The 45,424-nt window shown below is 73.5% G+C and carries 49 protein-coding genes and 1 pseudogene; 18 read left to right on the top strand and 32 right to left on the bottom strand.

The genetic code is table 11. The features are described 5' to 3' along the window. Together ACFWGZ_RS11765 and ACFWGZ_RS11770 are read right to left on the bottom strand one after the other, a co-directional pair. On the bottom strand, window positions 1–1,094 hold a 1,094-nt coding region (locus ACFWGZ_RS11765), incomplete at its 3' end, for an NADP-dependent oxidoreductase (protein WP_382451438.1). After that, window positions 1,091–2,386, bottom strand: coding sequence for a carotenoid oxygenase family protein (locus ACFWGZ_RS11770; protein WP_382451439.1), 1,296 nt, complete (start codon window positions 2,384–2,386; stop codon window positions 1,091–1,093). The genes ACFWGZ_RS11770 and ACFWGZ_RS11765, both read right to left, overlap by 4 nt. 81 nt (window positions 2,387–2,467) lie before the next feature. Here ACFWGZ_RS11770 and ACFWGZ_RS11775 point away from each other — a divergent pair, with 81 nt between their 5' ends. Beyond that, window positions 2,468–2,989 (top strand): PadR family transcriptional regulator, encoded by a 522-nt coding sequence (locus tag ACFWGZ_RS11775; RefSeq protein ID WP_382451440.1) that lies wholly within the window; start codon window positions 2,468–2,470, stop codon window positions 2,987–2,989. A 10-nt stretch (window positions 2,990–2,999) separates the two neighbouring features. Here the strand turns inward: ACFWGZ_RS11775 and ACFWGZ_RS11780 are convergent, their stop codons facing one another. Beyond that, window positions 3,000–4,742, bottom strand: a complete 1,743-nt coding sequence (locus ACFWGZ_RS11780) for a glycosyltransferase family 4 protein (RefSeq protein WP_382451441.1) — start codon at window positions 4,740–4,742, stop codon at window positions 3,000–3,002. 71 nt (window positions 4,743–4,813) lie between these two features. Here ACFWGZ_RS11780 and ACFWGZ_RS11785 point away from each other — a divergent pair, with 71 nt between their 5' ends. After that, a complete protein-coding gene (locus ACFWGZ_RS11785; protein WP_382451442.1) occupies window positions 4,814–6,157 on the top strand; it encodes a glycosyltransferase in 1,344 nt (447 codons plus the stop codon). A gap of 66 nt (window positions 6,158–6,223) precedes the next feature. On the opposite strand, the gene ACFWGZ_RS11790 is transcribed toward ACFWGZ_RS11785, so the two are convergent. The 5 genes from ACFWGZ_RS11790 to ACFWGZ_RS11810 all read right to left on the bottom strand — a co-directional run bounded on the left by ACFWGZ_RS11790 (window position 6,224) and on the right by ACFWGZ_RS11810 (window position 10,276). Next, window positions 6,224–6,700, bottom strand: coding sequence for an SRPBCC family protein (locus ACFWGZ_RS11790; protein WP_382451443.1), 477 nt, complete (start codon window positions 6,698–6,700; stop codon window positions 6,224–6,226). Between the two features lie 203 nt (window positions 6,701–6,903). After that, on the bottom strand, window positions 6,904–7,869 hold the full coding sequence (locus ACFWGZ_RS11795; protein ID WP_382451444.1) for a hypothetical protein: 966 nt from the start codon (window positions 7,867–7,869) through the stop codon (window positions 6,904–6,906). Beyond that, window positions 7,866–8,363 (bottom strand): SigE family RNA polymerase sigma factor, encoded by a 498-nt coding sequence (locus tag ACFWGZ_RS11800; RefSeq protein WP_382451445.1) that lies wholly within the window; start codon window positions 8,361–8,363, stop codon window positions 7,866–7,868. The genes ACFWGZ_RS11795 and ACFWGZ_RS11800 overlap by 4 nt, the downstream gene beginning before the upstream one ends. A gap of 69 nt (window positions 8,364–8,432) precedes the next feature. Continuing rightward, entirely contained in the window at window positions 8,433–9,677 is a 1,245-nt protein-coding gene (locus tag ACFWGZ_RS11805) for an amidohydrolase family protein (protein WP_382451446.1), read from the bottom strand. 20 nt (window positions 9,678–9,697) lie between these two features. After that, the gene (locus tag ACFWGZ_RS11810; RefSeq protein ID WP_382451447.1) at window positions 9,698–10,276 is read right to left on the bottom strand and encodes a TetR/AcrR family transcriptional regulator; all 579 of its coding nucleotides are present in this window, start codon (window positions 10,274–10,276) and stop codon (window positions 9,698–9,700) included. Window positions 10,277–10,361: 85 nt separating this feature from the next. Between ACFWGZ_RS11810 and ACFWGZ_RS11815 the strand changes: the two genes are divergently transcribed. Next, window positions 10,362–11,243, top strand: a complete 882-nt coding sequence (locus tag ACFWGZ_RS11815; protein WP_382451448.1) for an NAD-dependent epimerase/dehydratase family protein — start codon at window positions 10,362–10,364, stop codon at window positions 11,241–11,243. 284 nt (window positions 11,244–11,527) lie between these two features. Here ACFWGZ_RS11815 and ACFWGZ_RS11820 read toward each other — a convergent pair whose 3' ends face one another. Then, window positions 11,528–12,715 carry an FAD-dependent monooxygenase gene (locus tag ACFWGZ_RS11820; RefSeq protein WP_382451449.1) on the bottom strand — a complete coding sequence of 396 codons (1,188 nt, stop codon included), beginning with the start codon at window positions 12,713–12,715 and terminating at the stop codon, window positions 11,528–11,530. 56 nt (window positions 12,716–12,771) lie between these two features. Between ACFWGZ_RS11820 and ACFWGZ_RS11825 the strand changes: the two genes are divergently transcribed. Beyond that, on the top strand, window positions 12,772–13,281 hold the full coding sequence (locus tag ACFWGZ_RS11825; protein WP_382451450.1) for a MarR family winged helix-turn-helix transcriptional regulator: 510 nt from the start codon (window positions 12,772–12,774) through the stop codon (window positions 13,279–13,281). On the opposite strand, the gene ACFWGZ_RS11830 is transcribed toward ACFWGZ_RS11825, so the two are convergent. Then, window positions 13,250–13,912, bottom strand: a complete 663-nt coding sequence (locus tag ACFWGZ_RS11830; protein WP_382451451.1) for a response regulator — start codon at window positions 13,910–13,912, stop codon at window positions 13,250–13,252. The genes ACFWGZ_RS11825 and ACFWGZ_RS11830 overlap by 32 nt on opposite strands. Beyond that, complete coding sequence (locus ACFWGZ_RS11835) at window positions 13,909–15,108, bottom strand: sensor histidine kinase (protein WP_382451452.1); 1,200 nt, start codon at window positions 15,106–15,108, stop codon at window positions 13,909–13,911. The genes ACFWGZ_RS11830 and ACFWGZ_RS11835 overlap by 4 nt, the downstream gene beginning before the upstream one ends. A gap of 107 nt (window positions 15,109–15,215) precedes the next feature. Here ACFWGZ_RS11835 and ACFWGZ_RS11840 point away from each other — a divergent pair, with 107 nt between their 5' ends. Further along, window positions 15,216–17,204 carry a hypothetical protein gene (locus ACFWGZ_RS11840; protein ID WP_382451453.1) on the top strand — a complete coding sequence of 663 codons (1,989 nt, stop codon included), beginning with the start codon at window positions 15,216–15,218 and terminating at the stop codon, window positions 17,202–17,204. 112 nt (window positions 17,205–17,316) lie between these two features. Here the strand turns inward: ACFWGZ_RS11840 and ACFWGZ_RS11845 are convergent, their stop codons facing one another. Further along, the gene (locus ACFWGZ_RS11845) at window positions 17,317–17,973 is read right to left on the bottom strand and encodes a TetR/AcrR family transcriptional regulator (RefSeq protein ID WP_382451454.1); all 657 of its coding nucleotides are present in this window, start codon (window positions 17,971–17,973) and stop codon (window positions 17,317–17,319) included. A 92-nt stretch (window positions 17,974–18,065) separates the two neighbouring features. On the opposite strand from ACFWGZ_RS11845, the gene ACFWGZ_RS11850 reads away from it, so the two are divergent. Then, window positions 18,066–18,536, top strand: a complete 471-nt coding sequence (locus tag ACFWGZ_RS11850; protein ID WP_382451455.1) for a YybH family protein — start codon at window positions 18,066–18,068, stop codon at window positions 18,534–18,536. A gap of 214 nt (window positions 18,537–18,750) precedes the next feature. Here the strand turns inward: ACFWGZ_RS11850 and ACFWGZ_RS11855 are convergent, their stop codons facing one another. Then, window positions 18,751–18,987: a hypothetical protein gene (locus ACFWGZ_RS11855; protein WP_382451456.1), complete on the bottom strand. Its 237-nt coding sequence runs from the start codon at window positions 18,985–18,987 to the stop codon at window positions 18,751–18,753. Window positions 18,988–19,079: 92 nt separating this feature from the next. Here ACFWGZ_RS11855 and ACFWGZ_RS11860 point away from each other — a divergent pair, with 92 nt between their 5' ends. The 5 genes from ACFWGZ_RS11860 to ACFWGZ_RS11880 all read left to right on the top strand — a co-directional run bounded on the left by ACFWGZ_RS11860 (window position 19,080) and on the right by ACFWGZ_RS11880 (window position 22,457). Then, window positions 19,080–19,238: a hypothetical protein gene (locus ACFWGZ_RS11860; RefSeq protein WP_382451457.1), complete on the top strand. Its 159-nt coding sequence runs from the start codon at window positions 19,080–19,082 to the stop codon at window positions 19,236–19,238. A 208-nt stretch (window positions 19,239–19,446) separates the two neighbouring features. Beyond that, window positions 19,447–19,845, top strand: a complete 399-nt coding sequence (locus tag ACFWGZ_RS11865) for a molybdopterin-binding protein (RefSeq protein WP_382451458.1) — start codon at window positions 19,447–19,449, stop codon at window positions 19,843–19,845. A 4-nt stretch (window positions 19,846–19,849) separates the two neighbouring features. Next, the gene (gene modA / locus ACFWGZ_RS11870; protein ID WP_382451459.1) at window positions 19,850–20,617 is read left to right on the top strand and encodes a molybdate ABC transporter substrate-binding protein; all 768 of its coding nucleotides are present in this window, start codon (window positions 19,850–19,852) and stop codon (window positions 20,615–20,617) included. Continuing rightward, window positions 20,614–21,414, top strand: a complete 801-nt coding sequence (gene modB / locus ACFWGZ_RS11875; protein WP_382451460.1) for a molybdate ABC transporter permease subunit — start codon at window positions 20,614–20,616, stop codon at window positions 21,412–21,414. The genes modA and modB overlap by 4 nt, the downstream gene beginning before the upstream one ends. Beyond that, a complete protein-coding gene (locus ACFWGZ_RS11880; protein WP_382451461.1) occupies window positions 21,411–22,457 on the top strand; it encodes an ABC transporter ATP-binding protein in 1,047 nt (348 codons plus the stop codon). The genes modB and ACFWGZ_RS11880 overlap by 4 nt, the downstream gene beginning before the upstream one ends. Window positions 22,458–22,467: 10 nt before the next feature. On the opposite strand, the gene ACFWGZ_RS11885 is transcribed toward ACFWGZ_RS11880, so the two are convergent. The 16 genes and pseudogenes from ACFWGZ_RS11885 to ACFWGZ_RS11960 all read right to left on the bottom strand — a co-directional run bounded on the left by ACFWGZ_RS11885 (window position 22,468) and on the right by ACFWGZ_RS11960 (window position 36,711). Next, the gene (locus tag ACFWGZ_RS11885) at window positions 22,468–23,910 is read right to left on the bottom strand and encodes a PepSY-associated TM helix domain-containing protein (RefSeq protein WP_382451462.1); all 1,443 of its coding nucleotides are present in this window, start codon (window positions 23,908–23,910) and stop codon (window positions 22,468–22,470) included. Window positions 23,911–24,070: 160 nt separating this feature from the next. Then, on the bottom strand, window positions 24,071–24,865 hold the full coding sequence (locus ACFWGZ_RS11890) for an ion transporter (RefSeq protein WP_382451463.1): 795 nt from the start codon (window positions 24,863–24,865) through the stop codon (window positions 24,071–24,073). 120 nt (window positions 24,866–24,985) lie between these two features. Further along, entirely contained in the window at window positions 24,986–25,852 is an 867-nt protein-coding gene (locus tag ACFWGZ_RS11895) for an ATP-binding cassette domain-containing protein (protein ID WP_382451464.1), read from the bottom strand. Next, a complete protein-coding gene (locus tag ACFWGZ_RS11900; RefSeq protein ID WP_382451486.1) occupies window positions 25,849–26,247 on the bottom strand; it encodes a GntR family transcriptional regulator in 399 nt (132 codons plus the stop codon). The genes ACFWGZ_RS11895 and ACFWGZ_RS11900 overlap by 4 nt, the downstream gene beginning before the upstream one ends. 37 nt (window positions 26,248–26,284) lie before the next feature. Beyond that, the gene (locus tag ACFWGZ_RS11905) at window positions 26,285–27,265 is read right to left on the bottom strand and encodes an ABC transporter permease (RefSeq protein ID WP_382451465.1); all 981 of its coding nucleotides are present in this window, start codon (window positions 27,263–27,265) and stop codon (window positions 26,285–26,287) included. Window positions 27,266–27,492: 227 nt separating this feature from the next. Then, window positions 27,493–28,047, bottom strand: a pseudogene (locus ACFWGZ_RS11910) (ATP-binding cassette domain-containing protein); the annotation flags it as partial. Between the two features lie 213 nt (window positions 28,048–28,260). Then, window positions 28,261–29,103: an NAD-dependent epimerase/dehydratase family protein gene (locus tag ACFWGZ_RS11915; RefSeq protein WP_382451466.1), complete on the bottom strand. Its 843-nt coding sequence runs from the start codon at window positions 29,101–29,103 to the stop codon at window positions 28,261–28,263. Continuing rightward, window positions 29,100–29,606 (bottom strand): hypothetical protein, encoded by a 507-nt coding sequence (locus ACFWGZ_RS11920; protein ID WP_382451467.1) that lies wholly within the window; start codon window positions 29,604–29,606, stop codon window positions 29,100–29,102. Before ACFWGZ_RS11920 ends, ACFWGZ_RS11915 begins: the two co-directional genes overlap by 4 nt. Next, window positions 29,603–31,261, bottom strand: a complete 1,659-nt coding sequence (locus ACFWGZ_RS11925) for a class I adenylate-forming enzyme family protein (RefSeq protein ID WP_382451468.1) — start codon at window positions 31,259–31,261, stop codon at window positions 29,603–29,605. Before ACFWGZ_RS11925 ends, ACFWGZ_RS11920 begins: the two co-directional genes overlap by 4 nt. Further along, window positions 31,258–31,836, bottom strand: a complete 579-nt coding sequence (locus ACFWGZ_RS11930; protein WP_382451469.1) for a hypothetical protein — start codon at window positions 31,834–31,836, stop codon at window positions 31,258–31,260. Before ACFWGZ_RS11930 ends, ACFWGZ_RS11925 begins: the two co-directional genes overlap by 4 nt. Then, the gene (locus ACFWGZ_RS11935) at window positions 31,833–32,960 is read right to left on the bottom strand and encodes a beta-ketoacyl-[acyl-carrier-protein] synthase family protein (protein ID WP_382451470.1); all 1,128 of its coding nucleotides are present in this window, start codon (window positions 32,958–32,960) and stop codon (window positions 31,833–31,835) included. Before ACFWGZ_RS11935 ends, ACFWGZ_RS11930 begins: the two co-directional genes overlap by 4 nt. Beyond that, the gene (locus ACFWGZ_RS11940; RefSeq protein ID WP_382451471.1) at window positions 32,957–33,187 is read right to left on the bottom strand and encodes a hypothetical protein; all 231 of its coding nucleotides are present in this window, start codon (window positions 33,185–33,187) and stop codon (window positions 32,957–32,959) included. The genes ACFWGZ_RS11935 and ACFWGZ_RS11940 overlap by 4 nt, the downstream gene beginning before the upstream one ends. Further along, window positions 33,184–33,456: an acyl carrier protein gene (locus tag ACFWGZ_RS11945; RefSeq protein ID WP_382451472.1), complete on the bottom strand. Its 273-nt coding sequence runs from the start codon at window positions 33,454–33,456 to the stop codon at window positions 33,184–33,186. The genes ACFWGZ_RS11940 and ACFWGZ_RS11945 overlap by 4 nt, the downstream gene beginning before the upstream one ends. 20 nt (window positions 33,457–33,476) lie before the next feature. Beyond that, window positions 33,477–34,841: a class I adenylate-forming enzyme family protein gene (locus ACFWGZ_RS11950; protein WP_382451473.1), complete on the bottom strand. Its 1,365-nt coding sequence runs from the start codon at window positions 34,839–34,841 to the stop codon at window positions 33,477–33,479. Further along, window positions 34,841–35,911 (bottom strand): 3-dehydroquinate synthase II family protein, encoded by a 1,071-nt coding sequence (locus tag ACFWGZ_RS11955; protein ID WP_382451474.1) that lies wholly within the window; start codon window positions 35,909–35,911, stop codon window positions 34,841–34,843. The genes ACFWGZ_RS11950 and ACFWGZ_RS11955 overlap by 1 nt, the downstream gene beginning before the upstream one ends. Further along, entirely contained in the window at window positions 35,908–36,711 is an 804-nt protein-coding gene (locus ACFWGZ_RS11960) for a 2-amino-3,7-dideoxy-D-threo-hept-6-ulosonate synthase (protein WP_382451475.1), read from the bottom strand. Before ACFWGZ_RS11960 ends, ACFWGZ_RS11955 begins: the two co-directional genes overlap by 4 nt. 209 nt (window positions 36,712–36,920) lie before the next feature. On the opposite strand from ACFWGZ_RS11960, the gene ACFWGZ_RS11965 reads away from it, so the two are divergent. The 4 genes from ACFWGZ_RS11965 to ACFWGZ_RS11980 all read left to right on the top strand — a co-directional run bounded on the left by ACFWGZ_RS11965 (window position 36,921) and on the right by ACFWGZ_RS11980 (window position 40,709). After that, window positions 36,921–37,514, top strand: coding sequence for a flavodoxin family protein (locus tag ACFWGZ_RS11965; protein ID WP_382451476.1), 594 nt, complete (start codon window positions 36,921–36,923; stop codon window positions 37,512–37,514). Continuing rightward, window positions 37,511–39,001 (top strand): MFS transporter, encoded by a 1,491-nt coding sequence (locus ACFWGZ_RS11970; protein ID WP_382451477.1) that lies wholly within the window; start codon window positions 37,511–37,513, stop codon window positions 38,999–39,001. The genes ACFWGZ_RS11965 and ACFWGZ_RS11970 overlap by 4 nt, the downstream gene beginning before the upstream one ends. Next, complete coding sequence (locus ACFWGZ_RS11975; protein ID WP_382451478.1) at window positions 38,992–39,900, top strand: LysR family transcriptional regulator; 909 nt, start codon at window positions 38,992–38,994, stop codon at window positions 39,898–39,900. Before ACFWGZ_RS11970 ends, ACFWGZ_RS11975 begins: the two co-directional genes overlap by 10 nt. A 92-nt stretch (window positions 39,901–39,992) precedes the next feature. Then, window positions 39,993–40,709 (top strand): response regulator transcription factor, encoded by a 717-nt coding sequence (locus tag ACFWGZ_RS11980; RefSeq protein WP_382451479.1) that lies wholly within the window; start codon window positions 39,993–39,995, stop codon window positions 40,707–40,709. A gap of 48 nt (window positions 40,710–40,757) precedes the next feature. Here the strand turns inward: ACFWGZ_RS11980 and ACFWGZ_RS11985 are convergent, their stop codons facing one another. Beyond that, on the bottom strand, window positions 40,758–41,522 hold the full coding sequence (locus tag ACFWGZ_RS11985) for an SDR family oxidoreductase (protein ID WP_382451480.1): 765 nt from the start codon (window positions 41,520–41,522) through the stop codon (window positions 40,758–40,760). Between the two features lie 99 nt (window positions 41,523–41,621). Between ACFWGZ_RS11985 and ACFWGZ_RS11990 the strand changes: the two genes are divergently transcribed. Further along, window positions 41,622–42,464, top strand: coding sequence for a helix-turn-helix transcriptional regulator (locus tag ACFWGZ_RS11990; RefSeq protein ID WP_382451481.1), 843 nt, complete (start codon window positions 41,622–41,624; stop codon window positions 42,462–42,464). Here the strand turns inward: ACFWGZ_RS11990 and ACFWGZ_RS11995 are convergent. After that, window positions 42,451–42,927 (bottom strand): GNAT family N-acetyltransferase, encoded by a 477-nt coding sequence (locus ACFWGZ_RS11995; RefSeq protein WP_382451482.1) that lies wholly within the window; start codon window positions 42,925–42,927, stop codon window positions 42,451–42,453. The genes ACFWGZ_RS11990 and ACFWGZ_RS11995 overlap by 14 nt on opposite strands. Next, window positions 42,924–43,946, bottom strand: a complete 1,023-nt coding sequence (locus tag ACFWGZ_RS12000) for an alpha/beta hydrolase-fold protein (protein ID WP_382451483.1) — start codon at window positions 43,944–43,946, stop codon at window positions 42,924–42,926. The genes ACFWGZ_RS11995 and ACFWGZ_RS12000 overlap by 4 nt, the downstream gene beginning before the upstream one ends. Window positions 43,947–44,000: 54 nt before the next feature. Here ACFWGZ_RS12000 and ACFWGZ_RS12005 point away from each other — a divergent pair, with 54 nt between their 5' ends. Next, window positions 44,001–44,603, top strand: a complete 603-nt coding sequence (locus ACFWGZ_RS12005; RefSeq protein WP_382451484.1) for a TetR/AcrR family transcriptional regulator — start codon at window positions 44,001–44,003, stop codon at window positions 44,601–44,603. A 19-nt stretch (window positions 44,604–44,622) separates the two neighbouring features. Continuing rightward, a complete protein-coding gene (locus ACFWGZ_RS12010; RefSeq protein ID WP_382451485.1) occupies window positions 44,623–45,396 on the top strand; it encodes an SDR family NAD(P)-dependent oxidoreductase in 774 nt (257 codons plus the stop codon). The last annotated feature ends 28 nt before the right edge of the window (window positions 45,397–45,424 follow it).

A 45,424-nucleotide genomic window follows, 5' to 3' on the forward strand; every position in this document is an offset into this window, starting at 1 on the left:
CCCGGATCATCGCCGCCGCGAGCGCGGGTGAGGCGGCCGGCCGGCACCCCCTGGCCACCGACCGCGCGCAGCGGGACGACGACCTTGCCCTTGGCGCGGCGGGACTCGACGCGGGCGAACGCGTCGGCCGCGCGGTCGAACGGGTAGGTGCTGTCGATCTTCACACGCAGCACGCCGGTGTCGACCAGAGCCGCGAGCTCGCGCAGGTCGCCGCCGTCGGGGCGCATGGACAGGAACCGGTAGGAGTAGCCGCCCCGGCGGGCGCGCCGCCGCGGCCCGAGGGTGGCGAGCCGCAGCGCCGTCTCCAGCACCGCGGCCCGCCACGGGGCCATCGGGTAGTCGTGCCGGATGGACCCCGGGGTCGGCGTGGCCGACACGGTGACCAGCCGCCCGCCCGGCGCGACGACGTCCGCGAGCGCCGCGACGTCCCCGACCAGGTCCAGGACCTTGTCGAACCGCTCGCCGCCGACGGCGTCCACGTGGTAGTCGATCACCGTGGCGGCACCCAGGTCCCGGAGCAGGGCCTCGCTCGTGGCCGACGCCGTCGTCGTCACGGTGGCCCCGGCGTGTGCGGCGAGCTGGATCGCGACCATGCCGACCGAGCCGGAACCGCCCGTGACGAGCACGCGGTCCTCCGCCCGGACCTCCAGCGCGTCGCGGACCGCCTGCAGCGCGGTCGTCCCCGCCAGCGGAACCGCGGCGGCGGAGACGAAGTCCAGGCTCCGCGGCAGGGGCGCGACCAGGTCCTCCTCGACGACGACTTGGCCCGCGAGCGTTCCGAGCCGCGTCTTGGAGGTGCGGGTGAACACGGCGTCGCCGACGGCGAACGAGCGCACGTCCGAACCGAGCGCGACCACCACGCCGGAGCACTCGTTGCCGGGCACGAGCGGGAACCGGGCGGGGTGGGCGAACCGGAACCGGCCGGACCGCTGGAGGAGGTCGACGGGGTTGAGGCCGACCGCGCGCGTGGCGATGACGACGTCGCGCGGTCCGGGGCGCGGCGCCGGACGGGTGCCGAGGCGGAGCACCTCCGGTCCGCCGTAGCCGGTGAGCTCCCAGGCGAGCACGCCGCGATCCGGTCCGCGGGCGGTCATGCGTCCGGGAGCCAGTTGCCGTGGAAGCCCATCGGGACCCGCCGGGGCAGCTCGACCGACGCGACCGGCTCCAGGTCCCTCGCGTCGAGGACGAGCAGCTCGGACCCGCTCATGTCGTGCCGGGTGACGATGGACATGAGCCAGCCGTCGTCCTCGGTGCGCGCGTTCGCCCGGGGCACGAACTCCGCCTCGCTCGGCTGGCGGCCGGGATCGTGCACGGAGACGGCGCCCGACACGGTGTCGTACTTGACGATCTCCCGTTCGGTCACCGTGTAGAGGAACCGGCTGGGCCGGCCGACGCGGTCGTCGTTGACGGTCGGGAACTCGACCATGCGGTCGTCGAGCCGGTCCTCCGCGACCGCGCCGGTGCCGGGGTCGAGCGTCCAGCGGTGCAGGGTCGTGCCGCCGGTCTCCGCCGCCGGGTTGCTGCTCCTGCTGATCTCGCCCCACATGGTCTTGAACTGCAGCCGTGAGTAGCGCACGGCGTCGAGCACGATCTTGCCGTCCTGCTCGTAGGCGTTGCCGACGTGGAAGACGTAGCACGGCTCGATCTCGAACCACCGCACGTCACCGCCGCCGCGGGGCATCACGCCGAGGCGCGCGCCGTAGTCGTCGTCCCACCGGTACGGCAGTCCCGGCGCCCGTGGATCGCCGTCGAGCACCGCGGGCAGGTCCAGCCACACGACGAAGCTCTCGGTGATCGCGAAGTCGTGCATCATCGTCGGGCCGGGCACCTCGACGTGCCGGGACTCGGCCAGTTCGCCGGCGGCGGTGATCCGGTGGTAGGTCAGGTGCGGCGGTACCCGGCCGTAGCCGAACACGTGCAGGTCGCCGGTGACCGGGTCCTCCTTGGGATGCGCGGTCATCGCGGTCGTCAGCCTCCCGCCGTAGTCCCACGGGCCGACGGTCTCGAGCTCCGGTGTCATCTCGTACGGCAGCCCCGCCTCGACCAGCGCGAAGATCTTGCCGGCGTGCCGGATGACGTGCGTGTTGGCGCTCGCGACCCGCAGGTCGGGGCCGTCCTCGGTCCACCGCGGCTCGCCGGCGAGCTTCGCCGTGCGCACCCACCGGTTGCGGTACCACTCGGCGCGGCCGTCCCGGAGCCGGACGCCGTGGATCATGCCGTCGCCGCCGAAGAAGTGCGCCGCGTCGCGTCCCGGCGGCGGGTTGGGGCCGTTGCGGAAGTACCGGCCGGTCAGCTCGGCCGGGATGCGGCCGCGGACCGCGAGGTCGACGGCGTCGGTCTCGTCCGCCACAGGGGTGAGCAACCCCTGCGTGTACGCACTGCTCATGCTCCACCTTCCAGAAGTGACATGTCAAAACTAGAAGGTCGTGATTCGACATGTCAACGGTGGAGTGTCAGGATGGCCGGCATGAGCCTTCGCCACGCCGTGCTGGGCATGCTGGCCTCGGGCCCCGCCAGCGGGTACGACCTGATGAAGCGCTTCGACCTCTCACTCGGCAAGGTCTGGACGGCCACGCAGAGCCAGGTCTACGGCGAGCTCGCGAAGCTGGCCGCGGACGGCCTCGCCGAGGCCGCGGCGGAGGGCCCGCGCGGCCGCAAGGAGTACGCGATCACCGGGGCGGGCCGCGACGAGCTCCTGCACTGGATGACCGGGGTCGACCCCGAACCGCCCCGCCGCAACGCCATGCTGCTGAGGGTCTTCTTCCTGCACCTCCTGCCGGCCGAGCAGGCGGTCGCCTACCTGCGCAGGCAGGCCGACCTCGCAGCGCAGCGGCACGCCGAGCTGGCCGCGCTCGCGGACCTGGCCGAAGCGGGCGAGGACGGCCAGGAGGCCCGCTTCGGCCGGATCGCGCTCGAGCACGGCCTGCGCCTGCACGCCCTCGGCCAGGAGTGGGCGGCCTGGGCCGAGGACCAGGTCGGGCGGGCGTGACGCGGGCCGGTCAGCCCGCCAGCCGGCGGTAGAGCGCCGCGAACGGCTCCGCCACGGCGTCGATGTGGAAGCGCTCGCGCACGGTCCGTTGCCCGGCCGCCGCGACGTCCGCGGTGGTGGCGCCGAGGCCGACGACGCGGTCCAGGCCCTCGCCGAGCGACCGCGCGGACGACGTGTCGACCAGGAACCCGTTGCGCCCCTCGTCCACGTAGCACGACAGGCCGCCGCGCTGCGGGCCAACGGCGAGCAGCCCGGCCTCCATGGCCTCGAGCACGGCGATGCCGAACTCCTCCTTGGCGCTGCTGCACGCGTAGACGTGCGGTGCGCCGGAGGCGGCGGGACGGGCCGCCAGCTCGTGCTGCAGCCTCCGGATGGCGTCGTTGGACCAGGCGTGCAGCACGGCGAGCCGGCCGCGGGCCGCGGGAGCCGAGCGGGCCAGGGCGAGGACCTCGTCGAGCACCGCCTGCTCGTCCGGCGTGCGGTCCGTGGAGGACCCGCCGATGACCACCAGCGCGGTCCGGTGGTGCAGGCCCGCCTCCAGCCACGCCCGCACCAGCAGCGGCTGCTGCTTCATCGGGTGCAGCCGCCCCACGTTCAGCAGCACGGGCAGGCCCCGCGCCGAGTCGTCGAGGCGGGGCAGGGCCGACGGGGCGAACAGCTCGGGCACCAGTGGCCGCCCGGTCCGCGCCGGGCCCGGGGTGATGCCCTCCTCCAGCGCCAGGACGGTGTCCGGGGTGAGCTGCGGGAAGTGCTCGAGCACCTCGTCCTGCCGGCCACCGATGGTGATCACCTGGTCCGCGCGCCGCACGAGGTGGTCGGCGGCGCGCACGCGGTGCAGGTCGAACCGCATGGCCGTGAGGTCCGCGGCGTCGTCGGGGTGGCGCTCGGCGAGGTGGCGGTGCGGGTCCGGGGTGACGGTGAAGACGAGCTTCGCACCGAGCAGGCGTGCGGCGTCGGCCACGGCGAGCGACCCGTCGTCGGAGTAGCGGACGTGCACGACGTCGGGCGTCAGCCCGCACCGGGGCAGCAGCCTGCTCAGCCACCACGTGATGCCGGCCCGGTGCCGGGCCATCTCCGGCTGGGCGAGCGCCACCGGCGAGTCGACCGGCACGTGCACCGTCCAGTGGTCGTGCTCGGAGGACTTGACGACGGCCACCGCGGTCGGTTCGGGGGCGAGGACGACCGTGACCACCCGGCCGATGTCCTCCCTGCTCACCAACGCGACCGCCAGCGACGACAGGAACACGGTGAGCCCGCCGCTCGCGCCCTCGCCCGGCCGCGCGGTGCCACCGAGGAGCATGGCCTGCGCGACCACCGGCCCCGTCGCGGGAGGAGCCTGGGGGAGCGGCACGTCGTCGTGCAGGAGGTCGAGCATCAGCTTCTCGTAGGGGGAGCTGGGGCAGTCGTCCACCGGCTCGCCCAGCGAGTCGAGGTAGCGCCACAGCGCCGGGCCGCCGGCGGTCCCGCGCGCCTCGTCCGCGTCCAGCGGCGCGAGGCGGTGCAGGGCCGCGAGGTCGAGCAGGTCCGCGACGACCTCGCGGTCCTCAGTGGACAGGGCCGCCCGGCGCAGCTCGGCGGTCGCCGCCCCGGCGCCGTGGTGCCGCACCACCGCCGGTATCTGTTCGCACGTCAGCGAGAACGCCTCGGGGCTCGGGTCCCGCACGAAGGCGCCGATCAGGTTCCGGGGGTCCGCCGGTGTCGTCCCGGCGCTCCTGGTCTCCAGCTCACGCAGTACTTCCGGATGTGTCCGCACATCCTCTTGTTCGAACCGGATCGCCGCTTGGATCGAACAATTTTCGAGCAGTGCCAACGAGGAGGAGACCAGTGTCACGGTTTGCCGTTGTCAGCCCGCCGTTCCACTCGCACGCCCAGCCGATGTCGGTCTTCGCGACGGCGCTGAGCCGAGCGGGAGCGCGGGAGGTGACGTTCGCCTGCGGGCCGGAGTTCGCCGGTCTCGCCCCGGAACTCCCTTTCGCGGCAATGAGAACCACCCGCGACTCGAACAGCGGCATCGCCGAGCGGACCGAGCAGGACGCGCGCTCGGCCCAGCAGCTCACCGACTTCCTCGTTGCCACCCAAGGGGGTGCGGCGGCGGCACTGCTCGCGCAGACGCGCCGGCGCAGGGCGGAACCACTCGCCGATCCCGGCCAGGTGCTGCACCACCTCGCCGCGCTGCACGAACGGCTGCGGCCCGACTGGTACGTCGTCGACCAGATCGACTACGCCACAACGCTTGCGCTGCACGCACTCGACCTGCCGTTCGTGTCCTTTGTGACCGGACACCCGACCTACCTGGTCGCACGGGACAACCAGTTCTTCGGGCTGCCGCAGGCATGGCCGTCGGCGGTGCGCGTGCCACCCGCGGAGCTCGCGGAGCTGGCCGCGGAGGTGCGCCAGACGGATCTCGCCTTCACGGCGTCGTACACCCGGTTCCTGCGCGAGGCCGCGCCCTCACGGCCGGTGCCGCGTCGTGCGTTCGCACTCACCTCTTCCCGTGCCGCGGTGGTGAACTACCCGGACCTGCCCTGGCTGCCGCCGTTGCCGCAGCAGCAGCGGCAGATCTTCCTCGGCCACTGCACGACCCCTGCCGAGCTCGACGACGTCTGGCTCGACCGGGTGCGCGGCCGCCGGGTCCTGCTGGTGGCGCTCGGGACCTTCCTGTCCGCGCGGCACGACGTGCTGCGCAAGGTGGTCGAGGGCGCCCTGCGGATCCCGGACCTGACCGTGGTGGTCGCCGCGGGCGGCCGGGTGGCCGAGCTCGCCGACCTGGCGGAGAACCCGCGGGTGGTGCTGGAGTCCGTCGTCCCGCAACGCGCGCTGCTCCCGCACGTGGCCGCGATGGTGCACCACGGTGGCAACAACTCGTTCACGGAATGCCTCGCGGCGGGGGTGCCCGCCGTCGTCCTGCCGTTCTCCAGCGACCAGTTCGCCATCGCCCACGACGCGGAGCGCTCGGGGGCGGGCGTGTGCCTGGACCCGAACGCGGCCACGCCCGAGGACGTGACGGCCGCGCTGGGATCGGTGCTGCGCGAGGAGAACCCGTTCGCGCAGCTGAGGGACGCGGTGCGGGCCGCGGGACCGGACCGGGGCGCCGAGCAGCTGCTGGCCGCGCTCGATGCGCGCCCGCAGGCCCCGTCCGTGCCGCCGAGGCTCCTCCGCCCGTCATGAGTCCATGGTTGCCCGGCACCCGAGCGCGTGCACGACGAGCCGGTCCGCGATCCCGCCCGGCCGTGGTCAGCGCCGGGTCGTGACCCACTCCGCGAGCGCCGCGAGCGTGGTCTCGACGCTGGCGGCCATGTAGTCGCGCAGCGCGGTCAGGTCGTCACGGGTCTCGCCGAGGACGGGGTCCAGGCGGAGCAGCCGCCACGACTGCTCCGCCACGGTGCCCCGGCCCTGGGCGCGCATCGTCCAGCGCCATTCGACGATGCCGTCGACGACGAAGGCGAACACGGCGCCGGGCTCGGCCGCCACCACCTGGGAGCGGCTCGTCCACTCCTTGTCGCCGCGGCGGTTGCGACCGCTGAACCACGCGCCCGCCTCCGGCCCGTCGCCCTCGTCGTAGGCGACGTCGCTCGCGGTCGGGCTCCACCGCCCGATCGCGGACACGTCGCTCACCAGCCCGTAGACGTCGGCGGGGGTGGCGTCGACCCACGCCTGCCGGGTGAAGGCGAAGCCGGCCGGGTCGAGGGTCTCTTGCACCGTGCTGGTCATGGAAGTCCTTTGGTCGTGGGGGAACAACGCCATTGGACCGGTCGTGCGCGGCGCGCAGCCAACCCCGCCTCTGCGTATCCGCGGCAGGAGCAGGGTGCTCAACGCGTCCGCCGGGTGCGGTCAGCGCGTGCGCTGTGTGCGCGTCGCGCTCGCGGTGCTGGTGTGGCGCGATGGTGGTCCGCCAGGTGTTCGAGGACGCGTGCTCACCGGTCCCGCGGGACGACGCCCACCTCCCAGTCGCCCGTGACGCGCTCGGTGATCACGGTGATCGTGACGCTCTGGCCCTGCGCGAACTGGAGTTCGCCCTTCGCCGCGTTCGGGAAGATCTCCATCGAACTGACCTCGTAGGACCAGCCGCGCAGGTCGATCACCTCGACGCCGTCGACCAGCACCCGGAGCCTGCCGGGCGTGTTCAGCTGGGCCCGCATCCCGCTGCTGCCCGGCCAGGTGACGGGGAACTCCCTGCGGCCGGCGGGGTTCGCCGGGTCGGACCGGAGCTCGACCTCGGGTGCCGGGTACTTCGGCTCGAACGTCTCGAGCGTCTGCGGGCGGGGAGGGAACGGATACTCGTCCACCGGGACCGCCTCGCCGATCCCGACGGCGAACGAGCCGCTCGCGGGCGGCGGGAGCACCGGGAACGGGTCCTCCGGGGTGGGCGAGCCCTGCCTGCCGACCACCGTCAGGACGATGACCGAGGGCTGTCCCAGCACCACGCCGAAGTCCTCCGGTACGGTCGGGTGGCTCGTGGCCCCGCAGCTGCTCTTCCCCGTGTACGGGTGGTCGTTGATCGTCGTGCTGATGACGAGGAGGTCGTCGGAGCCGGTCTCGCACCGGGTGAACACCGAGAGGTCGAGCGACTTCGGCACGAACCGCAGGGTGACCGTCGTGGCCGGCAGGTCCCCCCACGCCTGGCCGACGAGCCTGGTGCCGAGCTGGTACTCCGGCAGGCTGCGCGGCGGCACCGCGGGCCCTGGCAGGGCCTGCGGGCGGGGGAGGGTCGCGTAGACGATGCCGACGAGGGCGAGCACCACGCACGCGGCGCCGGCGACCGCCCGCTTCCTGCGGGTGGACGACACCCGTGCCCGCACCCCCGCCATCCGCGCCTCGTGCGGGGAGTCCGGCAGCTGGGCGCGGTCGCGCAGCACCTCGGTGAGGTCGGTCAGGTTCATCGCCGCACCCCTTCGAACGTGGTGATCGTGCCGTCGAGCCGCAGCTTCGCGAGCGCCTTGCTCGCCTGGCTCTTGACCGTGCCGACGGAGCAGCCGAGCAGCGCGGCGACCTGCGCCTCGGTGAGGTCCTCGTAGAACCGCAGCACCACCACCGTCCGCTGCCGGCGCGGCAGCCTGCCCAGCGCCTGCCACAGCCACTCGCGCTCGTCCACCGCGTCCTGCGGTGCCGCGCCGGGGCGTTCCGGCAGCTCGCCGGTCGGTTCCTCGCCCCGCCACCGGCGCCGCCACCAGGTGGCGTGCACGGTCACGACGATCCGCCGCACGTACGGTTCGGGATCGCCGTCCACGCGGCCCCAGGCCCGCCACGCTTTCGCGAGCGCGGTCTGCAGCAGGTCTTCCGCGTGTCCGGTGTCCCGCGTGAGCAGGAACGCCAGCCGCAAGAGCCGCGGGGACGCCTCCGCCACGAACTCCTCGAACCCCTCAGGTGAGCGCACCACTTCCGGCCCTTCGACTCGGTCCGTCGTCGCTACTACCAGTCGGGCCGAGGGAATGGTTGCCCCGGATCAGATTCTCTTGCGACGCCGGCGCACGGCCGCGACGACTTCCGCCACCCGAGCGTCGAACGCGGCGATCTGCTCGGCCTCGGCGGCACTCGCCGCGAAGGCGTGCCGGTCGCACTGGACGCCCCCGCGCCAGATCCGCTCGATCGCGCGCGTCGCCGTGATGTCCGCCAGCGGGTCGCCGGACACGAGGACCAGGTCGGCGCGCAGCCCGGGCGCGATCCGCCCGCGGTCGGCGAGACCGAACACCCGGGCCGGCACGGACGTGGCGGCGGCGAGGGCCCGCGCCGGACGGAGGCCGCAGCGCACGAGCAGCTCCAGCTCCCGGTGCAGGCTCGCGCCGAACACGGTGCCGGGGTTCGGCGCGTCGGTGCCCGCCAGCAGGGTGACCCCCGCTTCCGCCAGGCGCCGCACGGTGTCCTCGGCCCGCGCGTAGGGCGGCCCGCCGAACTGCGGGACGTCCTCGCTCAGCCGGCGCACCCAGGTGTCCCCGAGCACCCCGGCGAGCCGCGGGTCGGCGGCCACCGCCGCGCCACCGGGTTCGCCGAGGGTGTTCTCGACCGTGGCGAGCGTCGGGCCGACCGCGATCCCGGCCGCGGCGATGCGCGCGATCAGGGCGTCGCCCAGCGGGGCGTCCACGGGGACGTGCGCCACCACGCCGACCCCGGCCGCCACGACCTGCTCGACCCCGGCGACCGAGCTCACGTGACCGACGACGAGCAGGCCGCGGGCGTGCGCGGCGGTGACCAGCGCGGTGACGGTGGCGTCGTCGAGCGCCGGCCACTGCCCGCCGACGCCGGAGACGACCTTCAGGTGGTCGGCGCCCTCCGCGACCCGGTCCGCGACGAACCCGCCGGCCTCGGCGGCGCTGGTCAGCGTCGGGATCGGCGCGTACACCAGGGACGGGTGCCCGCCCGGCGCGGTGGCACCGATGCCCGACGACCGCACGTCGGCGACGTCGTCGCCGGCCGCCCGGCGCCTGGCCGCGGCCACCACGTCCGGCTTGCTGAACATGTCGAGCACGGTCGTGACGCCGAAGGCCAGCGACTGCTCGAGCGCACCGGGCACGAGGTGCACGTGCGTGTCGACCAGGCCGGGCAGCACCGTGCCGCCCCGCGCGTCGACCACCTCGTCGCCCGGCCGCGGCGCGGAGTGCTCGGTGATCACCCCGTCCGCGAACCGGACCGACGTCGCGTCCCGGAGTCCCGCCCCGTCGAACACGCGGGCGTTCACGATCGTCGTCGGCACCGCTGCTCCCGCCCGGCCGCTCAGTGCAGCGCCGCGCTCGCCGCCCGCAGCTCGTCGAGCGCCTTGCGCAGGTACCCGGCGAAGTCCGACTCGGGCGCGCGGTCGCCGTCGGACCACTGCGCGTACCCCCGCTTGAACGCGAGCAGGCCCAGCTCGCTGGCGAGGGCGGCGGTCGGGTCGGGCACGCCGCGCGCGACCAGGGCGGTGGTCATCGCGGCCGCCAGGCTGACGCTCTTGAGCGCGTCGCGCTCCCGCAGCTCGGCGCTCGCGGCGACGGCGGCCTTCAGGCGCGGGGCGAGCTCGCGGCTCATCGGGCCCATCGCGGTCGAGGCGCGGTCCAGGCCGGAGGCGACCGCCTCGAGCGGGCTCGCGCCGTCCGGAGCCTCGGCGATGCCCTCGGCCAGCAGGCGGCACAGCGTCTCCTGGCCCGCCACCAGCAGCTCGCGCTTGTCGGGGAAGTGCCGGAAGAACGTGCTCTTGGTGACCCCGGCGCGTTCGGCGATCTGCGCGACCGTCGTGGCGTCGTACCCCTGCTCGGTGAACAGGTCGACGGCGGCGACGACGAGGCGTTCCCGCGCGCCCGGTTCCCAGCGGCCCATGGGCCCAGCATACGTGACGGGACCTTTGTCCCATCACTCTGGTACGGTCATGGGACAACAGTCCCATCACTTGCGGGAGAGTTCCATGCGCGTCTTCATCACCGGTGGCACCGGCCTCATCGGGTCGGCCGTCGTCGCCGAGTTGCTCGCCCACGGCCACGGCGTCCTCGCGCTGGCCCGGTCCGACGCCTCCGCCCAGGCCGCGGCGGCGGCCGGTGCCGAGGTGGTCAGGGGAGGGCTGGCCGACCTGGACGTGCTGCGCACCGCCGCCGCCCAGGCCGACGGCGTGATCCACCTGGCCTTCGCGAACGACTTCAGCAGCCCGCAGGCCCTGGCCGCCGCCGTCGCCGAGGAAGGCGCCGCCCTCGCGGCCCTGGGCGAGGCGCTCACCGGCACGGACCGCCCGTTCGTCGTCTGCTCGGGCACCCCGGCCGCGCCGGGCCGGGCCGCCACCGAGGACGACCCGATCCCGACCGACGGACCGGTCGGCGGCCGCGGCCGCGCCGTCGGGGGAGTGCTCGCCCTCGCCTCGCGCGGGGTCAGGGCCTCGGCCGTCCGGCTGCCGCGCACCGTCCACAACGAGGGCCACGGCGGGTTCGCCGGGCTGCTCACCGGCATCGCCCGCCAGACCGGTGTCTCCGGCTACGCGGGCGACGGCACGCAGCGCTGGCCCGCCGTGCACGCCCTCGACGCCGCCGTGCTCTTCCGGCTCGCCCTGGAGAAGGCGGAGGCCGGCACCTCCTGGCACGCCGTCGACGACGAGGGCGACCAGGTGCGCGACATCGCGGCCGTGATCGGGCGGCGGCTCGGGCTGCCGGTCGAGCCGGTGCCGGCGCAGACCTACGGGCCGCTCGGCGTCATCTTCGCCGCCGACCAGCCCGCGTCGAGCGCCCGCACCCGCGAGGTGCTGGGCTGGAAGCCGCAGCACCCGTCCCTGCTGGCGGACCTGGAGAACCTCCAGCCCTGACGGGTGCGGCGGGTCCGTGCGAGGGGAGTCGCGGCCGGGAGACCCGGAGGCGACGCGAGCGCATCCGGGCGTCCCGGAGGCGGCGCGCGTGTATCCGGATGTCCCGAAGGCGGCGCGGGTGTATCCGGATGTCCCGGAGGCGGCGCGCGTGTATCCGGATGTCCCGAAGGCGGCGCGGGTGTATCCGGATGCCCAGGGAGACGCCGCCGCGGTGCCCTCATGCCGGGCGTGTTCGGGCCTTCTGCGGGGGCCCTCGGTCGCGACTGCCGCGGGCCAGGCTCTGGCTAGGCGCGGGCCGTGATCGGCGGCAACGCCCGGTCGCTGGCGGCGACCTGGGTGATCTTGGCCGTCAGCGGCGCCAGCAGCCGCGAGGTCATGACCTTGTCCGCCACCCGCCGCAGCCGCAGGCCGAGCGCCGTCCGCGGGTAGGCGAAGGGCACCATCCAGCCCGGGAAGTTCTGCACGTCGTCGACGAGGGGCCGGAGCCACTCCTCGTAGGCGGCGAGCGCGGTCTCCGCCTCCGGGCTCGTGGAGAGCTGGGCCGCCAGCACGTAGCCGCTCACCAGCGCGAGGGAGGCGCCCCCTCCGCCCAGCGGCGTGACGCACCACGCGGCGTCGCCGACGAGGCACACCCGCCCGCGGTGCCAGGTGGGCATCCGGATCTGGGTGAGCTGGTCGACGTAGACGTCGGCGGAGCCGTCGAACCCGTCGAGGACGCGGCGGGACTCCCAGCCGGCGTCGGTGAAGCGGTCGCGGAAGTGGCGCAGGGCCTCGGCGCGGCCGAGGTCGCCGAGGTCGCCGGTGCAGGCGAGCATCGCGCGGGTCGTGCCGTGGTTGTCCGGGCGCAGGTGGACCTGCCGCCCGCCGGTCGTGGTGTACCAGCGCCACCGGCGGTCGTCGTCCGCCGTGCGCGGGATCGTGCCGAAGACGATCGCGATGCCGAGGTCGCGGCGGTCCACGAGGCCGCCGAACAGCAGGTCGCGGGTGGACGAACGCACGCCCTCGGCGATCACGAGCAGGTCGGCGCGCAGCGTGCGGCCGGACGCCGTGGTGATCGTGACGTCGGTGTCCTCCGAACCCTCGTCGACCTCGGCGATGGTGTCGCCGTAGACCATCTCGACCCCGCCGGGCAGGTTGTCGAGGATCGTGCGGGCGAAGTCGCCGCGCAGCACCTCGAGCTCGGCGGTCGCGCCGTCCGGCCCGTCGGAGGGCAGCTCCGCGAGCACCCGGCCTGCCGAGTCGACGAACACCGTGCCGGTCTCGGTGGTGTTCTGCGCCCGGACCGCCTCGGTCAGCCCCATCCTCGCGAGCACCTCGCGGGCGGTGCCGCGCACGTCGACGTTCTGCCCGCCGTCGCGGAAGGACTCCGCGCGCTCCAGCACGGTCACCTCCCACCCGGTGCGCCGCAACCAGAACGCGGCCGAGAGCCCGGCGATGCTCGCGCCGGAGACCACCGCGTGCCGTGTCGTCATGTCCCACTCCCCTTGGTAGCTTTGCAGCAAAGCTACTTCGGTGTGAAGGGACGTGCATGACGGACGTCGACCCGCTCTCCGCGGACTGGTCGCCGGCCCAGGTCGAGGTGATGCACCGCCTGCGCGACTGGGTCGTCGGGTTCACGGCGCTCAACCAGCACCTCGCCGCGTGGATGCGGCTGCCGGTCTCCGACGCGAACGCGCTGGGCCAGATCATCTGGGCGGCCGAGGCCGGGGAACCGCTCTCACCGGCCCGGCTGGCCCGGCAGATCGGCATGACCACCGGCGCGACCACGATCCTGCTGAACCGCCTGGAGACCACGGGGCACGTCGTGCGCAGCCGCGAGAGCGCCGACCGCCGCCGCGTCACGCTCCGCCCGGCGCCCGGCTCGCGCGAGCAGGCCCGCCGGTTCCTCGCCCTCGCCGGAGCGGAGGTCGCGGACGTCCTCGGCACCACCCCGCCGGGCGAACTCCGTGCCGTGGCGTCGTTCCTGGCGCGGATCACCGCCGCGACCGCCGAGGCGGACGGGCGGCTCAGCGCGGCGGCCGGCTCGCGAACCCCGTGAGGTGGGCGTAGGCCACGGCGTGGGTGCGGTCGCGCAGGCCGAGCTTGCGCAGGATGCTCGACACGTGCGACTTCACGGTCTCCTCGCCGACGTGCAGGAGCCCGGCGATCTCGGAGTTGGTGTGCGCGCGGGAGAGCAGGAGCAGCACCTCGCTCTCCCGCGCGGTCAGCCGGTCGAGGTCGCTCGGTGCGGCGGGGGCGCTCAGCGTGTCGGCGAACCGGGCGAGGTGCCGCCGCACGATCGACGGGTCGATCAGCACGTCGTCGCGCGCCGCGATGCGCACCGCCGCGATCATCTCCTCCGGCGGCATGGACTTCAGCAGGAACCCGCGCGCTCCGGCGCTCATCGCGCGGTGCACGTACTCGTCGGTGTCGTGCGTGGTCAGCACGACGACCCTGGTGCGGTTGCCGGGCGCGGCCAGGATCGCCGACGCCGCACCGAGACCGTCGCGCCGCGGCATCCGGATGTCGAGCACCGCGACGTCCGGCCGCAGCCGCAGCGCCGCGTCCACGGCCTGGTCCCCGTCGGCGACCTCGGCCACGACCTCGATGTCGTCCTCGGTGTCGAGGATGGCGCGCAGCCCGGAGCGGAAGACCGCGTGGTCGTCCGCGACCAGGACGGTGATGGTCACTGCGGTCCTCCGAGGGGGAACGAGACGGCGGTCCGCCAATTCTCCCCGCCCGGCGGCGCACCGCCCTCGACGACCCCGCCGAACTCGTCGGCACGGGCCCGGATGCCCGCCAGGCCACGGCCCTCGCGGGGCGCCGTCCGAGCGGGGATCCCCGATGCCGCAACCTTTTCCGGCGCGAGCGGGTTGACCGTCTCGATCTCCAGCCCCTCACCGGTGTGGCGCACCGCGACCTCGATCGGCCCGCCGTGTCCGTGGCGCAACGCGTTGGTCAGCATCTCCTGCACGATCCGGAACACCGCGGCGTCGAGTCCCGGCGGCAGGGCGCGCGGCGTCCCGGACACGTCCAGGCGCACCTCCAGTCCCGTCTCCCGCAGGCGTTCCAGCATCGTGCCGATGTCGGCGAGACCGGGGTCGCGCGCCGCCTTCGGCCGCTGGCCCAGCAGGAGGTCGAGCATCTGCCGCAGGTCGTGCAGCGCCGTGCGGCTGGAGTCCTCGACGGACCGCACGGACCTCAGCGCGGATTCGTCGCCGGCGGTGCGGGTGAGTCGCAGCCGGGCCGCGCCGGCGTGCACGCTGATGGCGCTGACGTGGTGGGTGATCACGTCGTGCAGGTCGCGGGCGATGGCGGCGCGGTCCTCGGCGATGGCCGCGTCGACCGCCTCCTTCGCCTCGCGCTCCTCCTGCTCCGCCCGGCGTCTCATCTCGTCGAGGTAGGCGCGGCGGGAGGTGGTGTAGCGGCCGACGAGCCACGAGATCAGCACGGTCTTGGCCGCGGACAGCAGGACGTACCAGTCGAGCGCGTACCCGCGGGTGAGGTGGGCCAGCACCATCCCGCCGATCACCACCAGCAGCGGGACCACTGCCCGGCGGCCGCGCAGCCAGGCGCCGGCCCGGTAGGAGGCCACGAGGACGCCGGTCTCGTTCAGCCGCAACGTGCGCGGCCCGCCGAGCAGCAGCGCCACCAGCGCGTTGAACAGCACAGCGACGATCGCGACCGCGCCCGACCACTTCGTCCGCGACGCGAGTGCCGCGTCGACGGCCACGATCCCCAGCAGCGCCACCACCCACGCGCCGTCGACCGGGAGGTCCTGCACGAGGAACGACAGCACGTCGGCGATCGCGCAGACCACGGCGATGAGGACGGACTGGCGCTGCAGCTTGGTCCTGGCCAGGGACAGCGAGGGGCTGGTGATCACCTGCCGACGATGTCAGGCCGCGCCCGCGGCGGCATCCCTCGCGCGGGGGAGACGGTTCTCCTCGCCGAGGGGAAGATCGCGATCCCGGGAGTTCCTAGGTTTCGGTCATGCCTTCGATCAAGCCTTCCCGCCGGGTGGTGGCCGCCGGTCTCGCCGCAGCCGTGCTGCTCGGCCTGGCCTTCCTGGCCGTCCGCCCGGAGCAGGCTCTCTCCGTGCCCGACGGCGCGCGTGCCGGTTCGCTGACGACCGAGCCGTGCGACTTCGACACCGAGGCCGGCGCCGTCCCCGCCGACTGCGGCACGCTCGTCGTCCCGGAGAACAGGCGCGACCCCGCGTCCGACCTCATCGCGCTGCCGGTCGTCCGGATCCGCACCACCTCGGCCACTCCCGGCGCGCCGGTGTTCCGGCTCGTCGGCGGGCCCGGCACAACGAACCTGGACTTCCCCCAGGCGAGCAGGCTGCGCGACGTCGGCGACGTCGTGCTCGTGGGCTACCGCGGCGCCGACGGGTCGCGCCGCCTCGACTGCCCGGAGGTCGCCTCGGCGATGCGCTCCGCGGACGGCCTCACGGCCGAGAAGACGCTGCCCGCCACCACGAAGGCGTTCGAGCAGTGCGCCAAGCGCCTCACCGACGACGGCATCGACCTCACCGGCTACTCCATCGCCCAGCGGGTCGACGACGTCGAGGCCGCCCGCACCGCACTGGGCTACGGGCGGATCAACCTGTTCAGCACGAGCGCGGCCACCCGGACCGCGATGGTCTACGCGTGGCGCCACCCCGAGTCGCTGAACCGGTCGGTGCTGGTCGGGGTCAACCCGCCCGGCCACCTGTTCTGGGACCCGGCCACCACCGACTCGCAGTTCGGCCAGTACACCGAGCTGTGCAGGGCCGACGAGTCCTGCTCCGCGCGCACCTCCGACCTCGCCGCCTCGATCCGGCAGGGCGCCGCCTCGATCCCCGACGGGTGGGGACCGCTGTCCATCAAGGACACGAACGTCCGCATCCTGAGCCAGTACGCCATGCACAACAACGGCAAGGGGTCCGCCCCCAACAGCGCCCCCACCGTCCTCGACGCCTACCTCAGCGGCGACGCCGGAGCCCTGTGGGCGATGTCCGTCCTCGCCGACATCGCGCTGCCCGACGGCATGGTGTGGGGTGAGGTGGCCTCGTTCACCATGATCGACTCCCCGGTGCTCCAGCGGTACTACGACGCGGGCGGCGACCCCGGCTCCATCCTCGGCAACGCCTCGACCGACTTCCTCTGGGCGGGCTCCGGTCGCGCGGGCGTGTGGCCCGACAGCCCGGACAACGCCGAGTACCGCACCACCCGCCCCACCGACGTCGAGACGCTCGTCGTCAGCGGCGAGGTCGACTTCTCCACCCCGTCGCAGTTCGCCACCGACGAACTGCTCCCGTCGCTCAAGCGCGGCAAGCAGGTCGTGCTCCCCGGTCTCGGCCACTCGGGCGACTTCTGGGAGCACCGCCCGGAGGCGAGCGAGGAGATGCTCACGAAGTTCTACCGGTCGGGCGAGGTCGACAGCTCCGGCTTCGACAACCGCCCGATCGCCTTCGCCGACGTCCCGTTCACCATGTCCGCCATCGCCCGGCTCCTGGTCGGCGGCGCGGTCGGCGGCGCGGTGCTCGGTCTCCTCGTGCTCGGCCTGCTGTTCCGCGCCTCCCGGCGGCGTGACGGCTTCCGCCCGCGGGCGAGCGCCTGGATCCGGTTCGCCACCGCGCTTCCGCTCGGGCTCGGCGGCTGGCTGCTCGGCGTCCTGCTGACCTGGACGGTCGACCCCGGCGACTTCCTCTTCAGCGCCACCGCGATCGTGCCGGGCGTCGGCCTGCTGGTGGGACTCGGCGCCGTGCTGGCGGTAGACCGTCCCGAGTGGACTCCCCGGTGGCGGCGCGCGGCGCTGGTCGTGGTCGGCGCGGCACTGGCGGGCGCGTTCCTCGGCGTCCTCGCGCTGCCCAGCCCGGGAGCGCCGGCCACCGCGGTGCTCGGTGCCGCCGCGGCCGCGAACCTGGCGCTGGTCCTGGGAGTGCGCGCGAACCGGGGGATCGGGCGCGACCCGATCGCGGTACCGCAGGCGGGGTGATCTTCGAAGCGGGCGTCGCGATTCCCGAGAGTCCTTCCCGGCGCTGGGCAGCGTCGTCTTCCTGGTGGTGGACGGGACGCGCGACCGGGACCGCAAGGCGCTGAGGGCCTGATCACCCGCCCCGCACCGCGGGCAGACCCGTGGCCGTGGCCACGAGGAAGCCCCGCAGTGCGGGGCGGAACGGCGGGAACACCGCGGCGATCGCGGGTTCGCGCGCGTACAGCTCGGCCAGTGCCGCGGGCGGGCGGGTGATCGGGTGGAGCCTGCCGACGAACGCCCCGGCGGCGAACACCACGGACGCCCCCTCCTGCCCGCTCAGCTCCGGGCAGGCGCGGACGATCCGCTCGCCCACCCGGCCGTACACGCCGATCGCCCACAGCTTGTAGGTGTGCAGCACCTCGAGCGAGACGTTGTGCTCCAGCACGGTCTCCGCGTGGCTGATCAGGTCGCAGTACAGCGGCCGGTCGCCGAAGGAGTCCGCGAGCACGGTGGCCATCTGCTCGATGCCCGCGGCCGTCTCGAGCCCTTCGGTCACCGCGTCGGCCCACTCGGTGCCCAGGCGCATCGCGAGCTGCAGGTAGATCTCCTCGCGGGTGCCGAAGTAGCGCAGGACGTTCGACTTCACCAGCCCGACGGCGGCGGCGATGTCGCCGAGGCTGACCCGCGTGACGCCGGCGTCGAGGGCCAGGTCGCGGGCGGCGGCGAGGATCGCCTCGCGCCGCTGCTCCTTCTGCTCCGGGTGCCGTGCCCGGCGGAATGACGCGTCCATGTGAGACGGCACCCTACCAACCCGCTTGGTTAAAAGTACGGTGTTCTCTTATGGTGGCGCCACGCCGTCCCGACCCGAGGGGCCGAGATCCGATGAACCCTGCCCCGAGCTCCCTGTCCGCGACCGTCGACGAGTTCGTGGAGGCGTTCAACGTCAACGACCTCGACCGCGTCATGGCGTTCTTCGCCGACGACGCCGAGTACCAGCCGGGCGACGGCGCCACGCACCGCGGCAGGGACGCCATCCGCGCGGAGTTCGCACCCCAGTTCGCCGGCCGCTACGGCGCGATGAGGTTCGACGTGCACGACAAGGTCGTCGACGAACCGGGGCGGCGGGTGGCGATCCGCTGGGCGTGCCGGATCGACGTCTCCCGGCCGCGCGGCGTCTTCCTCCCCCTGCGGCTGATGGGGTTGCTGCGCCACGGCCCGCGCATGGTGTGGCAGGGGATGGACGTCTTCCACTTCGACGCCGGCGGCGCGATCACCGGCAAGTACACCTACGCGCACTTCAAGGTCCCGCCGATGACGCGCGACCGGGAACCGGCGTGGGTGTCCGCCGGCTAGCCGCACCTCCGCGCTGTCGTGCCGGTTCGTCCACGGCCGTCCTCGGCGGTCGATCCGGCAGGGCCGGCTGGTCGGCCACCCGCGGGCCGCTGCGGGCCGCTACCCCGGTGACCCGGAACGGACGGCCGCGCCGGGGTCCGGGGACGAGCAGAAGCTCGACCTGCTGCGCGTCGTCGGGTCGCAGCGGAGGGGCAGCTGCCGGGCCTGACCCGCCCTACGGCTGACGGGGCCCGGCCGTGCGGGCGGAGGCGTGCAGGCACGTCCCGGCCAGCAGGACCAGCGCGCCGCCGAAGACCAGCGTGAACGTGCCCGTCGCGGTGCCGGACACGACGCCCAGCAGGCCCATGAGGTCGACGGCGTGGCGCACCGCGCGGCAGTTGGGCTGCCACTGCTGGGAGGCCGCGGGCTGCGCCGGTCGCGTGGCTGCCGGGGCGGTGCTGAGCATGGTCATGGTGGTCCTTCGGCAGCGGGCGGCAGGGGTGTCTCGCAGCGCGCGGTTACCCACGGGGGACCGGGTTCACACCGGGTTCACCCGGTCGGTGGGTGAGGTCCTCCGTCACAGACCGGCTCGACGAGGAGGCCGCCCGGCACGGCCCGCGCGGCGGCTGGTGCGACGCGCTCACCGGCCCGGTGGTCGCCACGGCGCTGCAGCGCATCCACCGCGCCTCGCAGTGGACTTCCCGCACTCGCGTCGTGCGGTGAGAGACGTTGACCGGCTCCCGCGTGGGCATCGAGGTCCACGCCCTCACGGTATGACCCAGGGAGTTCCGCCGGAAGCCGCACCGCCAGAATGCCCGCACCTGCGGTCATCAGGCCGCATCGGTCCCGTGCTCGCGGACCCAGATCACGATTCGACCCGCAAACGCCTCTCGACATTGAGTCCGCAGGTGCGGCATCTACGATGGCCACCGTGCCGAATCTGCGGATCAGCGAAGCGGCCGCCCTGCTCGGGGTCAGCGACGACACCGTGCGGCGGTGGGTGGAGAACGGGCGCCTGGCGTCGACCACGCTCGACAATGGGCGCAAGGCCATCGACGGCAAGGAGCTCGCGGCGTTCGCGCAGCGGATGACCGACACGGCCGAGCCCGGGATCACCGTCGCCGCGTCCGCGCGCAACCGGATGCGGGGGATCGTCACCCGCGTGCTCAAGGACGGCGTGATGGCGCAGGTCGAGATGCAGGCCGGGCCGTTCCGGATCGTGTCGCTGATGAGCCGCGAGGCCGCCGACGAGCTCGGGCTCGAGGTCGGCAGCGTCGCCGTCGCGTCGATCAAGTCCACCAACGTCGTCGTCGAGATCCCGGAGGCCTGAGCCCATGACCAGAACCCCGTGCGGCGTGGTCGTGGCCGCCGCCCTGCTGCTCGCGGGCTGCGGGTCCGGGGCCCAGGGCTCCAGCGCCCCGGGGGTCACCGGTGACCTGACCGTGTTCGCGGCGGCCTCGCTCACCGAGACCTTCACCCGGCTGGGCGCGGACTTCGAGACCGCGAACCCCGGCACGAAGGTCAGGTTCAACTTCGCCGGCAGCTCCGCGCTCGCGCAGCAGCTCAACCAGGGCGCGCCCGCGGACGTGTTCGCCTCGGCCGCGCCCGCGAACATGAAGCAGGTCACCGACACCAAGGCCGTCACGGACACGCCGGCGACGTTCGCGAAGAACGAGCTCGCGATCGCCGTGCCGAAGGGCAACCCCGGCAAGATCACGGGTCTGGCGGACTTCGCGGTGGCGGACCGGAAGATCGCGCTGTGCGCCGAGCAGGTTCCCTGCGGTGCCGCGGCGAAGAAGGTCTTCGAGGCCGCGAAGGTGACGCCGCGGCCGGACACGCTGGAGCAGGACGTGAAGGCCGTGCTGACCAAGGTCTCGCTCGGCGAGGTCGACGGCGCGCTCGTCTACCGGACCGACGTGAAGGCGGCGGGGGACAGGGTCGAGGGCATCGACTTCGCCGAGGCCGGCCAGGCCGTCAACGACTACCCGATCGCCGCGGTCGCGAAGGCGCCGAACGCGGCGGCGGCCAAGGCGTTCGTCGCGTTCGTGCTCTCCGACCAGGCCAGGTCGGTGCTGACCGCGGCGGGCTTCGGCAGCCCGTGACGCGCCGACTGCGGCGAGGCCGGCTGCCGGTCGTCCTCGCCCTTCCCGCCTTCCTCGGCCTCGCGTTCCTGCTCGTGCCGCTGGCCGGGCTGCTCGTGCGGGCGCCGTGGGGGAGCCTCACCGGGCAGCTCCTGAGCGCCGAGGTCGGCGAGGCGCTGAAGCTCTCGCTGCTCTGCGCGTCGCTCGCCACGGTGCTGTGCCTGCTCCTCGGCATCCCGCTCGCGTGGCTGCTGGCGCGATCCGGTCTGCCGGGCCGGGGGTTCCTCCGCGCCCTGGTGACGGTGCCGCTGGTGCTGCCGCCCGTCGTCGGCGGCGTGGCGCTGCTGCTGGTGCTCGGCCGCAGGGGGCTGATCGGCGAGCACCTGGACGCGTGGTTCGGCATCTCGCTGCCGTTCACCACGGCCGGTGTGGTGGTGGCCGAGGCGTTCGTCGCCATGCCGTTCCTGGTGATCTCGGTCGAGGGGGCGCTGCGCGCGGCCGACCCCCGGTTCGAGGAGGCCGCGGCCACGCTCGGGGCGTCGCGCTGGCTGACGTTCCGCCGGGTGACGCTGCCGTCCGTGCTGCCCGGTGTCGTGGCGGGCGGTGTCCTGTGCTGGGCGCGGGCGCTGGGGGAGTTCGGCGCCACGATCACGTTCGCCGGCAACTTCCCCGGCGAGACGACGACGATGCCGCTCGCCGTCTACCTCGCCCTGGAAACGGATCCGGACGCGGCGATCGTGCTGAGCGTCGTGCTGCTGCTGGTGTCCGTCGGGGTGCTGGCCGGGCTGCGCGACCGGTGGATCAGCGGGCCGGCATGACCCTGACCGCACAGCTGCGCGTCACGCGCGGGACCTTCAGCCTCGACCTCGACCTGACCATCGCGCCGGGCGAGGTCGTCGCCCTGCTCGGCCCGAACGGTGCCGGCAAGTCGACCGCCCTGCGCGCGCTGGCGGGCCTGCTCCCGTTGTCCTCCGGGCACATCGGCACGGGGGAGTCCACCTGGGACGGTCCGGCGGCCTTCCTGCCGCCCGAACGGCGCCCGATCGGCGTGGTGTTCCAGGACTACCTGCTCTTCGCGCACCTGTCGGCGCTCGAGAACGTGGCGTTCGGCCTGCGCGCCCGCGGCACCCGCCGCACCGAGGCGCGGGCGCGGGCCGCCCGGTGGCTCGACCGGGTCGGGCTCGCCGGGCACGAGCAGGCCAAACCCCGTGCCCTGTCGGGAGGTCAGGCGCAGCGGGTCGCGCTCGCCCGCGCCCTCGTCACCGGCCCGAGCCTGCTCCTGCTGGACGAACCCCTGGCGGCCCTGGACGCGAGCACCCGCCTGCAGGTGCGGTCCGAGCTGGGCCGCCACCTCGCGGACTTCGGCGGCCACACGCTGCTGGTCACCCACGACCCGCTGGACGCGATGGTGCTCGCCGACCGGCTGGTGATCCTGGAGGACGGCCGCGCCGTGCAGCAGGGCTCCCCGGCCGAGGTCGCCCGGCAGCCGCGCACCGGCTACGTGGCGAACCTCGTCGGCCTGAACTTCTACCGCGGCACCGCCACCGGCACCTCGGTCGCCCTGGACGGCGGCGGCACCCTCACCATCCCCGCGCCGGTCGACGGACCGGTGCACGTGGTGTTCCCGCCGACCGCCGTGGGCCTGCACCCGGACCGGCCGACCGGCAGCCCGCGCAACACCTGGCCCGTCACGGTCGCCGCGATCGAGCAGCACGCGCACACGACCCGCGTCCGGCTCGACGGCGCACCGGACGTCCTGGCCGACATCACCACCGCCACACTCGCCGACCTGCGGCTGCGGCCGGGCGACGAGCTGTGGGCGGCGGTGAAGGCGACCGAGACGCACGCCTACCCGGTCTGAACCGCGCCGGTCACTCCTCCTGCCCGGCGGCGACCGGCGTGCGCGCCGCGCCGCGGGCGCGGACGAGGCCGATGATCCCGTCGACCACGAGGAACGCCACCAGGCTGATGCCGAGCAACGGGACGGCGATGCCGACCGCGATCAGCACCAGCGGTGCCGGGATCACGAACCACAGCGGCAGCTGCTGCCACCCGCCGCGCCGGGGAGCGGTGCCGAACGGCGCGCTGCGGTCGGCGCGGGTCGGGCGGCGCTGCCACCACATCCGGTAGCCGAAGAAGATGAGCGCGAGGATCGTCCCGGCCAGCAGCAGGAGCGCGATCTGGTTCGCCAGGCCGAACAGCAGGCCCATGTGCGCCATGATGCCCCAGGAGGACAGCTTCGCGAGGAACGGCCGGTCGGCGAAGTCGGCGCGGGCCGTCACGGTGCCCGTGGACGGGTCGACGGCCGCCTTGTCCTGGCGGATCGGCCAGGTCTGGTCGGTCTGCGCGACGGACCAGGCGCTGCCCGGCGTCGCGGCCGGGGCGACCTCGACCGGTCCGTCCAGGCCCGCGGTGCGGCCGGCGGCGAGCACGCGGTCGAACGTGTCGGGGTCCACCGGCTCGGTGCTGCCGGCGGTGCCGTTGTGGGCGGCGTGCTCGCTCGACGCGACGGGCGCGGAGCCGGGCAGCGCGGTGTCGAGCACGGGGGCCTTGGCGTTCAGCGCGACCAGGGCGGCGCTGAAGTTCTCACCCGCGTACGTCGACCAGGTGAGGCCGGTGGCCGACAGGAACAGCGCGCCGACCAGCGCCCAGACGCCGAGGCTGCCGTGCCAGGACCGGGTCCTGCGCACGCCCTTGGCGCCCTTCTCCGGCAGCAGCAGGGCACGCGCCTTGCGGCGGGAGGTGCGGCGGCGCGCCAGCCACAGCACGAGACCGACGACCGACAGCACGCCGAGCCAGCTGGCCGCGAGCTCGGAGTAGAGGTTGCCGACCGCGCCGAGCTGGAGGTCGCGGTGGAACTGGTCGAGCCACGTCACGGCCGGCGTGGCGCCCGCCCACGTCGTCAGCTCGCCCCTCACCTCGGCGGTGTACGGGTTCACGTAGACGGTCTTGCTGTACTCCTCGGCCAGGCCGGGAGCGGAGAAGACGACGCGGGTCGTGGCCTCCGGGTCGTCGAAGAGCTGCACCGCGGTCACGGTGCCCTCGGGCAGCGCCGCCTGCGCGGCCGCCACCTGGTCCGAGACGGGCCTGGCCGCGCCCCCGGTGGGCTCGACCCAGAGCTTGTCGCCGTAGAGGACGTCGTCGACCTGCGGCGCGAACGCGTAGAGCATGCCCGTCAGGGCCGCGACGACGAGGAACGGGCCGACGAGCACCCCGGCGTAGAAGTGCAGCCTGCGCAGCAGCGGCACGACCGAGATCGGGGTGGTGCGAGTCGTCTCTTCAGTTCTCTCGAGCTCGACCGGGGGAGCGGACATGCGGCACCTCTGCGGGGAAAGGGAGTGCGATCTTGCTGCACTGGTCGGACGCGGCCCCGCTCCGGTTCCCGGCGGACGCAAGTTCTTTCGATGTGATGACTTCAGTGTTGACCAAAATGAATCGATCGCCGCGGACAGGCGGGTCCGGTCGCCCCGGAGATCACACAGACGCCTTGGAGCGCAACGCTTCCACGTCCTCGCGGAGCTTGCGGACCTCGGCGAGGATCTCCAGGGTCGCAGCCATCTCCTCGCGGTCGTGCTCGGCGTGCTCCTCGGTCATCTGGGTCTGCATCGCGCTGACGGCCACCGCGATGAACAGGTTCAGCACGGTGAACGACGTGACGACGAGGTAGCCGACGAAGAAGATCCACGCCATCGGCTTCTCGGCCATCACCTGCCGGGCCACCTCCGACCACGCCTCGCCCGTCATGACCTGGAAGAGCGTGAACAGCGAGTCGCCCAGGTCGCCGAAGTACCCCGGCGCGACCACGCTGAACAGCTTGGTGGCGATCACCGCCGACACGTAGAGCACCAGCGCGAGCAGCGCCGTGATCGACGCCATCCCCGGCAACGCGGTCAGCAGCGCCGCCACGACCCGGCGCATGCTCGGCACCACCGACACGAGCCGCAGCACGCGCAGCACCCGCAGGGCGCGCAGCACCGAGAACGTCCCCGACGCCGGCAGCAGCGTGACGGCGACGACCGCGGTGTCGAACCAGTTCCACGGGTCGCGGAAGAAGTCCCTGCCGTACGCGCCGAACCGCAGCGCCAGCTCGACGACGAACGCGGCGAGCGCGAGCCGGTCGACCAGGTGCAGGACGTCCCCGAACGACGCGAGCAGCGCGGGCGACGTCTCGGCGCCCAGCGTGGCCGCGTTGACGAGGATCACCGCGGTGATCACCTTGTTGAACCACGGTGCGTCCACCAGGACGCGCAACCGACCACTCGGGACCAACGGGGGACTCCTGGCGCGGAGGCGGACGAGACGAAGATCAACCTAGCGAGCGGGCCCGCGCCGCCGGCGCTTCGCCCGTTCGGCCGCTTTCCCGTCTCAGCCGGTCGATCCGCGACCTCGTCAGTCCCGGTTCCGCGCTGCCCGGCGCTCGCGCGACGCCCGCAGGTACCCCATCACCAGCGACTCCAGGTCCGGCTCGGCCTCGGCCCACCCCTGCGGCACCGGCCCGGCGTCGCGCAGCAGCAGCGTCGACTGGCGCTGGGTGCGGGTGGCGCTGACGAGCGTTCCCTCCACAGCGGACTCGCCGGTGACCGGGCCCGCGAGAACCCGGTGCCGGGCCAGGACTTCGTCGATGTCGCCCTCGACCTCGACGCGGCCCTCGTCGACCAGCAGGATGTGGTCGCACACCTCGCGCAGGTCGGTCAGCAGGTGCGACGACATGACCACGGTGGTGCCGCGGTCGGCGACCTCGGTCATGACGATCCGCAGCGTCTCGTCGCGGGCGAGCGGGTCGAGGTCGGACAGCGGTTCGTCGAGCAGCAGCAACCGGGGCAGCCGGCCCAGTGCCAGCGCGAGGCCCACCTGGGTGAGCGCGCCGGAGGACAGGGTGCGGATCTTCGCCTCCGGGTCGACCCCGGCGAGCAGTCCGAGCACCTCGTGGACGCGGTCGGTGGACCAGCGGTCGTTCATGGCGGCGCAGAAGCGGACCTGTTCGCGCACCGTGAGATCGCGGTGCAGGGACCGGTCCTGCGCCAGGAACGAGACGTCCGGGTGGATGCGGCCGCGCACGGGCGTGCCGAACACGGTCAGTTCGCCGGTCGTCGGGCGGACGAGGCCCGCGGCCAGGCGCAGCAGGGTGCTCTTGCCGGCGCCGTTCGGGCCGACCAGGGCGACGACCTTGCCCTCCGGCACGGAGAAGCTGCAGTCGCGGACCGCCCAGCGGCTGCGGTACCGCTTGCCGGCGGCGGTGGCGGTCAACGGGTTCATGGTCGTTCCTCGGCGGGGTAGTGCTGGTCGCGGACCGCGGAGTAGAGGGCGTCGACGTCCTCGACGACGAGCCCGTCCTCCCGCGCGCTGCCCATCCAGCGGCCGAGTTCCTGCCGCAGCGGGGCGTCGTCGCCGGAGGTGGCCTCGGAGGACAGGGACTTGGTCACGAAGGTGCCGAGGCCCCGGCGGCCCTCGGCCAGTCCCTCGCGTTCGAGTTCGCGGTACGCCTTGAGCACGGTGTTGGGGTTGACGGCGGTCGCCTCCACCACCTCGCGCGCGGTGGGCAGGCGGTCGCCCGGGGCCAGCAGTCCCAGTCGCATCGCTTGCTTGACCTGCTGGACGATCTGGACGTAGGTGGAGACCCCGGAGCGCCGGTCGATCCGGAACTCGATCACATCGGTCAGCATAGGTGCTCCGGGGTCTCCACCGTGCTCAGCTCTGGCGGCGCAACACCCAGGCGGTGCCGATCAGCAGCACCACGGCGAGGACGCCGAACACGGCGAAATCGGCCAGGTGCAGTTTCCCGGCGTCGCTCTCGGGGATGTACGTCGCGTAGCTCGTGGTGAGGCCGGACTGCGGCAGGCACTGGACGTACGCCTCCTGCGAGTCGCCGGGGGCGTCCTTGCAGGCCTGGATCACCGACAGCACCTTCTCGCGCGGGACGGGCTGCCGGGCGGCGTCGAGGTAGCCCTGGGAGAGCACCAGGCTGCCGTCGGTGTGCACCGGCAGAGCGGTGCCCGACCCGGTCTCCACGCGCTGGGCGGCGATCATGCGGTGGGGCACTCCGGACAGCGCGAAGCGGCTGATGGCGAAGATGCCGAGTCCCGCGGTCATCGCCACGAGGGTGCGGCGGGACAGCACGCCGATGAAGGTGCCGAGCGCGAAGGCGAACAGCGCGTAGCCGGTCGGCGAGACGTGCTCGATCCCGAAGTTCACGGAGTTGAACGGTCCGTTGACCAGCGGACCGAGCACGCCGGCCGCGGTGAGCCACCACGAGACCAGCCACTGGAGCGCGACCAGCGCGGCGAGTGCCGGTACCAGCGCGATGACCAGCTTGCTGAACATCCACCGGGTGCGGCTCACCGACTGGGTGAAGGCCAGCACGTGGGTGCCCTGCTCGATCTCCCGCGCGAAGAGGGGGGCGCCGACGAAGACGCCGATCAGCGCGGGGAACACGGTGATCAGCATCCGGCCCACGTCGAGCCGGTCGCCCCACGTCTCCACGAAGGCTTTCACCGCCTGGTCCGGTGCCGCGCACTCCTCGACCCGCGCCACGCACCCGGCGACCCCCGACTCGTCGAGGTCGCTGATCATGCTGGAGCGCACGAGGAAGATGATCCCGGCGCCGACGACCACCAGGCCGAGCAGGGTGAGCAGTTGCAGGCGCTGCTGCCGCCACGAAGCCCAGATCATGCCGCTTCCTCCTGTGCCGCCGCCGCGCGCATGTGGCCGAGCACGAGTTCGCCGAGCGGGGTGCCGCCCGCGCTGAGCCGGGCGACGTCGCCCGCGAGCAGCACGCGTCCCCGGTGCAGCAGGACGAGGTGGTCGCAGACGCCCTCGAGTTCCGCCAGCACGTGCGAGGACAGCACGACGGTGATGCCCTGGGTGCGCGCCTCGGTGAGCAGTGCCCGCAGGACGGTCTCGCGGGCGAGCGGGTCCAAGTCGGCCAGCGGTTCGTCGAGCAGCAGCAGCTTCGGGCGCTTGCCCAGCGCCAGCGCCAGGGCGACGCGGGTGCGCTGGCCGCCGGACAACGTGCCGACCTTGGCGTGCATCGGCACCGAGGCCTGCCCGACGAGGTGCTCGGCGTAGCCCTGGTCCCAGGTCGGGTTGGTCTTCGCGCCGAACGTGAGCGTCTCGGCGACGGTGAACTGCTGGTACAGCGGCTTCTGCTGGGCGAGGTAGGACACCGCGGTGTGCAGGCCCTTGCCCGTCGGCCGGTCGCCGAACACGGTGATCCCGCCGGTCGTGGGCTTCAGCAGACCGGTGACGAGGCCCATCAGCGTGCTCTTGCCGGCACCGTTCGGGCCGACGAGGGCCACGATCCGGTTCGGCGGGACGACCAGCGACGTCTCCCGCAGCGCCCAGCCCCTGCGGTACTTCTTGCCCACGCCTTCCGCGCGCACCGGAGGCGCGTGTTCCGGCGGCCTTCGCACGTCCACTGCCGGCCCCTTTCCGTTGTTGGTTGGCGGCGACATTAGCACCTTTCACTAGTGAACTAGTGAAAGGTGCGGTCGGTCTCGCCGGAGCAACCCGGAGGGGAGGTGGAACGTCTGGGAACGCCGGTCAGGTGATCGCGATCGGGTCGAGGCCGGGGCGGTGCGCCTCGCGCCCCCGAGGTGGCTGCCGGGCGCCACCCGGTCGAGCGGAACTTCGAAGCTGGCAACGCCCTTTCGAGGTGATCGTGGTGTTCAGCGCGGGGGCGACGCCGACCGCCAGTCGGGGAAGCGCGGCTTCCAGCCCAGCGCCTGCCGGGCGCGGTCGTTCGACGCGCCCCGCAGCCGGGTGAGCTGGTAGGTGGGGAACCAGCCGAGCAGGCGCTCGGCCATGTCCGCCGGGATCGTGCGCGGTGGCGGCCCGCCCAGCAGGGCCGCGAGCCCCGGCAACCACTCCGCGCCCACGGCGGGGGAGTCGTCGGTGATGTTGAACAGGCCCGGCACGACAGCTTCGACGGCCAGAACGGTGGCCCACGCCGCGTCCAGGACGTGGACGAACGAGGTGACGCCGTGGGCGTCCGCGGGCTGGCGGTACCGACCGCGAGCCAATGCCGCGCCGATCGCGCCGTCGGCGGCGTACTGCGTACCGGGGCCGTGCAGAACCCCCAGGCGCAGCACGGTTCCCGACGCCGCGAGCGTCGAGGCCTCCAGTGCGGCCACCGCCGCGGTGGTGGCCGCCCAGCCGGGGTCCGGCGCATCCAGGTAGAGGGCGGCGTCCTCGTCCAGCACCGCGGCACCGGCCGGGGCGGTGGCGAACGCGATGCTGTGCGCCACCAACCGGATTCCGGTCTCCAGCAGGGTGGCCGTGCCCTCGGCGCGCAGCCGGGCGGTCCGTGTCAACGCGTCCGGGTGCCGCAGCGCGGAAGCCTGGTGCACCACCACGTCCGGGGCCGCCGACCGGACCGCGGCCAGCACCGCGGCCCGGTCGAGGAGGTCCACGCCGAGCGGCACCACGTCGTGGCCGCGCTCCCGCAGCACCGGCAGCAGCGCCCTGCCGAGCACGCCGGTCGTCCCGGCCACCAGCACGCGCACGCTCATCCCCCCGGTACTTCGCGGACGCGCATCAGCAGCCGGCAGGCCGGGTCGCCCGAGCGCAGGCAGCCGGTGGCGCGGTTCTCGGTCAGCTCCACGCCGAGGCCCGCCGACCAGCCGGCGTGGATGTCGGTGCACGGGCACTCGTAGCCGTCGAGCGAGCCGGCCATCCGCACCATCGTGACCGCGAAGTTGCGGCGCATCACCAGTTCGACCAGGTCGTCCTCGACGACGTCGACGTCACCGTCGCGCAGCTCCGACGGGAACATGGCTTCCGCGCACGCCTCGTAGCGCTCCCGCAGGCCCTCGATGCCGTCGCCGGCACCGCGGGTGCGCTTGGCGACCTTGCGGCCGATGTTCTCCGCGACGAACCTCAGCGCCTCGGCGTTGATCTCGTTCGCCACCTCGTAGCCGAACCGCTTCGCCACGCCCTGGTACCACCGGGCGTCGTGCAGCCACCACGCCCGGTAGGCCTCCATCGCCCGCAGCTCGGCTGACATCTCCGTCATGCCCGCTCCGCCAGCCGGGCGCGGAACCGCTCGCGCAGCTCCCGCTTGAGCACCTTGCCGGTGGCGCCCTTGGTGACCTCGCTCGCGTCCATCACGAGCGCGCGCGTCAGCTCCGGGAAACCGGCATTCGCCAGCACCTCGTTGACCTGCGCGGTCCACTCGTCGTCGGAACGCGCGATGGTGGTCTGCAGCAGCACGTACGCCTCACCGACCCCGTCGCCGTCCCAGTCGGCCCGCACGCCGTCCGGCGCCACCGCCACGACCGTGCAGTCGGCGAGCTCGGGGATCTCGCGCAGCAGCAGTTCCTCCGTGCGGGTGCTGAGCACGAGCCCGTGCGCGGTGCGGATCGCGTCCGGCGCGCGGTCGAGGTGGTAGAAGTTGCCCTCCTCGTCCTGCATCGACAGGTCACCGGTCAGCCAGTAGCCGCCGAGCCGCAGCCGGTGGAACGTGAGCGAGTCGTTCCAGTAGCCCGGCGTCAGCGTCGGCGACTTCACGCCGAGCCTGCCGATCTCTCCGGGCGGCAGGGGTTTGCCGTCCTCGGACAGCACCGCGGCCTCGGCGAAGCTCATCGGCTTGCCGATGCAGCGGCCGTAGGAGGCGCTGCCGGGCCGGTGGCCGTTGTGGAAGATCGAGTACCCGGTCTCGGACGAGCCGAGGCCGTCGGTGAACACCGAACCGGGCCTGCGGACGCGCTGGAAGTTCTCGTCGATCCACTCGTGGCTGCCCTGCGCGATCAACGCCCGCACGTGCGCCTCGTGGGCGGCGTCACCGGTGTTGTACCAGCCCTCCACAGAGGACAGGTCGCGCTTCGACAGGTCGTGCGCGGCCATCTCGCCGTAGGTGCCGGCGAAACCGAAGATGTTGGTGGGCTTGAACTTCTCGGCCGCGTCGAGCACGTCCGCGCCGCGCTGGCTCGACTGCAGGTAGACCGGCGAGCGCAGGAGCAGGCCGAACAGCAGCACGGAGATCGAGGCGTTGTGCGAGCCCGGCAGCGCGACCAGCAGGCGGCCCATCGAGTTGCCCGTGGACAGCCGCAGCCGGTGCAGCTGGGCGTAGAGCAACGTCCGGTGCGTGTGCGGCACGGCCTTCGGCATGCCGGTGGTGCCGGACGAGTGCGAGATGATGATCGGGTCCGTCGAGTCGTGCTGGTACGGGAACACGGCGGGCAGCTCGCCCGTGCCGCGCACGTCCGCGGCCGTCACCCCGAACCCCAGGGCCAGCTCGTCGAGGTGCCCGGCGAAGACGTCGCGGTGCGCGTCGTCGGTGAGCACGCCGACCGCGCCCTGGCGGCGCACGTACTCGCGGGCGATCTCCGGTCGCAGGTTGCCGTTGACGAACGACGGGATGGCGCCCAGCGAGGTGAGCGCGAGGAAGTTCACGGCGAACTCGGTGCTGGAGAACGTGTGGACCGCCACCGGGTCGCGCGGCCGCACGCCCTGCGCGTGGTACCAGGACGCGTACCGCTTCACGACCTCGTGCAGTGCGCCGAGCGTGAGGACCTCCGGCCGGGTGCCGTCCGGCGCGGTCCACGTGCCGTCGGTCCAGACCACCTCGTCGTCGAGCGGGTGGCCGTACGCGACGACGCGGTGCAGGACGTTGCCCGCGCCGAGCGTGGTGTCGGCGAAGATCTGGGCGCGTTCGGCCTTCGTGATCACCGTCGTTCTCCTTGGGCGGTAATGGTGGTGGCGAGGGCGTGCAGCCCGGCGACGCCGGGGGGATGGGGCTGGGGCAGACCGTCGCCGTGACCGACGAGCAGGCCCGCGGCGAGGTCGGTGGCCGGTGGCGTGGTGCCGCGGGCGCGGTGCACGGCGTCGGTGCGCGGGGTCCCGGTGAGCTCGACGCCGAGGACGAGCACGCAGTCGAGGTCGGCGAGCAGCACCTCGGCCACGTCGAGCGGGCCGCCGCCGGGGTGCTCGCCCGGCGAGATCGACAGCAGCGGGCCGGTGATGCCGTGCTCGATGCTGATGCGGCCCAGGACCGCGTTCGAGGTGGCCTGCATGAACAACAGCGCGTTCGCGGGCCTGCCGCCGGTGAGCAGCCTGCTGGAGAGGTCCGTGGTGACGCTGTCGCCGAGCTCGCTGGCCAGCACGACGCCCAGACCGGTGACGTCCACGTCGGACAGGAGCTGTTCGGCGACCTGGTGCACCAGGGGGGTGAAGGGCGACTCGATGAACCCGGTCACCTGGGGAGCCGTCGCGGGGTCGCCGACGGCGCCGGCGAGGATCTTCACGGCAGCTCCAGCACGAGTGCGGTGTTGGCGCCGCCGAACGCCGCGTTGACGGTCAGCGCCCGGCGCAGTGGCACGGCCCGTGCCTCGTTCGGCACGTAGTCCAGGTCGCACGCGGGGTCGCGGCCGGTGAACCCGGCGGTCGGCGGCACGGTCTGGTCGAGCAGGGCCAGCAGCGTCACGACGAACTCCACCGCGCCCGCGCCTTCGAGCATGTGCCCGGTGGTGCTCTTGGTCGAGCTGACCGGGACGTCCGGCGCGTCGGCGCCGAAGAGCGCGTGCAGCCCGGCGGTCTCGGCGCTGTCGTTGTGCTGCGTGCCCGTGCCGTGCGCGTTGACGTAGTCCACCGGGCCGCCTCCGCCCAGCGCCGCCGTCGCCGCCAGCACCAGGCCCCGTGCCTGCGGGTGTGGCCGGGCGATGTGGTGCGCGTCGGCCGCGACGCCCCAGCCCGGCACGCGGGCCAGCACGTCCGCGCCCCGCCGGGTGGCGTGCTCGCGCGACTCCAGCACGACCGCCGCGACGCCGTCGCCGAGCAGCAGCCCCGACCGGCCCTCGCTGAACGGCCGGATCACGCCGTCGCGCGACAGCGCGCGGCCCGAGTCGAACTTCGACTGGTTCTCCTGCTCCACCAGGTACCCGCCGGCGCAGACGACGCTGTGCGCGGCACCGGCGGCGATCAGCCTGCACCCGTGGACGATCGCGTTCGCCGAGGCCACGCACGCGGTCGTGAACGTCAGCCGCGGTCCGCGCGCACCCAGCCGGTCGGCGAGGACGTCGGCGAACCGGGCGGCCACGCTGTCCTGCACCAGGTCCTCGGCACCGGAGGCCCAGAACCCGGTGACGGCGGTGAAGTCCCCGGCCGCCCCGACGAGCACGGCGGTGCCGAGACCCGGTGGCAGGCCGGCCATCGCGACCGCCGCGTCCGCCACCTCGGTCAACGCCGTGCGCAGCGGTGGTGTCCCCGGTCCCGGCGCGCACGCGGCCACGCCGGTGCGCAGGGCGCCGGTGCCGAACCGCTCGATCGGCCCGAACGCCGCACGACCCGCGAACACGCCGGACCGCAGCGCGTCCGCGCCGTCGCCGAACGCCGTCCGCACGCCGTACCCGGTCACCACCACACCGGTCATCGCGTCGCCAGCTCCCTCAGGTGGTCGGCGATGCGCCGCGCGGAGGTGTTGCCGGAGAAGCACTCCTCCGACGCCTCGGCGAGCACGCCGCACCGCATCTCCAGCACGTGCAGGAACCAGACCAGGCCCATCGAGTCGAACACGAACTCGGTGTCGTCGTCGGGCAGGCTGGGGAAGATCTTCGGGTCCGACAGCAGCTCGCGGACCTGGGCGGCCGTGACCGTCATGCCCTGGCACCCCGGGCGACGGTGTCCGCGACGAGCTCGCCGAGCGTCATCGCGCCGACCGGTTCGATGCTGTCGTCGGGGTACTGCACGGAGAACCGGCGCTCCAGCCGCATCGTCAGCTCGATCAGGCTGAGCGAGTCGAGGTCGAGGCCGGTCGCGCCGAGCGTGATCTGGTCGCTGACGGTCTCCTCCGGCAGCGGCTGCCCGAGGTCCTCGACGATCGTGGTGAGGACGAAGTCGCGGATCTCGGACTCCAGCGTCGTCTGCATCGGTTGTCGCCTTTCGGTTCTCACGCGGGCACGGCCGCGCGCAGCACGTCGTGCCGGCGGACGAGCTTGCCGTTGGGGGTGCGGGGGAGCTGGGGGAGCACGTGGATCTCCCGCGGGATCTTGTAGTCGGCGAGGCGGTCGCTGCACCACGTGAGCAGCTCGCTCGCCGTCGTGCCGCCGACGACGTAGGCCTGGATCGCCCCGTTGTGGACGGCGACGGCCTCGGTGACGGCGGGGTGGGTGCGCAGCGCGGCCTCGACCTCGCCGAGGTCGACCTTGAGGCCGCCGACCACGACCAGCGAGTCGCCGCGGCCGTGCAGGTGCAGGCAGCCGTCGGAGTCGAGCTCGGCCCGGTCGCGCACGCGCAGCCAGCCGTCGGTGAACCGGTCACCGCCGCCGCTGAGGTAGGGCGACGCGGGCAGGCGGACCTCGACCTCGCCGAGGTGCACCCGCATCTCCACGCCGGGGCACGCGCGCCCGACGGACGGGCGCAGGCTGCCGCTGACGTCCATCGCGATCACGCCGGTCTCGGTGGTGCCGTAGGACTCGCCGAGACCGATGCCGAACCGGGCGGTGAACCGCTCCGCCACCGACGGTTCCATGATCTCGCCGCCGCTGACCGCCGCGCGCAGCGACGGCAGCGGCGGGATCTCCCGCGCGGTGGACAGCAACGCGTAGTGGAACGGCGTCCCGAAGAACACGTGCACGTCGTACCGCGCCGCCGTCGCGAGGAGGTCGCCGGCCGTGAGCTTGCTCGCGAACACGGCGGTGACGCCCTGCGCGAGGCTGTGGAAGAGCCCGGCGATCAGGCCGAAGCTGTGCGCGGTGGAGCTGAGCAGCAGCACCCGTTCCCCGGTCACCGGCATGCCCTCGATCCGGGCGAACCGGTCGATCTCGCCGGCGACCTCCCGCGGGGTGCGGCCGATCATCTTCGGCGTGCCGGTGGAGCCGGAGCTGAACTGCACCAGCCGGTGCTCCGTCGCCGCCGGCCGGCCGCCGCGCAGCCTGCTGGTCACGAGCTCGTACTCCGCGGTGAAGCCCGGCGTGGCACCCGCGACGCCGCCGCGCACCGTGTACTGCGGCCGGCCGACCTCCCGCACCGCCTCGACCTCGGCCGACTTGAACCGGTGGTCGACGAGCATGACCTGCGCGCCCAGCGACCACAGCGCCAGCACCGCCTGCACCTGCGTGTAGCTCGGCGGCACCTGCAGCAGCACGGTGCTGCCCTCGGTGATGCCCGCGCTCGCGAACAACGCCGCCTCGCGCTCGACCATCGCGCGGACCTCGCCGCGGGTGCGGACGTCGTCGCCGTGCGCGAGGTAGGGCAGCGCGGCGGGGTGGGCGTCGAACAGGCCCGCGATGAGCGTCGCCATCGAGGTGCCCATCACGACTCCCGGCAGAACTCGCCGATGGGGATGCCCACGTGGCGCTGGTCGGTCGCGAGGTAGCCGAGCAGCTCGTCGCCGTTCTGCAGCTCGGTGACGTTGCGGACCTTCGCGCCGGGGCCGAGCACCCGCACGTGCCAGTCGTCCTGCACGGTCAGGCTGACGACGACGCCGTCCGCCGAGTGCGCGGTGATCGTGAGCAACGGCCGCGACTCGAGCTTCGCGCGGCCGACGACGACCCGGCGGGTGCGGCCGTCGGAGTCGACGGCGAGCACGGTGCTGCCGGACCTCAGCTCGGACAGGTAGTTGGTGCGGTTGTCCGGGCCGAGGACGTAGGAGTGCAGCGCGCCCGCGTTGACGCGGAACGGGCGGGTCGGCATGTACGGCAACGGGTGCGTCTCGCTGCAGCACAGGATGAACCCGGTCGAGTACGAGCCGACGAGGATGCCCTCGTCCTCGCGGAAGTGCGAGCAGGTGTCGACGCAGACGCGGTCGCCCAGGCCGTGGTGCTCGATCCTGTCCACGGTCAGCGTCGTGAGCTGGAGGTCCTGCGTGGTGCCGGCCAGCATCCTGGTCAGCGCGAACACGTCGTCGGCGGTGCGCGGGGCGAGCAGGACGCCCTCCGAGCCGCGTTCCAGCACGTCGACGACGATCGAGGCTTCCTCGAGGTCCGCGCACACGGTGATCAGCTGGCCGGGCGCCTTGTCGGCGGCCGCCAGCACGATCTCCAGCGGGATCTTGGTCGGGTCGGCGAACTCGACGATCGTGTACGGCAGGCCCACGGCCGCGGCGCACGCGAGCTGCAACGTGCGGTCGTCGCGGACGTGCACCCACGCCGCTCCCTTGGCGCGCACCAGGCCGGGCAGCTCGGTCTCGTCGTCGACCCGCGTCACCCTGACCGGGGCCTCCCCGTCGCCGACGAGCACGCCGAGCACCGTCGGCGGCAGCTTCGCGAGCAGCGCCGCGTCGTCGGCGACGACGGCCTCCGCCTTGGCGTGGATGGCGGCGTCGACCACCGCTTCGAGCTGCTCGGCGGGGACGGCGCGGACGTCGATCCAAGCGTGTTTCATGCGACACCTGTCGTGAGGAGGGATTCGGACAGTGCTGCGGGGTTCTGGGCGTGCACCACGGCGGCCAGCCGCGCGACGGTGACCGCGGGGTTCTCCGAGGTGAAGATGCGGCGGCCGACCGCGAGCCCGGCGCACCCGGCGTCCATCAGCCCGGCCGCGGAGGTCTCGAGGTCGCGGGCGTCGGGGGCGCCGCCGGCGCACAGCACCGGCAGCGGGCAGCTCTCGACGACCTCGGCCATGCGCGCCGGGTCCGCCGGCACCGCGGTCTTCACCAGGTCGGCGCCGAGGTCAGCGGCGATGTTCACGGCGTGGGAGAGCAGGGTGACGTCGCGCGGGTCGGGGATGCGCGGGCCGCGCGGGTAGATCATCGCGAGCAGCGGGATGCCCCAGCGCTGGCAGGCGCCCGCGACCAGGCCGAGGTCGGCGAGCTGGCGGCCCTCGGTGTCGGAGCCGACGTTGACGTGCACGCTCACCGCGTCCGCGCCGAGCCGCAGCGCGTCGTCGACGTCGCCGACGAGCACCTTGGCGTCGGTGTCGGCGGCGTGCGCGGTGCTCGCGGACAGGTGCACGACCAGCCCGCAGTCGCCGAGCGCGGACGGGTCCAGCGTGCGGGCCCTGCCCTTGTGCACGACGAGCGCGTCGGCGCCCCCTCCCGCGATCGCGCGGACCAGGCCGTCCCAGCGCGACCGGTCGCTCACCGGGCCGTCCGAGACGCTGTGGTCCAGCGGGACGAACAGGTGCCTGCCGTCCCCGGGGCGCGAAAGCCTGCGCATTCGCAGTGCTTTGCCGTCGATGGTCATCGAGCCTCCTTCCACGTCACGGCGAGATGTGCTCGAACGTGGTCGAAGTCTGCTCGTGCCGATCTTCGCAAAACAAATACCAAACAGGCGATAACTCGGGAGTTATCAGTTTTTGAGAACATCGCCAGGTTGCCCCGGCCCGATATTTGATCGGATTCTCAGGAAGCTGTGCCATGTTCGGTGTGCTGTCGGTGACGAGAGGAGCAACGGTGACCTCGCAGGTCCGTGTCGCGATCGCCTACCACGGCGGGCGCGGGCACACCGCGCGGATGGCCGAGGCGGTGGAAGCCGGTGTCAAGGCGGTGGAAGGCGCATTCTGCGATCCGATCGACGTGAGCCGAACAGCCCCGGAGGACTGGTTCCGGCTCGACGACGCGGACGCCATCGTGTTCGGCGCGCCGACCTACATGGGCACCGCGTCCGCCGCATTCCACGCATTCGCCGAGGCCAGCAGCCGCCGCTGGTTCACCGGCCGCTGGACCGGGAAAATCGCGGCCGGCTTCACGAACTCCGGCTCGATGGCGGGCGACAAGTCGAGCACATTGTCCTATTTCGCCACTTTTGCCGCGCAACACGGGATGATATGGGTCGGCCTGGGCCTGCGGCCGGGCTGGAACTCGAGCTCCGGCGGCCCCGGCGACCTCAACCGGCTGGGCTTCCACCTGGGCGCGGCGGCCCAGTCCAACCTCGACGAGCCGCCCTCCGCCATGTGCGACTCCGACCTCGCCACCGCCGAGCACCTCGGCGGCCGGGTCGCGCGGTGCGCGGTGCAGTTCGCGCTGGGCCGGGAGCGGATGCCGTGACCGGGGTCGCCGCCGAGGTCACCCGGCGCAGGCTGGTGCTGGTCGTCGCGCTCGTCGCGCACACGCTCGTGCTGGCCGACAACACGATCATGAACATCGCCGTGGAGGTGCTCGCCGACCCGGTGCGCGGCCTCGGCGCGGGCACCGGCGAACTGGCCTGGGCGGTCAGCGCCTACCCGCTCGTGTTCGCCGCCTCCACGCTCACCGGCGGCGCGCTCGCCGACCGGTTCGGCGCCGGCCGGACCCTCGTGCCGGGCCTGCTCCTGCTCGGTGCCGCGTCGGTCGCGGCGGCGTTCGCCACCGGTGGCGCCACGCTGATCGCGGCACGCGCGGTGATGGGCGCGGGCGGTGGCCTGATCGCACCGGCCACGCTGACGCTGGTGACGGCCGGGTTGCCACCACATCGGCGGAGCCGCGCCGTCGCGCTGTGGTCGTCCGCGGCCGGGGTCGCCGTCGCGGTCGGGCCGGTGCTCGGCGGCTGGCTGCTGGCGTGGTTCTCCTGGCCCGCGGTGTTCCTGGTGAACGTGCCGGTCGTGCTGGCCCTGGTGCTCGGCGCGGCGCTGCTGCCCGCGCTGCCGGTGCCGGGCCGCGTCCGGCCGCTCGACCTGCCCGGCGCCGCCCTGTCCGCCCTGGGCCTCGCGGCGCTGGTCGGCGGCATCGTCCAGTGCGGGCACGAGATCTCGGCCGGCGCCCTGCTCCTGGCCGGGTCCGGTGTCGCGGTGCTCGCGGTGTTCGTCCTGCACCAGCTGCGCGCACGGCACCCGGCGTTCGACATGAGGTTGCTGCTGCGCCGCGGTTTCGGCGGCGGGGTGCTCGGGCTGCTGCTGACCTTCGCGGGCCTCGCCGGGCAGTTGTTCTACTGCGCGTTCTTCCTGCAGGGCGTGCTGGGGCTGACGCCGGGGGAGGCCGGGTTCGTGATGCTGTCGGCCGCGGTGGGCATCGTGGCGGGCAACCGGGTGTGCTCCGCCGCGGCGGAGCGGTTCGGCCTGCCCGCGACCGTCCTCACCGGACTCGTGGCGTCCGCGGCGACCTACGCCGCCTACCTGTTCTTCGACGCGCACACCCCGATCCCGGCGATCGTCGGCCTGCTGCTCGTCCAGGGGTTCGGCACGGGCGTCGCGTTCGCGCCGCTCACCTCGGGCCTGATCGCCGGGCTGCCCCCGGACCGCGCCGGCGCCGGCGCCGGCCTCGCGTCGGTCGCGAGACCACTCGGCACGACGATCGGCGTCGCCGTGCTCGGCGCGGTGCTCACGCTGTCGTACCGCACCGCGATCGAACCCGCGCTGACCGGGCTGTCCGCGGCGGACGCCGAGCAGGCGCTCGGGTCCGCGGAGGGCGCCCGCGCACTCGCCGGCCTCGCACCGGCCGCGGACAGCGCCTACCTGCACGCGATGCACGTGACCGCGGGGTGGGCGACCGCGGTGGGACTGGCGGGCTGCGCGGTGGTGGCCGTCGGGCTGCGCCGGATTGGACGGCAATGGAGCTGACCCTGCGGCACCTCGCGCTCGTGGTGGCGGTCGCCGACGCGGGCGGCATCCGGCGGGCGGCCCTCGCGATCGGCGTCGCCCAGCCCGGCGTCACCGCGCAGCTCAAGCGCATCGAGCACGACCTGGGCACCGAGCTGTTCGAACGCAGGGCGGAGGGCGTCGTGCCGACCCCGCTGGGCACCCGGTTCATCGCCGAGGCCCGCGACCTGCTGGCCCGGTTCGACGAGCTCGTCACGGCCACCCGCGCCCTCGGGCACGGCGTGCACCCGAGCACGACGGTGCGCATCGGCGCCACCGACAGCCGCGACCTGCCGCGCATCACCCGCGCGCTCGCCGAGCTGCTGCCCGGCAGCGACCAGGAGATCTCGGTCGGCGGCACACCGGACGACGTCCTCACCGCGGCCGAGGAGGGCCGGTTCGACGTCGTCGTGCTGGCCGAGCACGCCCACCGGCCCCGCCCGCGGCTCGGCGGCTTCCTCGACCACGACCTGGGCCGTGAACCCCTGCACGTGGCGGTGTCCGTGCACCACCGCCTGGCGGGCCGCGCCGGGATCACGCTCGCGGACCTCGCGGGGGAGACCTGGGCGAGCACGTCCGAGCAGTCGGCCGACGAGTGGCGCAGCATCCAGGAGGCCTGCTCCCGCACCGGGTTCAGCCCGCGGCTGGGCCACCGCGGTCTCGACCGGGCGAGCGCGGAGACGGTGATCAGGCTGGGCCGCGCGGTGGCCGTGCTCCCGCCGGACCCGCCCGGCGCGGGCGTCGTCCTGCTGCGGCTGACCGATCCCGGGCTCTGGCGCAGAACCCGCCTGCTGTGGCTGCCGGACTCCCCGATCGCCCTGCTCGCGTCTCCTTTGGCGCGGCTGCTACCTGCGAAGACGGTGGACGCGGAAGCCTGCTGAGCGGCGTTCTGGATCGGTTCGGCCTCCTGGGGGTGTGGAGGCCCCGGAAACCGTGCTACTAGTTTGAATCGGAACGACACGGAGGGGGCTCCATGCGCGGATCTGCGAGCCGTGCACCGGTTCTCGACCGGCCGCGCACGGTGATCCGGGTGCTGCTGATCACCGGCGACCCCGGCGTGGCCGCGCGGCTCGACGACACCTTCAACCGCGCCGACCACGCGCTCGACCTGGCCCAGGACGCCAGGTCCGGCCTGGAGCGGGCGCTGACGAGGCAGTGCGACGTCATCGTCCTCGACCGGCGCCTGCAGGCGGGCCGCGGCCTCGAGCTCATGCGCAAGCTGCGGCGGGCGCAGGTCCTCACCCCGGTGATCATGCTGGCCGACGGCGACGTGCGCGACCGGGTCGCGTGCCTGCAGGCCGGTGCCGACGACTGCGTCGACCACGTCACCGAGTCCGAGGAGCTGCTGGCCCGGCTCCGCGCCCTGTACCGCAGGAGCCCGTACCGCAGCGGCACCGTGCACCTGGGCGCCGCCCGCGTGGACGTGCGCCGGCGCCTCGTCCTGCACGAGGACGGCACCCAGACCGGCCTGACCGTGCAGGAGTGCGCGGTGATCGCGGTGCTGGGCGCCGAACCGGGCCGCGTCGTGTCCCGCGCCCGGCTGCAGGCGCTGGTGTTCCCCGACCGGCACGCGAAGTCCATCGTGGACACCTACGTCTACCACCTGCGGCGCAAGCTGGGCCGCGAGGTCGTGACGACCGTGCACAGCGTGGGCTACCGGCTGGGTCACGTGCCGGTGCGGATGGCCTGAGCGCGCGCCGGGCTGACGGACCCGCCGCGGCCCGTCAGCCCGCGGCCGTCACTTCCCGTGCGGGTCGCTGTGGTTGAGCGCGGCGACGACCTGGTCGTAGTCGCCGCGGGCCTCGCCGTAGCGCAGGAACTTCACCCGCTCGACCTGGATCTCGCGCACGTCGGGCTGGGCCTCGACGATGCCCATGACCTCGGCGACGTAGTCGGCGAGCGGCACGGCCTGCTCGTTCTCGGCCTGGCCCGGCAGCAGGTCGGTCTGCACCGACGGCGGCTCGAGCTCGACGACCTTCACCGAGGTGTCGGCCAGCTGCAGGCGCAGCGTCTCGCTGAGCATGTGGATCGCGGCCTTGGAGGCGTTGTAGCTCGGCGTGATCTTGAGCGGCGCGAAGGCCAGTCCGGAGGAGACGGTCATGATCGTGGCGTCCGGGCGGGTCTGCAGGTGCTCGACGAACGCGGCGATCAGGCGGATCGGGCCGAGCACGTTCGTGGTGACGGTGCTCTCGGCCGAGTCGAGGAACGACTCGGGCCGGTGCCAGTCCTCCACCCGCATGACGCCCGCCATCGTGATCAGCACGTTGAGCGAGGGGAAGCGGGCGAGGACGTCCTTCGCGGCCTCCTGGATGCTCGCGGGGTCCGCGGTGTCGATGCGGACGGTCTCCACGCCGGGGTGCTCGGCCGCGATCTTCTCGAGCAGCTCGGTGCGCCGGCCGCCGACGACCACGGTGTTGCCGCGCTCCCGCAGGGCGAGGGCGAGCGCCAGGCCGATGCCGCTCGTGGCGCCGGGGATGAAGACGGTGTTTCCGGTGATGTCCATGCACCCAGCCTGACCCCTGGCCCTCGAATGCGGCAGAGAGCACTCATCGGGGGATCGGCGATCCCTGGTTGAGCGCGCCGGGACGCCCATACTGGACACATGGACCGTGTGGAGCTCGCCGCGTTCCTGCGGCGCCGCCGTGAGGAACTGCGCCCCGAGGACGTCGGACTGCCCGTCGGCGCGCGCAGGCGGGCGCCGGGGCTGCGGCGCGAGGAGGTCGCGTCGCTCGCCGCCATGTCGACGGACTACTACACGCGCCTGGAACAGCAACGCGGCCCGCAGCCCAGCGAGCACATGCTCGGGTCGCTGGCGCGCGCGTTGCGGCTCGACGACGACGAGCGCGACTACCTGTTCCACGTCGCCGGCCGCAACGCCCCGTCGCCGCGGGTGACCAGCACGCACGTCGCCCCCGCGCTGCAACGGGTGCTGGACCGGCTCGACGACACGCCCGCGCTGATCCTGTCCAACCTCAGCGAGGTCCTGGTGCAGAACCGGTTCGCCGAGGCCCTCTACGGCGACTCGTCCGGCTTCACCGGCCTGGCGCGCAGCGGCATCTACCGCTGGTTCACCGACCCCGACGAACGGCTCGTCTACCGCGAGCAGGACCGCGACCACCAGTCCCGCGCGCAGGTCGCGAACCTGCGCGCCGCCTACGCCACGATGGGCCCGCAGTCCCGGGCCGCCGACCTGGTCCGCGTGCTGCGCAAGGACAGCGCCGAGTTCGCCGAGCTGTGGGAACGGCACGAGGTCGCCCGGCGGTTCGAGGACCACAAGGTGCTCGTGCACCCGCAGCTCGGCGAGATCGAGGTGGACTGCCAGGCGCTGTTCACCGAGGACCAGTCGCAGGCCCTGCTCGTGCTGACCGCGCCGCCGCGCACCGAGGCGTTCGAGAAGATCCAGCTGCTCGGTGTGCTCGGCACGGAGAAGTTCAGCCGAGCCTGAGGACCGTCTCCTCGATCTCGGCTCCCCGCGCCGCCGCGTGGCCGGTGTCCGTGCCGACGACCTGGAAGCCCGCCCGCGTCAGGACCCGGAGCGAGGCCGCGTTGTCGCTGGCGGCCCGCCCGTGGATCGGGCGGACCGGGACCTCCTGGAGCAGCAGCGCGAGCGCGCGGCCCGCCACGCCCTGACCCCAGACGGCGCGGTCGACCCAGTAGGTGACCTCGGTGTCGCCCTCGACGACGAAGGCCGCGATCTGGCCCACGACCCGGCCGTCGCCGACGATCACGCGGTTCGTCGTGTCCTCCCGCGCGATGTTGCGGCGCAGGTGGGCGTCGAACGCCTCCCGGTCGTCCGGGTCCTGGGCGGTGAACGCCGCCATGCGCACCGACTCCGGGTCCCGCATGAACTCGAACAGCACGTCGAAGTCGGACTCCCGCACCGGCCGCAACGCCACGTCCCGGATCACCGCGCCACCTTCTCCGCCAACCACCCCAGTGAGAGCGGGTAACGGTAGTCGATGCCGCCGTGGCCCGCGTCGAACAGCTCGAAGTGCACTCGCTCGTCCGGGATCCCGGCCTCGGCGATCGCCGCCCGGAACGCCTCGGCGCCGAGGTCGAGGTAGTACTCGTCGCTGCGGCCCGCGTCGATCCACACCGCCCGCAGCGACCGGATCGCCTCGGCGTGTCCCGGCACCATCCGCACCGGGTCCCGGTCGAGCCAGCGCTGCCACACCTGCGGCAGCGGCGCGCCCGTCACGGGGTCGAACGGCAGCCGCGGCGTGCCGTCGTCGTCGGCCGAGAAGCACGCCGCGACACCGTAGAGGCCGAGCAGCGTCGCGTCCTCGGACCTGGTGAAGGCGGGACGGCTCCGGAAGTCCGCCCACCACGCGTGGACGTCGTGGTCGTACGCGCGCAACGCCCGCGCGGCCTTGCCGAAGTCCGCGAGGTAGCAGAGCTCGTAGAGCGAGTCGCCCGCGTGCGTGGCCAGCGCGCCGAACAGGTCCGGCCGCAGCATCGGGGTGATCATCGCGCCGAACCCGCCCGACGACTTGCCGGAGATCGCCCGCGACTCGCGGTCGGGGATCGTGCGGTAGTGCGCGTCCACCCACGGCACGATCTCGTCGCACAGGTACGAGTGGTAGCGGCCGGTGCCGGGGGAGTCGACGAACTGCGAGCCGCCGTAGGAGGTCCACGCGTCGACGAACACCACCACGCACGGCGGCGCCCCGTTCGCGAACACCGCGTCGGCCGTCTCCACGAACGGCTGGCGGAACGGCATGCGGTTCGCCCACATGCCGAGGTGCCCGGTGTAGCCCTGGATGACGTACACGGCCGGATAGCGCTCGTCGGTCTCGTCGTACCCCGGCGGCACGTACACCCACAACGGCCGCTCGTGCGGATCGCCGAGGGGGTTGCCGCGCAACAGCTCCGACGTGATGGTGCGCCGGTCGAGCCGGCCGGCGAGTGGGCTGTCCCAGGGAAGCATGGCCCCAGTCAACCACAGTGGACTCACGAGTCCAGAAAACTTATTCTGGACCGCGTGAAGCTCACGGCGAAGGGCCGCGCGACCCGGCAGCGCATCATCGAGGGCGCGGCGGCACACCTGCGCGGCGACGACGCGGCCGGCGTGACGCTGGACGACATCCGGGCCATCACCGGCACCAGCAAGGGCCAGATCTTCCACTACTTCCCGGACGGCAAGGAGGAGCTGTTCCTCGCCGTCGCGCGGTTCGAGGCCGGGCGCGTGCTCGACGACCAGCAGCCCCACCTCGGCGCCCTGACCTCGTGGGCGGCCTGGGACCGCTGGCGCGACTCGGTCGTGGCCCGCTACCGCGCCCAGGGCCGCTCGTGCCCGCTGGGCGTGCTGATGGGGGAGCTGGGCAGCACGCCGGGCGCGCAGGAGGTGATCGGCACCCTGCTGCACCAGTGGGAGGCCGAGCTGCGCCGCGGCATCGCCGAGATGCAGCGCCGCGGCCACGTCGGCGCCTCGGCCGACCCGGCGCGCCTGTCCGCCGCGCTGATCGCCGGCATCCAGGGCGGCGTGCAGGTGCTGAGGTCCACGGGCAGCGCGGCCTACCTGGAGGCCGTCCTCGACACCCTGATCGACCACCTCAAAACTTCTGGACTTGCGGGTCCAAAATAGCGCTCCTAACTTCGGGGTCATGACACAGCGACTGCACGGCAAGACCGCCCTGATCACCGGGTCCACCAGCAACATCGGCCGCGCGACCGCCGTCGCCTTGGCCGCCGAAGGCGTCCACGTGGTCGTCTCCGGCCGTTCCGCCGCCAAGGGCGCCGAGGTGGTGGCCGGGATCCGCGCCGCCGGCGGCAGGGCCGACTTCGCCCGGGCCGACCTCGACGGTTCCTCCGCCGCGAGCCGGGCCCTGGCCGCCGAGGCGACCGAACTCCTCGGCGGACGCGTGGACGTCCTCGTGAACAACGCCGGCATCTACCCGCCGTCGTCCACCCCGTCCACCGACGACGAGATGTTCGACCGGGTCTTCGGCGTCAACGTGAAAGCACCGTTCTTCCTGACCCAGGCCCTCGCGCCGGGCATGATCGCCGCCGGCGGCGGGGTCGTCGTCAACCTGGGCTCGTGGATCACCCGGCTCGGCGTGCCCAGCGGCTCGATCTACAGCTCCAGCAAGGGTGCCATGGAGACGATGACCAGGGCGTGGGCCTCCGAGTACGGCCCGCGGGGGATCCGGGTCAACGCGGTCTCGCCCGGCGTGATCGCCTCCGCCGACTGGGACCCGGCCACCCGCGAGGCCGCCGGCGTGCTGATGCGCGGCACCCCGGCGGGCGGCGCGGGCCGGCCCGAGTCGATCGCCGCGGCGGTCGTGTACCTGGCCTCGGACGACGCCGAGTTCGTGCACGGCATCGTGCTGGACGTGGACGGCGGGCGCACCGGGGTGGCGGTGGTCGCGTCCGCGTGATGCGCGGTGGGGGAGGGGGAGAGGTGGC

This window comes from Lentzea sp. NPDC060358, assembly GCF_042725365.1.
Taxonomy (GTDB): Bacteria; Actinomycetota; Actinomycetes; order Mycobacteriales; family Pseudonocardiaceae; genus Lentzea.

Excerpts from the sequence above, each read along its gene's own strand:
- ACFWGZ_RS11810 (WP_382451447.1), bottom strand. The coding sequence starts at position 10,276 with ATGGGCCGCTGGGAACCGGGCGCGCGGGAACGCCTCGTCGTCGCCGCC.
- ACFWGZ_RS11880 (WP_382451461.1), top strand. The coding sequence starts at position 21,411 with ATGACCCTGACCGCACAGCTGCGCGTCACGCGCGGGACCTTCAGCCTC.
- ACFWGZ_RS11895 (WP_382451464.1), bottom strand. The coding sequence starts at position 25,852 with ATGAACCCGTTGACCGCCACCGCCGCCGGCAAGCGGTACCGCAGCCGC.
- ACFWGZ_RS11950 (WP_382451473.1), bottom strand. The coding sequence starts at position 34,841 with ATGGGCACCTCGATGGCGACGCTCATCGCGGGCCTGTTCGACGCCCAC.
- ACFWGZ_RS11905 (WP_382451465.1), bottom strand. The coding sequence starts at position 27,265 with ATGATCTGGGCTTCGTGGCGGCAGCAGCGCCTGCAACTGCTCACCCTG.
- ACFWGZ_RS11815 (WP_382451448.1), top strand. The coding sequence starts at position 10,362 with ATGCGCGTCTTCATCACCGGTGGCACCGGCCTCATCGGGTCGGCCGTC.
- ACFWGZ_RS11770 (WP_382451439.1), bottom strand. The coding sequence starts at position 2,386 with ATGAGCAGTGCGTACACGCAGGGGTTGCTCACCCCTGTGGCGGACGAG.
- ACFWGZ_RS11990 (WP_382451481.1), top strand. The coding sequence starts at position 41,622 with ATGGACCGTGTGGAGCTCGCCGCGTTCCTGCGGCGCCGCCGTGAGGAA.
- ACFWGZ_RS11855 (WP_382451456.1), bottom strand. The coding sequence starts at position 18,987 with ATGACCATGCTCAGCACCGCCCCGGCAGCCACGCGACCGGCGCAGCCC.
- ACFWGZ_RS11985 (WP_382451480.1), bottom strand. The coding sequence starts at position 41,522 with ATGGACATCACCGGAAACACCGTCTTCATCCCCGGCGCCACGAGCGGC.
- ACFWGZ_RS11790 (WP_382451443.1), bottom strand. The coding sequence starts at position 6,700 with ATGACCAGCACGGTGCAAGAGACCCTCGACCCGGCCGGCTTCGCCTTC.
- ACFWGZ_RS11915 (WP_382451466.1), bottom strand. The coding sequence starts at position 29,103 with ATGAGCGTGCGCGTGCTGGTGGCCGGGACGACCGGCGTGCTCGGCAGG.
- ACFWGZ_RS11825 (WP_382451450.1), top strand. The coding sequence starts at position 12,772 with ATGACGGACGTCGACCCGCTCTCCGCGGACTGGTCGCCGGCCCAGGTC.
- ACFWGZ_RS11955 (WP_382451474.1), bottom strand. The coding sequence starts at position 35,911 with ATGAAACACGCTTGGATCGACGTCCGCGCCGTCCCCGCCGAGCAGCTC.
- ACFWGZ_RS12000 (WP_382451483.1), bottom strand. The coding sequence starts at position 43,946 with ATGCTTCCCTGGGACAGCCCACTCGCCGGCCGGCTCGACCGGCGCACC.
- ACFWGZ_RS11940 (WP_382451471.1), bottom strand. The coding sequence starts at position 33,187 with ATGACGGTCACGGCCGCCCAGGTCCGCGAGCTGCTGTCGGACCCGAAG.
- ACFWGZ_RS11980 (WP_382451479.1), top strand. The coding sequence starts at position 39,993 with ATGCGCGGATCTGCGAGCCGTGCACCGGTTCTCGACCGGCCGCGCACG.
- ACFWGZ_RS11935 (WP_382451470.1), bottom strand. The coding sequence starts at position 32,960 with ATGACCGGTGTGGTGGTGACCGGGTACGGCGTGCGGACGGCGTTCGGC.
- ACFWGZ_RS11850 (WP_382451455.1), top strand. The coding sequence starts at position 18,066 with ATGAACCCTGCCCCGAGCTCCCTGTCCGCGACCGTCGACGAGTTCGTG.
- ACFWGZ_RS11845 (WP_382451454.1), bottom strand. The coding sequence starts at position 17,973 with ATGGACGCGTCATTCCGCCGGGCACGGCACCCGGAGCAGAAGGAGCAG.
- ACFWGZ_RS11820 (WP_382451449.1), bottom strand. The coding sequence starts at position 12,715 with ATGACGACACGGCACGCGGTGGTCTCCGGCGCGAGCATCGCCGGGCTC.
- ACFWGZ_RS12010 (WP_382451485.1), top strand. The coding sequence starts at position 44,623 with ATGACACAGCGACTGCACGGCAAGACCGCCCTGATCACCGGGTCCACC.
- ACFWGZ_RS11840 (WP_382451453.1), top strand. The coding sequence starts at position 15,216 with ATGCCTTCGATCAAGCCTTCCCGCCGGGTGGTGGCCGCCGGTCTCGCC.
- ACFWGZ_RS11975 (WP_382451478.1), top strand. The coding sequence starts at position 38,992 with ATGGAGCTGACCCTGCGGCACCTCGCGCTCGTGGTGGCGGTCGCCGAC.
- ACFWGZ_RS11920 (WP_382451467.1), bottom strand. The coding sequence starts at position 29,606 with ATGACGGAGATGTCAGCCGAGCTGCGGGCGATGGAGGCCTACCGGGCG.
- ACFWGZ_RS11885 (WP_382451462.1), bottom strand. The coding sequence starts at position 23,910 with ATGTCCGCTCCCCCGGTCGAGCTCGAGAGAACTGAAGAGACGACTCGC.
- ACFWGZ_RS11775 (WP_382451440.1), top strand. The coding sequence starts at position 2,468 with ATGAGCCTTCGCCACGCCGTGCTGGGCATGCTGGCCTCGGGCCCCGCC.
- ACFWGZ_RS11795 (WP_382451444.1), bottom strand. The coding sequence starts at position 7,869 with ATGAACCTGACCGACCTCACCGAGGTGCTGCGCGACCGCGCCCAGCTG.
- modA (WP_382451459.1), top strand. The coding sequence starts at position 19,850 with ATGACCAGAACCCCGTGCGGCGTGGTCGTGGCCGCCGCCCTGCTGCTC.
- ACFWGZ_RS11960 (WP_382451475.1), bottom strand. The coding sequence starts at position 36,711 with ATGACCATCGACGGCAAAGCACTGCGAATGCGCAGGCTTTCGCGCCCC.
- ACFWGZ_RS11945 (WP_382451472.1), bottom strand. The coding sequence starts at position 33,456 with ATGCAGACGACGCTGGAGTCCGAGATCCGCGACTTCGTCCTCACCACG.